At 59.3% G+C, this 56,396-nt stretch carries 58 protein-coding genes (1 of these 58 only partly in view); 26 read left to right on the top strand and 32 right to left on the bottom strand.

Annotated elements, in window-relative coordinates:
- Both K328_RS0119475 and K328_RS25010 read right to left on the bottom strand, forming a co-directional pair.
- Window positions 1-212, bottom strand: the start of a protein-coding gene (locus K328_RS0119475; RefSeq protein WP_028467404.1) for a PilZ domain-containing protein. It extends 271 nt beyond the left edge of the window; only the first 212 of its 483 coding nucleotides appear in the window; the start codon lies at window positions 210-212; the stop codon falls past the left edge of the window.
- A 155-nt stretch (window positions 213-367) separates the two neighbouring features.
- Complete coding sequence (locus tag K328_RS25010; RefSeq protein ID WP_051285185.1) at window positions 368-1,174, bottom strand: ImuA family protein; 807 nt, start codon at window positions 1,172-1,174, stop codon at window positions 368-370.
- A 45-nt stretch (window positions 1,175-1,219) separates the two neighbouring features.
- Here K328_RS25010 and K328_RS25005 point away from each other — a divergent pair, with 45 nt between their 5' ends.
- Window positions 1,220-1,666: a PaaI family thioesterase gene (locus K328_RS25005; RefSeq protein ID WP_036554945.1), complete on the top strand. Its 447-nt coding sequence runs from the start codon at window positions 1,220-1,222 to the stop codon at window positions 1,664-1,666.
- Between the two features lie 107 nt (window positions 1,667-1,773).
- On the opposite strand, the gene K328_RS0119460 is transcribed toward K328_RS25005, so the two are convergent.
- The 5 genes from K328_RS0119460 to K328_RS0119440 form a co-directional block, all read right to left on the bottom strand.
- Window positions 1,774-3,426, bottom strand: a complete 1,653-nt coding sequence (locus K328_RS0119460; RefSeq protein ID WP_245577598.1) for an ABC transporter ATP-binding protein — start codon at window positions 3,424-3,426, stop codon at window positions 1,774-1,776.
- On the bottom strand, window positions 3,423-4,316 hold the full coding sequence (locus tag K328_RS0119455) for an ABC transporter permease (protein WP_226886837.1): 894 nt from the start codon (window positions 4,314-4,316) through the stop codon (window positions 3,423-3,425). The genes K328_RS0119460 and K328_RS0119455 overlap by 4 nt, the downstream gene beginning before the upstream one ends.
- The gene (locus K328_RS0119450) at window positions 4,316-5,260 is read right to left on the bottom strand and encodes an ABC transporter permease (RefSeq protein ID WP_028467401.1); all 945 of its coding nucleotides are present in this window, start codon (window positions 5,258-5,260) and stop codon (window positions 4,316-4,318) included. The genes K328_RS0119455 and K328_RS0119450 overlap by 1 nt, the downstream gene beginning before the upstream one ends.
- A gap of 119 nt (window positions 5,261-5,379) precedes the next feature.
- The gene (locus K328_RS0119445) at window positions 5,380-6,960 is read right to left on the bottom strand and encodes an ABC transporter substrate-binding protein (protein WP_028467400.1); all 1,581 of its coding nucleotides are present in this window, start codon (window positions 6,958-6,960) and stop codon (window positions 5,380-5,382) included.
- A gap of 176 nt (window positions 6,961-7,136) precedes the next feature.
- Entirely contained in the window at window positions 7,137-7,718 is a 582-nt protein-coding gene (locus tag K328_RS0119440; RefSeq protein ID WP_245577597.1) for a cation efflux transmembrane domain-containing protein, read from the bottom strand.
- 143 nt (window positions 7,719-7,861) lie between these two features.
- Between K328_RS0119440 and K328_RS0119435 the strand changes: the two genes are divergently transcribed.
- A complete protein-coding gene (locus K328_RS0119435; protein WP_051285183.1) occupies window positions 7,862-8,347 on the top strand; it encodes a MerR family transcriptional regulator in 486 nt (161 codons plus the stop codon).
- On the opposite strand, the gene K328_RS0119430 is transcribed toward K328_RS0119435, so the two are convergent.
- A complete protein-coding gene (locus tag K328_RS0119430; protein WP_028467397.1) occupies window positions 8,344-8,583 on the bottom strand; it encodes a hypothetical protein in 240 nt (79 codons plus the stop codon). The genes K328_RS0119435 and K328_RS0119430 overlap by 4 nt on opposite strands.
- A 79-nt stretch (window positions 8,584-8,662) precedes the next feature.
- Here K328_RS0119430 and K328_RS0119425 point away from each other — a divergent pair, with 79 nt between their 5' ends.
- Window positions 8,663-9,367 (top strand): DUF1028 domain-containing protein, encoded by a 705-nt coding sequence (locus tag K328_RS0119425; protein ID WP_028467396.1) that lies wholly within the window; start codon window positions 8,663-8,665, stop codon window positions 9,365-9,367.
- Window positions 9,368-9,377: 10 nt separating this feature from the next.
- Here K328_RS0119425 and K328_RS26750 read toward each other — a convergent pair whose 3' ends face one another.
- The 3 genes from K328_RS26750 to K328_RS26740 form a co-directional block, all read right to left on the bottom strand.
- Entirely contained in the window at window positions 9,378-9,983 is a 606-nt protein-coding gene (locus K328_RS26750; protein ID WP_156901498.1) for a hypothetical protein, read from the bottom strand.
- 95 nt (window positions 9,984-10,078) lie between these two features.
- On the bottom strand, window positions 10,079-10,942 hold the full coding sequence (locus K328_RS26745) for a hypothetical protein (RefSeq protein ID WP_205620710.1): 864 nt from the start codon (window positions 10,940-10,942) through the stop codon (window positions 10,079-10,081).
- 71 nt (window positions 10,943-11,013) lie between these two features.
- Window positions 11,014-11,271, bottom strand: a complete 258-nt coding sequence (locus K328_RS26740) for a hypothetical protein (RefSeq protein ID WP_051285181.1) — start codon at window positions 11,269-11,271, stop codon at window positions 11,014-11,016.
- Here K328_RS26740 and K328_RS25000 point away from each other — a divergent pair.
- Window positions 11,259-11,669 (top strand): DUF1028 domain-containing protein, encoded by a 411-nt coding sequence (locus K328_RS25000; protein WP_084608424.1) that lies wholly within the window; start codon window positions 11,259-11,261, stop codon window positions 11,667-11,669. The two genes, K328_RS26740 and K328_RS25000, sit on opposite strands and share 13 nt — an antisense overlap.
- On the opposite strand, the gene K328_RS0119400 is transcribed toward K328_RS25000, so the two are convergent.
- The 6 genes from K328_RS0119400 to K328_RS0119375 all read right to left on the bottom strand — a co-directional run bounded on the left by K328_RS0119400 (window position 11,670) and on the right by K328_RS0119375 (window position 18,989).
- Window positions 11,670-12,293: a glutathione S-transferase family protein gene (locus K328_RS0119400; protein ID WP_028467393.1), complete on the bottom strand. Its 624-nt coding sequence runs from the start codon at window positions 12,291-12,293 to the stop codon at window positions 11,670-11,672.
- Window positions 12,294-12,368: 75 nt separating this feature from the next.
- The gene (locus tag K328_RS0119395) at window positions 12,369-13,091 is read right to left on the bottom strand and encodes a hypothetical protein (protein WP_156901494.1); all 723 of its coding nucleotides are present in this window, start codon (window positions 13,089-13,091) and stop codon (window positions 12,369-12,371) included.
- A 117-nt stretch (window positions 13,092-13,208) separates the two neighbouring features.
- The gene (locus K328_RS24995) at window positions 13,209-14,510 is read right to left on the bottom strand and encodes a DUF1835 domain-containing protein (protein ID WP_084608422.1); all 1,302 of its coding nucleotides are present in this window, start codon (window positions 14,508-14,510) and stop codon (window positions 13,209-13,211) included.
- Between the two features lie 199 nt (window positions 14,511-14,709).
- On the bottom strand, window positions 14,710-16,065 hold the full coding sequence (locus K328_RS0119385; protein ID WP_028467391.1) for a hypothetical protein: 1,356 nt from the start codon (window positions 16,063-16,065) through the stop codon (window positions 14,710-14,712).
- 81 nt (window positions 16,066-16,146) lie between these two features.
- Window positions 16,147-17,208 (bottom strand): D-cysteine desulfhydrase family protein, encoded by a 1,062-nt coding sequence (locus tag K328_RS0119380; RefSeq protein ID WP_205620709.1) that lies wholly within the window; start codon window positions 17,206-17,208, stop codon window positions 16,147-16,149.
- Window positions 17,205-18,989: a M3 family oligoendopeptidase gene (locus K328_RS0119375; protein WP_084608421.1), complete on the bottom strand. Its 1,785-nt coding sequence runs from the start codon at window positions 18,987-18,989 to the stop codon at window positions 17,205-17,207. The genes K328_RS0119380 and K328_RS0119375 overlap by 4 nt, the downstream gene beginning before the upstream one ends.
- Window positions 18,990-19,102: 113 nt before the next feature.
- On the opposite strand from K328_RS0119375, the gene K328_RS0119370 reads away from it, so the two are divergent.
- From K328_RS0119370 to K328_RS0119350, 5 genes are all read left to right on the top strand, one after another.
- On the top strand, window positions 19,103-20,896 hold the full coding sequence (locus tag K328_RS0119370; RefSeq protein ID WP_028467388.1) for an AMP-dependent synthetase/ligase: 1,794 nt from the start codon (window positions 19,103-19,105) through the stop codon (window positions 20,894-20,896).
- A 202-nt stretch (window positions 20,897-21,098) separates the two neighbouring features.
- Complete coding sequence (locus K328_RS0119365; protein WP_028467387.1) at window positions 21,099-21,932, top strand: class I SAM-dependent methyltransferase; 834 nt, start codon at window positions 21,099-21,101, stop codon at window positions 21,930-21,932.
- Window positions 21,933-21,941: 9 nt separating this feature from the next.
- On the top strand, window positions 21,942-22,721 hold the full coding sequence (locus tag K328_RS0119360; RefSeq protein ID WP_028467386.1) for a WbqC family protein: 780 nt from the start codon (window positions 21,942-21,944) through the stop codon (window positions 22,719-22,721).
- Complete coding sequence (locus K328_RS0119355; RefSeq protein WP_028467385.1) at window positions 22,690-23,328, top strand: pseudaminic acid biosynthesis-associated methylase; 639 nt, start codon at window positions 22,690-22,692, stop codon at window positions 23,326-23,328. The genes K328_RS0119360 and K328_RS0119355 overlap by 32 nt, the downstream gene beginning before the upstream one ends.
- Before the next feature lie 15 nt (window positions 23,329-23,343).
- Window positions 23,344-25,317: a tetratricopeptide repeat protein gene (locus K328_RS0119350; protein WP_028467384.1), complete on the top strand. Its 1,974-nt coding sequence runs from the start codon at window positions 23,344-23,346 to the stop codon at window positions 25,315-25,317.
- Here the strand turns inward: K328_RS0119350 and K328_RS0119345 are convergent.
- Together K328_RS0119345 and purE are read right to left on the bottom strand one after the other, a co-directional pair.
- Window positions 25,304-26,377: a 5-(carboxyamino)imidazole ribonucleotide synthase gene (locus K328_RS0119345; RefSeq protein ID WP_028467383.1), complete on the bottom strand. Its 1,074-nt coding sequence runs from the start codon at window positions 26,375-26,377 to the stop codon at window positions 25,304-25,306. The two genes, K328_RS0119350 and K328_RS0119345, sit on opposite strands and share 14 nt — an antisense overlap.
- A complete protein-coding gene (gene purE, locus K328_RS0119340; RefSeq protein WP_028467382.1) occupies window positions 26,377-26,874 on the bottom strand; it encodes a 5-(carboxyamino)imidazole ribonucleotide mutase in 498 nt (165 codons plus the stop codon). The genes K328_RS0119345 and purE overlap by 1 nt, the downstream gene beginning before the upstream one ends.
- Window positions 26,875-27,043: 169 nt before the next feature.
- On the opposite strand from purE, the gene K328_RS24990 reads away from it, so the two are divergent.
- Window positions 27,044-28,273 carry an aminotransferase class III-fold pyridoxal phosphate-dependent enzyme gene (locus K328_RS24990; protein ID WP_051285176.1) on the top strand — a complete coding sequence of 410 codons (1,230 nt, stop codon included), beginning with the start codon at window positions 27,044-27,046 and terminating at the stop codon, window positions 28,271-28,273.
- On the opposite strand, the gene K328_RS0119330 is transcribed toward K328_RS24990, so the two are convergent.
- The gene (locus K328_RS0119330) at window positions 28,266-29,159 is read right to left on the bottom strand and encodes a hypothetical protein (RefSeq protein ID WP_028467381.1); all 894 of its coding nucleotides are present in this window, start codon (window positions 29,157-29,159) and stop codon (window positions 28,266-28,268) included. The two genes, K328_RS24990 and K328_RS0119330, sit on opposite strands and share 8 nt — an antisense overlap.
- A gap of 17 nt (window positions 29,160-29,176) precedes the next feature.
- Complete coding sequence (locus K328_RS0119325; protein WP_028467380.1) at window positions 29,177-29,383, bottom strand: YdcH family protein; 207 nt, start codon at window positions 29,381-29,383, stop codon at window positions 29,177-29,179.
- Window positions 29,384-29,474: 91 nt separating this feature from the next.
- Between K328_RS0119325 and K328_RS26090 the strand changes: the two genes are divergently transcribed.
- The 3 genes from K328_RS26090 to K328_RS0119310 are packed head-to-tail and all read left to right on the top strand — an operon-like array spanning window position 29,475 to window position 32,096.
- Window positions 29,475-30,044 carry a TIGR02444 family protein gene (locus K328_RS26090; RefSeq protein ID WP_051285174.1) on the top strand — a complete coding sequence of 190 codons (570 nt, stop codon included), beginning with the start codon at window positions 29,475-29,477 and terminating at the stop codon, window positions 30,042-30,044.
- A gap of 11 nt (window positions 30,045-30,055) precedes the next feature.
- A complete protein-coding gene (locus tag K328_RS0119315; protein ID WP_036554939.1) occupies window positions 30,056-30,745 on the top strand; it encodes a DUF2848 domain-containing protein in 690 nt (229 codons plus the stop codon).
- A 4-nt stretch (window positions 30,746-30,749) separates the two neighbouring features.
- Entirely contained in the window at window positions 30,750-32,096 is a 1,347-nt protein-coding gene (locus tag K328_RS0119310; protein ID WP_028467378.1) for an amidase, read from the top strand.
- A gap of 3 nt (window positions 32,097-32,099) precedes the next feature.
- On the opposite strand, the gene K328_RS24980 is transcribed toward K328_RS0119310, so the two are convergent.
- Entirely contained in the window at window positions 32,100-32,789 is a 690-nt protein-coding gene (locus K328_RS24980; RefSeq protein ID WP_084608418.1) for a COQ9 family protein, read from the bottom strand.
- Window positions 32,786-33,349: a peptide deformylase gene (def, locus tag K328_RS0119300; RefSeq protein ID WP_028467377.1), complete on the bottom strand. Its 564-nt coding sequence runs from the start codon at window positions 33,347-33,349 to the stop codon at window positions 32,786-32,788. Before def ends, K328_RS24980 begins: the two co-directional genes overlap by 4 nt.
- A gap of 240 nt (window positions 33,350-33,589) precedes the next feature.
- On the opposite strand from def, the gene rpsU reads away from it, so the two are divergent.
- Window positions 33,590-33,793 carry a 30S ribosomal protein S21 gene (gene rpsU / locus K328_RS0119295; protein ID WP_028467376.1) on the top strand — a complete coding sequence of 68 codons (204 nt, stop codon included), beginning with the start codon at window positions 33,590-33,592 and terminating at the stop codon, window positions 33,791-33,793.
- 103 nt (window positions 33,794-33,896) lie between these two features.
- On the opposite strand, the gene K328_RS24975 is transcribed toward rpsU, so the two are convergent.
- Window positions 33,897-34,601, bottom strand: a complete 705-nt coding sequence (locus K328_RS24975) for a TIGR00266 family protein (RefSeq protein WP_036554937.1) — start codon at window positions 34,599-34,601, stop codon at window positions 33,897-33,899.
- Window positions 34,602-34,745: 144 nt separating this feature from the next.
- Here K328_RS24975 and bmt point away from each other — a divergent pair, with 144 nt between their 5' ends.
- The 8 genes from bmt (at window position 34,746) to K328_RS0119250 (ending at window position 42,795) form a co-directional block, all read left to right on the top strand.
- The gene (bmt, locus tag K328_RS0119285; protein WP_028467375.1) at window positions 34,746-35,771 is read left to right on the top strand and encodes a betaine--homocysteine S-methyltransferase; all 1,026 of its coding nucleotides are present in this window, start codon (window positions 34,746-34,748) and stop codon (window positions 35,769-35,771) included.
- Between the two features lie 330 nt (window positions 35,772-36,101).
- Window positions 36,102-36,923, top strand: coding sequence for a phosphoadenylyl-sulfate reductase (locus K328_RS24970; RefSeq protein ID WP_084608417.1), 822 nt, complete (start codon window positions 36,102-36,104; stop codon window positions 36,921-36,923).
- Window positions 36,924-37,120: 197 nt separating this feature from the next.
- On the top strand, window positions 37,121-37,963 hold the full coding sequence (locus K328_RS0119275) for a ferredoxin--NADP reductase (RefSeq protein WP_425411525.1): 843 nt from the start codon (window positions 37,121-37,123) through the stop codon (window positions 37,961-37,963).
- Window positions 37,964-38,190: 227 nt separating this feature from the next.
- Window positions 38,191-38,718 (top strand): response regulator, encoded by a 528-nt coding sequence (locus K328_RS0119270; RefSeq protein WP_169721241.1) that lies wholly within the window; start codon window positions 38,191-38,193, stop codon window positions 38,716-38,718.
- Between the two features lie 147 nt (window positions 38,719-38,865).
- A complete protein-coding gene (locus K328_RS0119265) occupies window positions 38,866-40,293 on the top strand; it encodes a circularly permuted type 2 ATP-grasp protein (RefSeq protein WP_028467372.1) in 1,428 nt (475 codons plus the stop codon).
- On the top strand, window positions 40,293-41,234 hold the full coding sequence (locus tag K328_RS0119260) for an alpha-E domain-containing protein (RefSeq protein ID WP_028467371.1): 942 nt from the start codon (window positions 40,293-40,295) through the stop codon (window positions 41,232-41,234). Before K328_RS0119265 ends, K328_RS0119260 begins: the two co-directional genes overlap by 1 nt.
- A 2-nt stretch (window positions 41,235-41,236) precedes the next feature.
- The gene (locus tag K328_RS0119255) at window positions 41,237-42,037 is read left to right on the top strand and encodes a transglutaminase family protein (protein WP_028467370.1); all 801 of its coding nucleotides are present in this window, start codon (window positions 41,237-41,239) and stop codon (window positions 42,035-42,037) included.
- Window positions 42,038-42,063: 26 nt separating this feature from the next.
- A complete protein-coding gene (locus K328_RS0119250; RefSeq protein ID WP_028467369.1) occupies window positions 42,064-42,795 on the top strand; it encodes a proteasome-type protease in 732 nt (243 codons plus the stop codon).
- Between the two features lie 7 nt (window positions 42,796-42,802).
- Here the strand turns inward: K328_RS0119250 and K328_RS0119245 are convergent, their stop codons facing one another.
- From K328_RS0119245 to K328_RS0119230, 4 genes are all read right to left on the bottom strand, one after another.
- On the bottom strand, window positions 42,803-43,147 hold the full coding sequence (locus K328_RS0119245; protein WP_245577601.1) for a VOC family protein: 345 nt from the start codon (window positions 43,145-43,147) through the stop codon (window positions 42,803-42,805).
- 16 nt (window positions 43,148-43,163) lie between these two features.
- Window positions 43,164-43,634, bottom strand: coding sequence for an MOSC domain-containing protein (locus K328_RS0119240; protein WP_028467367.1), 471 nt, complete (start codon window positions 43,632-43,634; stop codon window positions 43,164-43,166).
- Between the two features lie 222 nt (window positions 43,635-43,856).
- Window positions 43,857-46,064, bottom strand: coding sequence for a xanthine dehydrogenase family protein molybdopterin-binding subunit (locus tag K328_RS0119235; RefSeq protein ID WP_028467366.1), 2,208 nt, complete (start codon window positions 46,062-46,064; stop codon window positions 43,857-43,859).
- A gap of 3 nt (window positions 46,065-46,067) precedes the next feature.
- Window positions 46,068-46,526, bottom strand: a complete 459-nt coding sequence (locus tag K328_RS0119230) for a (2Fe-2S)-binding protein (RefSeq protein WP_028467365.1) — start codon at window positions 46,524-46,526, stop codon at window positions 46,068-46,070.
- Between the two features lie 138 nt (window positions 46,527-46,664).
- Here K328_RS0119230 and K328_RS0119225 point away from each other — a divergent pair, with 138 nt between their 5' ends.
- On the top strand, window positions 46,665-47,582 hold the full coding sequence (locus tag K328_RS0119225) for a LysR family transcriptional regulator (protein ID WP_028467364.1): 918 nt from the start codon (window positions 46,665-46,667) through the stop codon (window positions 47,580-47,582).
- On the opposite strand, the gene K328_RS0119220 is transcribed toward K328_RS0119225, so the two are convergent.
- Window positions 47,579-48,796, bottom strand: a complete 1,218-nt coding sequence (locus K328_RS0119220) for a winged helix-turn-helix domain-containing protein (RefSeq protein WP_028467363.1) — start codon at window positions 48,794-48,796, stop codon at window positions 47,579-47,581. The two genes, K328_RS0119225 and K328_RS0119220, sit on opposite strands and share 4 nt — an antisense overlap.
- 64 nt (window positions 48,797-48,860) lie before the next feature.
- Here K328_RS0119220 and K328_RS0119215 point away from each other — a divergent pair, with 64 nt between their 5' ends.
- Window positions 48,861-49,268 carry a VOC family protein gene (locus K328_RS0119215; protein ID WP_028467362.1) on the top strand — a complete coding sequence of 136 codons (408 nt, stop codon included), beginning with the start codon at window positions 48,861-48,863 and terminating at the stop codon, window positions 49,266-49,268.
- Window positions 49,255-50,526: a TIGR04372 family glycosyltransferase gene (locus tag K328_RS0119210; protein WP_084608416.1), complete on the top strand. Its 1,272-nt coding sequence runs from the start codon at window positions 49,255-49,257 to the stop codon at window positions 50,524-50,526. Before K328_RS0119215 ends, K328_RS0119210 begins: the two co-directional genes overlap by 14 nt.
- An 11-nt stretch (window positions 50,527-50,537) precedes the next feature.
- On the opposite strand, the gene K328_RS0119205 is transcribed toward K328_RS0119210, so the two are convergent.
- The 3 genes from K328_RS0119205 to K328_RS0119195 form a co-directional block, all read right to left on the bottom strand.
- The gene (locus tag K328_RS0119205) at window positions 50,538-53,057 is read right to left on the bottom strand and encodes an O-linked N-acetylglucosamine transferase family protein (protein ID WP_028467360.1); all 2,520 of its coding nucleotides are present in this window, start codon (window positions 53,055-53,057) and stop codon (window positions 50,538-50,540) included.
- A gap of 61 nt (window positions 53,058-53,118) precedes the next feature.
- Complete coding sequence (locus K328_RS24965) at window positions 53,119-53,355, bottom strand: ribbon-helix-helix domain-containing protein (protein WP_169721240.1); 237 nt, start codon at window positions 53,353-53,355, stop codon at window positions 53,119-53,121.
- Between the two features lie 191 nt (window positions 53,356-53,546).
- Entirely contained in the window at window positions 53,547-55,184 is a 1,638-nt protein-coding gene (locus K328_RS0119195) for a GMC family oxidoreductase (protein WP_028467359.1), read from the bottom strand.
- A 181-nt stretch (window positions 55,185-55,365) separates the two neighbouring features.
- Here K328_RS0119195 and K328_RS0119190 point away from each other — a divergent pair, with 181 nt between their 5' ends.
- Window positions 55,366-56,388 carry an ABC transporter substrate-binding protein gene (locus K328_RS0119190; protein WP_028467358.1) on the top strand — a complete coding sequence of 341 codons (1,023 nt, stop codon included), beginning with the start codon at window positions 55,366-55,368 and terminating at the stop codon, window positions 56,386-56,388.
- The last annotated feature ends 8 nt before the right edge of the window (window positions 56,389-56,396 follow it).

Raw genomic sequence — 56,396 nt, 5'->3', positions numbered from 1 at the left:
ATCAGCTCGTCACGGCCCTTCCAGTAGATCGTGCCTTCAAGAGGGGTATCGATCTCCCGCCCGTCTTCAGGCAGTCGGGCAAGAAAGCCGCCGATTGAAATATCAATGAGCGGAAGCCGACGTCCGTCCACCGAAGCATAGGCGCCCGTCACGGACCACCGTCCGTGCCTGCGTCTTTCCTCAGCGATCACTGTCTCCGCGACAGCATTCATTCCCCGCCCCTTCATCTTTGGCAACAGTGTACACGACTGCTGCCATTTCGGCTGCGGACGATGATCTTTGCGTCAATCAGGCAAAAGAGTGATCCGGCACAGCACCAAGTAGTGTGCGTAATGTTAACGAGGAATATCAAAAAGTACATATAGGGTTACGCGGCAGCACCCGATGCCGCAAAGCTCCTCGTTTCCGGCCACACAGGACTCACTTCCGGGCGCTCCTCCGGCATTCGGAATCGTCCTTCACGCGAATCCCAGAACAACCGCCAAGCGGCTGGTTGCCCCCCGCGCAAACGGTCGAGAGAAAGCGACCAGAGCGGCCGCGGATCACCGCCTGAAGGCGCGGCCCTGACGGACCAGCGGCTGTCTGCCGTTCCCGCTGCCATCTCTCCTGCAACGCTCCGGAGCAGAAAGCCGGTGACGCCACTTGTTTCCGCCGCGAGCTGCAGGCGCCGCTCGGCGACCCGCGCCGCCTCTCCGGCATGTGCCGGGCCGAACTCGCTCACGACCCCGGCAAGACCGGTGCACCGCAATCCTTCCTCCATGGCCCAGAGCCGTTGCGCCTCGTCCCGCGCCTCAACGAAAAGGACCCGGTCCATATCGAGTCCGAGAGCCGCCAGCCCGCAGCCATAGGCCATACCGCCAAACATGTTGGCATCCCGAAGGCACCAGAGGATATCCCCGCCACGCGCAGCGCCCAGCAGGCGTACCGACATGGCGGCAGCGAAACCGAAGACGCTCGCGTCCCTTACTTCGGTACGCGCTTCGCCGGTGATTTCATGAATACGGCCAAGGGCGAGGCCACCGCCAAGATGATGATCCAGACCCTCCAGGCCGAGCGGACAGCGCGCCGCCCGATCCCCAGCGTCAGTGCCGCGTTCAATAGCCCGCACCTGCGCACGCAGAGATGCCAAATCGGCCCGTTGCCCGACGCCGTTACTGCGCTTAGGATCGCCCATTCGACCACCTAAATGTTCTTGATTTGTTCTAAGGTATGTCTTTCCATGAGTCAATCGGCCGACGCTTCCGCATCCGATCAGCCCCAATCCCTTGAAACCATGCTCGGCTTCAATGCCGATCTCGGCTTCCGCCTCACAGAGTGGGCGGACGGCTATGCGAAGCTGGAGCTGGACCTGACGGAAAAACACCTGAACCGCAGCGGCATCCTGCATGGCGGCGTGGTCGCCACGATAATCGACGCGGTCGGCGGCTATTGCGGTGTCTGGGTGCCTGAAGGGGCCGAGAAAAAGCGCGCCCTCACCCTGTCGCTGACCACCAGCTTCATGGGGACGACCAAGGAAGGCCGAATCTACGCCACCGCCAAACGGCGCGGCGGCGGACGCTCGGTCTTCTTTGCCAGCTGCGAGGTCTACAGCCCCGAAGGTGTTCTGATCGCCATGGGCGAAGGTACCTACAAGGCACTGGTCAGCAAGGTGACCTCCGCCGGCTGATACCCCGCCTTAGCAGCCCAAAGGGATGCTCGTGCAAGAAGGCTTCGGAAATGCCACGGCAGCAGCACCAGGCGACGGTGCTGCTGGCTCTGACGAAGCCTGACGGATCACTTCGCGAAGGCGACATCCCGGCCCGGCGCGGCTGCGAGCAGCGAGCGGGTATATTCGTGCTTCGGATCGGCATAGACCTTCGCCGTCTCGCCTTCCTCGACCACGACACCATTCTGCATGACCATGATCCGGTCGCAGATCTGCGCCGCGACGCGCAGATCGTGGGTGATGAACAGCATGGCGAGATCGTAGCGCTCGCGCACATCGTCCAGCAGGTCCAGCACCTGGGCCTGCACGGAAACGTCCAGTGCCGAGACCGCCTCATCCGCGATCAGCACCTTGGGCTGCATGGCGAGCGCCCTGGCGATACAGATACGCTGACGCTGGCCGCCGGAGAACTGGTGCGGGAAGCGATCCAGCGCATCCGGGCTGAGGCCGACGATCTCCATCAGCTCGCGCGCCCGGCTATCCGCTTCGGCCTCGCTCACGCCAAAATTCATCGGCCCCTCGACAATCGACTGCCCGACCGTCCGGCGCGGATTGAGCGACCGGTACGGATCCTGGAAGACGATCTGGATATCCCGCCGGTGCGGCCGCATCGCATTTTCGGAAATGGTCGCGATATCCGCACCTTCCACTTCGATATGGCCAGACGTCGGGTCCTGCAGACGCACGATACAGCGGGCCAGCGTCGACTTGCCGGAGCCGGATTCACCGACCACGCCGAGGGTTTCCCGCCGGTGCACCACGAGGTTCACATCCTTGTTGGCATGCACCTCACGGCTCTTCCGGAACAGCCCGGTCCCGCCATAGACCTTGTTGACCTTCTGCGCGATCAGGGCTGGCGAGCGTTTGTCGATCTCGACCCGGTGGCTTGGTGTCATAGAAGGCACGGAACCGATCAGCATCTTTGTGTAAGGATGCTGGGGCTTCAGCAGAATCTCATCCCGCGTGCCCTGCTCGACGATCTTGCCCTTCTGCATGACGACGATGCGGTCCGCGATTTCCGCCACCACGCCGAAATCATGGGTGATGAACAGCACGCCCGAACCATGCCGGCGCTGGATGTCCTTGATCAGGTCGAGGATCTGCGCCTGGGTGGTCACATCGAGCGCGGTTGTCGGCTCATCGGCGATCAGCAGCCCCGGCTCAAGCGCCAGTGCCATGGCGATCATGATGCGCTGACGCTGCCCGCCCGAAAGCTGGTGAGGGTAGCTGTCATACATCTTCACATGGTCCGGCAGGGAAACGTCCGCCATGACCTCAAGCACACGCTCTTTCTGCTCGGCCGCCGAGAGGTCGGTGTGGATCTCCAGCATCTCACGGATCTGATCGCCCACCTTGATGACCGGGTTCAGCGCCGTCATCGGCTCCTGGAAGATCATCGCCATTTTCTCGCCGCGCAGGCGACGCATCTCGGCATCCGACTTCTTCAGCAAGTCCTCGCCCTGAAGGATGATCTCACCGCTAACCGGTTTCACCTCCTTCGGGTTCAGCCCCATGGTGGTGAAAGCGGTCACGGACTTACCGGAACCAGACTCCCCCACCACGCAGACGATCTCCCGCGCCCCGACGGTGAAGCTGATATCCTCGACGGCGAACGGGCGGTCCGCCCCCTTGGGCAGCGCCACCGAGAGATTGCGGACTTCAAGAACGGGCGTGGCCGCTGCGGCCCCCATCGTCTTCGCTGCGACTTGTGTATCGGTCATGCGCGCATCTTCCGGGCAATACGGGGATCAAGCGTGTCACGCAGTCCGTCGCCGACAATATTGACGGCCAGAACGGTCAGCGCGAGAGCGACACCGGGATAGAAAATGATCCAGGGGGTGAGCTGGAAATAGGTCCGCCCCTCGGACATGATATTGCCCCAGCTCGGGATTTCCGGCGGGATGCCGGCTCCGAGGAAGCCGAGGATCGACTCGGTCAGCATCGCGGCGCCGCAGATATAAGTGGCCTGCACGATCATCGGAGCGATGGTGTTTGGCAGGATATGCCGGATCAGGATCGCCGGAAGCCGGGTCCCGGAGGCAATCGCCGCTTCCACATAGGGCTCATCCCGCACCGTCAGCACAACGGCGCGCACCAGCCGCACGACCCGCGGTATTTCGGGAATGGTGATGGCGATGACGACCGTGGTCAGCGTCGCGCCTGAAATCGAGATCATGGCAATCGCCAGCAGGATCGCCGGGATTGCCATCAAGCCGTCCATCACCCGCATCACCGGCGCATCGAGCCAGCGCACATAACCAGCGAGAAGCCCGGTGAACAGGCCGATCACGGTTGCGATGGCCGCCACGGAAATACCGACGACGAGCGAAATCCGACCGCCATGGACGACCCGGACGAAAATATCGCGGCCGAGAAAATCCGTGCCAAACCAGAAATCCGCCGACGGCGGTTTCAGCCGGCTGATCACATTCTGCTCGGTCGGCGATCCGGTGAAGAACGGCCAGATAAGTGCGATCGCCGCCATGATCAGCAGCAGGATACCGCCCCAGAACACCGACCTGTTCCGCATCATCAGCGCGAATGTCGACGGCTGCTGCTTTTCCGGAAGGACGTCGTCCACGGACATCTGTTGAGGATCTGTCGCTGTCATCAGTACCTGATCCTCGGGTCAAACAGGGTGTAGGAAAGATCGATCAGCAGGTTGATCAGGATGTAGATGAAGCTGAAGAACAGGATCAGCCCCTGGATCACCGGGTAATCGCGGGCCAGCACCGCATCGAGCACAAGACGCCCAAGGCCAGGAATATTGAAGACCGACTCTGTCACCACCACACCGCCGATCAGCAGTGCGATGCCAACACCGATCACAGTCACAATCGGCACCGCCGCATTGCGAACAGCATGCTTCATCAGGATTTTCCACTCGGACTGGCCCTTTGCACGGGCGGTCCGGACATAATCCTCTTCAAGGACTTCCATGACCGAGGCCCGCGTCATCCGCGCGATCAGCGAGATGAAGATCACCGAGAGCGCAAGGACCGGCAGGACCATATGTCTGAGGAAGGTAAAAAGTCCGTGGTCGAACGGGGACTTGTAGCCCTGGACCGGCAGGATCTTCAGCTGCATCGCCAGCACATAAATCAGGCAATAGGCCAAGACGAAGACCGGCACCGAGAAGCCGCCGACCGAAAAGAACATGACGAACCGGTCAATCAGAGACCCCGATTTCCAGGCGGCGATGGTTCCGAGCGGCACTGCGACGGCGACCGCGAACACAATCGTGCAGAGGGAAAGCAGCAGGGTCGGCTCAATCCGCTGACCGATCAGTTCCATAACCGGCTTTTTGGAAAAGATGGCGGTGCCGAGATCGCCCGAGGCGAGCTGCAGGATCCAGCGCCAGAGCTGCACCAACATTGGATCGTTCAGTCCGAGCTGGGTTCGGATACGCTCGACATCCTCAGCCGTCGCATAATCCCCTGCGATCACAGCTGCCGGATCACCCGGCGCAAGTCGCAGAAGCAGGAAAACCAGCACGGCGACAATCACCATCACGGGGATCGTCGAGAGCACGCGCTTCAAAACATAGGTCAGCATGGAGAGGTAAGCTCCTCAAGGCGTCTGTCGCCAGTACGAGCCTTTACCGGCCCGAGGGCAGAGCATTGCAGAGGAGCCGTCCGGACCAGGCGATCCGGACGGCTTTCTGACGGGCGAGATTACTCGACCGACATGTTCCAGAAGAACTGGACCGGAGACTTGATCAGGCCCTTCACATTGTTCCGGTAAGCAACCGGAACGAAGAACTGACCAAGCTCGGCAGAGGCTGCGATGCTCCAGACCCGCTCCTGCACCTTCTTGCCAGCAGTGAGCTTTTCTTCCGCCGTTGTCGCTGCGGCGAAGTCGGCACGCGCTTTCTCGAGCGCCTCATCAGTCGGCCAGCCGAACCAGCCCTTGTCCGGATCGCCGGAGAAGGCGATGGACATCGGGTCGATCACGTCCGCACCGATCCACCAGGTGTGGAAGATGTTCCAGCCGCCTTCGGAAACCGGGTCACGCTTGGCCCGGCGGGAAGTCAGGGTGGACCAGTCCATCGCCTGCAGATCGACCTCGAAGCCAGCCTTGCGGAGCTTCTCGGCGGAGATCAGGGTGAAAGCGGAGAGCACCGGAATGTCCGTCGGGTGCATGATCACGACGGGCGTCCCGTCATAACCGGCAGCTTTCAGGGCAGCGGCGGCTTTTTCGATGGAACCGGTTTTCATGGTCTCGGCCGCCACTTCGGTCGCCAGGGGCGTACCGCAGGGGTAGATCGAGAAACAGGTTTTCCAGAACTCCGGAGCACCGATGGCACCGGCCAGGTAATCTTCCTGCTTCATAGCCATGGTCGCCGCCTTGCGGATCTCGACATTGTCGAACGGCGGCAGCAGATGGTTGAAGCGGGCAAAGCCGATGGAGCCGAGCGGATCGTTAACTTCCGCAGTCACGTCTTCCGCCGCGGAAAGCAGCGGCATCAGATCGGTGGACGGCTGTTCGAAGAAGTCGATTTCGCCGGCGATCAGAGCGTTCATTGCGGTTGTCTGATCGGGGAAGTAGGTCCAGATCACCTTGTCGACCTTGGCGATCTTGCCGCCAGCGGCAGCAGACGGTGCCTCGGAGCGCGGGACATAGTCCTCGAACTTCGTATAGACCACGGTCGAACCCGGAACCCACTGGTCCGCCTCGAACTTGAACGGGCCGGAGCCGATATGCTCGGGGATCTGCTCGAATGGATCGGTCGCGGCAATGCGGGCCGGCATGATGAACGGCACGTTGGAGGAGATCTTGCCGATCGACTCCAGCACCAATCCATACGGCGCCTTCAGCTTGAACTGGAAGGTCTTGTCGCTGACGGCGACCATCTCTTCCATCTGTTCCATGAGCTTCTGGCCCATGCCATCACGGGCGCCCCAACGCTTCAGCGAAGCGATGACGTCCTTGGAAGTGACCGCCGCGCCGTCATGAAATTTCAGCCCGTCGCGCAGGTTGAACGTCCAGACCTTACCGTCGGAAGATGTCTCCCAGGTGTCGACCATCTGCGGCTGCGGCTTGAAGCTCTCATCCATCGCGAAAAGCGTGTCATAGATGAGATAGGCATGGTTGCGGGTGATGTAGGCCGTCGTCCAGATCGGATCGAGGTTCTTCAGGTCCGCGTGCGGAATTACCCGCAGAACCGTTTCGGCGCTCGCCAAAGTCGGGGTCCCTACCAAAGGCAGGGCCACGACCGCGAGAGCCATCAGGCTGCGTCGTGTCCAACGAATCATATCAATATCCCTGTTCCGAATTATTAGGTGAGATGCGAGGTTGACCTCGTCTATTACCTAGTTTGGAGCGGGTATTTTTTGCACCGCACCATGTGCGAGTCAATGAATCCACATCGTGGAACAAGAAAGATTATCGTAATGAAGGCGCACTAATCGCGTGGGCAGGCTGCTCGCAATCAGGTTGCAGAGACTGCCCGCATCTCCCCGAGACCCTGACGGATAATCTGGAAAGAGGACCAGCAGAACAGGCCCGCCATTACCCCGGCAACGGCAAGATCGGGCCAGCCGGTTCCGGTATACCAGACACCGCCCGCAGCGATGACCACGGCAACATTTCCAATCGCATCGTTGCGCGAGCAGAGCCAGACGGAGCGGACATTCGCGTCACCGTCACGGAAGCGATAGAGCAGTCCGACGCTGGCCATATTGGCAATGAAGGCGAGGACACCGACAGAACTCATCACGACGGCTTCCGGCACACCTACCACAAGCACCTGGTAGGCGGTGGAGGCAAACACCCAGAGCCCCATGAGTGCGAGTGAAAACCCTTTGAAAAGAGCCGCGCTGGCCCGGACCCGGGCGGCTTTTCCGATGACATAGAAGCTGAGCGCATAGGTCGCGGTATCGGCCAGAAAATCGAGCGCGTCCGCCTTCAGGGCCATCGACCCGGCGCCGAACCCGGCGGCCATTTCGACAACGAACATCACGCCGTTGATCAGGATTACGGCCCAGAGCGCCCGGCGATAAGCCGCTGACATTCCTTCGAAAACCACATTTTCATGATCGTGACCGCAACAGCCGGCCATGGCACGCCCCTCGACAAATCAACTCATCGAGCCCAAATATGGGAGCTACAGCGACTGTAGGTTCAAGGACAAACGACAGAGAGTTCGAGAAAGCCATGACGGAATTCGCCACAAACGCCACAGCCCCGCGTTATCCGATCGGCGATCTCGCCCGCCAGACGGGCACAAAGGTGCAGACGATCCGTTATTACGAGTCCATCGGGCTGCTGCCGGAACCGGCCCGCACCGCCGGCAACCAACGGATCTACGGACAGGATCAACTCGACCGGCTGGGCTTCATCAAACATGCCCGCGATTTCGGCTTCCCCCTGGATGCCATTCGCGAGCTACTGGAGATGACAGACAAGCCCGCCGCCTCTTGCGTGGAAGCTGACGAAATCGTCAGCCGTCATCTTGGAGAAGTCAGAAGGCGGATCGGCCGCCTGCAAGCTCTGGAAGGAGAGTTGGCGCGGATGCTGGAGAGCTGCTCGCACGGAACCGTGGCCGACTGCCGGATAATAGGTGTGCTTTCGGATCACGAAAAGTGTTGCTCCACCAGCCATGAGCCGGTGGAAACCATGCCCTACCGGTCGCCGGATTAACCCTCGTCCTCCGGGTGAATCGTACGCTCGTCATAGCCGTGCTTGGAGCTGTAATAGGCGAGCCACATCAGACCGCCGCCAAGCAGCAATGTGAAGAAGGCTCCCAAGGCCAGCGCAATGAATCCGTGGATGCTCATCTCGACATCCTCGACGGCGAACCAGACCTCCCAAACACCCCAAAGGGCGCCCGCGAGAAGGCTGAGGAGTACTACGGCGAGCAGGATCACGTTACGCATTGCCTATCACCCGGCGAATTTGACCAATCACAGAATATAGGCGCAATCTCGCGCGGATCGACAAAAACGGGAACAGCTCATGACGTGGTCAATCGTCGCACGTGATCCGAAGAGCGGCCGCTTCGGCATCGCCGTCTCCACTTGCGCCTTCGCCGTCGGCGCCATCTGCCCTTGGTCGCGTGCCGGGATTGGCGGCATATCCACCCAGGCTCACACCAACCCTATGCACGGTCCGCTCGCGATGGACCTGATGACACGTGGCCTGCCGATAACCGAAGCCCTCGCAATGACACTCGCACACGATGAAGGCCGGGAAATTCGCCAGGTGCACGGCGTCGACGCCAAGGGCAACACATTCGCCCATACAGGCGCTAACTGCGTCGACTGGTGCGGGCACCTGACGGGAGAAAACGTCACCGTCGCCGGTAACATGCTGGCCGGCCCCGCCGTGGTTGCGGACACGCTGGCGCGCTACGAAGCAGGCGCGGACCTCGAATTCGGCGACCGCCTGCTGACGGCTCTGGAGGCAGGGGAAGCCGCAGGCGGCGATAAACGCGGCAAACAATCGGCGGCCCTGCTCATTCAGGGAAGCGAGCCCTACGCCGAAGCCGACATCCGCATCGACGACCACCCCGAGCCCGTCACCGAATTGAGGCGACTATTCGGCATCTACGCGGGAAGCCGGCGCGCCTACATGCGCACCATGGGTGGGATCGGCGATTTCGCGGGCATCGTCGATGACGCAGAGCGGGAGGATTTTATGGCGCAGAAGCAGGACAACTGAACGGCAAAAGTCAGCTTCCGCTCTGCGCATCCGACACCAGCTTCTCCATACCGCGGATCAGATTCCGCTCAAGCACCTGAATCCGGGAATGATCGATCCCAGCCGCAACTGCTGCTGCCTGCGCAGATTCTATATCCTTCACAACGGTAATCTCGACAGGCAAGGCTGAGGCTTCGATATCGAATGACCCAATATATGCGACTGAACCTTTCGGAATATCAAAGAGATAAGCGGCACGAACACTGGTCCTGCCATCTTTCTTTTTCAGCGTCTCGGCGAGACGCGTGACTTCCATACCTTGAGCTCCTCCGCCTCGCACATAAACATCGTCTAAAATGTACAATCCCGCGACGACAGGAAACACTTCGTACGACCATCCCTGGCCACCCCGAACGGATATTGCATGATTACGGATGTCACGCCTCTTCGGGATGTGAGACAGACCAATCCCGGCACTGGTCGACGGTGTGAAGAGACCAATCACGCCCTCTCGCATCTTCGGCTCCACACGCGCTCCCATTATTATGTGCGCGTTCGGCGTCTGATAATCCCGCGTGCTTGCACAGCCGCTGAGAGCACCAAACACTAGAAAGAAGAAAAAAACTTGCCGTTTCATCGACCACACCATTCTCAACATTAAAATCTCTAATAAATTCAAATAAATGTGCAATTATTCAACGTAGATATCATATGAGAGAATAGATCGTTCGATCATTTAATTCTCCTCAACTTTCGTACGACAACCCGTGAAACGTCGAGACGGCTGGACATCGCCTCCTTCATTCTACTGACATCTAACCCGAAAGAAAATTTAATATTCTTGGCGTAATGATAAGTCCTCACCTCATCCACAGGCATATTCGAATTCTTGAATGAATAATCTTTATTCATGACATTTTTTGAAACAATATCGAACTCTATTTTTGCATCTGCAACATAAACCAACTCTCCGGCAGAGACAGAAAAACCCAGCGAATTTTGCGACACCTGCCCACGCTTCAATTGCATTACATTATAAAGTGTGTTTCCACATCCACGAGGATTGATACAGCCAAATTTGTCATATCTATAACGCTCGAAGACCCAATTCCCTGGAGTAACTTCAAAAACATCATAAACCAGATATCCCTCGCCAAAAACCTGCGCGCTTTTCCCGTGAAATTTGTCTGTTATTTCAGAGATATCAACGCCTCGACCGCCCCCCCCAAAAACAATAGACTGAAGTGAATTCCGAAAAGGAAAAGGCGAAAGGTTCAAATCAACAATAAACGTCTCATTATCATTCACTGGGTATTTAACGTCGGATAATTTTCCATCGCTGTTATACTTTCTAAAAATCATCTCCCGTCCGCTAGGCATTCCTCGAATTACTTCGGAAGACACCTGCGACTCCAGAGTATCGTTATAGTCAAAATAGTCTTTCCAGCCATGCGCCACAGCTTCCCGACCAACGATCACGTAGGCTTTCTGCTGATTGAGACCTTTGGACAAATCTGGCTGCGTCGTAACACAGCTGCAAAGAGCAAAAAGCAGCACGAAAACCGGCAGCCTGCGAAGACGAAACTCTCTAAACATTACAAGCCCTGGATCTTTTGAAATTTACCTAATCAACGATTATCGCGACTGAGCATGAAAATCGACCCCTGCTACCATTTTTTAATGTCCACAAAGCCCCGCACCCGGTGCATCACTGCATAAACCCGGTCTATCTCCCCGAGCGGGCAGATATCCCAGTCCCATGATCTGCCGCCGGGTGGCAACGGGACGTCATGCAGGGCGGATGCTGTTGCGGTTTCCGCTCCCGACCGGTCACAGATGATGTGCTCCTCGTCAGCAATCAGTGCCACGGGGCAATCGAACGCGCCGAGATAGGCGAGATGTGCGCGAACAAATGCCTGCCCCAACGCTTCGCTTTCCGCATCGCTCTGACCGAAGCACTTTTCGGGTAAGCGTTCGGGACAACGAAAAGCTGGCGCGGCACCAAGCAAGTGCGGGCCTCGAATACAGCAACCGCCTGCTGACGGCCTTGGAGGCATGGGAAGCCGCTGGCGGCGACAAACGCGGCAAGCAATCGGCTGCCCTGCTCATCCAGGGCAGCGAGCCCTATGCCGAAGCCGACATCCGCGTCGACGACCACCCGGAACCGGTCACTGAACTGCGCCGCCTCTTCGGGATCTATTCAACCAGCCGCCGCGCCTACATGCGCACCATGGGCGGGATCGGCGATTTTGCCGGTATCGTCGATGACGCAGAACGGGACGCTTTTGTCGCTGCAAACCTGAAGACGGACGAAGCCTCCTGATCAGCCCGGCACCGGCGCCTTTCTGAAGGACTCCCGCGCCTCGCAACGTTCTGCAAAGGCCGCAAGCGCCGGGAACCGTTTCTCAACGTCCATATTCGGACGGATTTTCCGCGCAAAACTGAAAGCGACGACGGCCGAAATATCGGCCTGGCTGATACGGTCCGTCCCACCCAGCCAGTCATCTCCCGCCTTTTCGACCAGCTCGTTCAGATAGGCCAGGCCACCACAGGCCTGATTTTCATTCTTGTCGATCCAGGGTTGGTGCACTTTCTCCGCCGGATGGAACGTAACCTCGTAAGCGGCCCACTGAGTCTTATCCATCGTCCCGAGCGCGATCGCGGTGATCTTGAGGATACGGCGCCGGTCCGCTCCCGATGCCGGGACAAGAGCCTTCTCGGCCCCCGCCATCTCGTCGATAGCATCAAGAATAGCGAAGCTCTCGACCAGCACCTCGCCGTCATCGAGAATGAGCGTTGGGATCCGGATGAGCGGGTTGTGCCCCGAAACCGCTTCGGGGTTCTTGCTCACCATCACATTTTCCATCTCGTAAGCAATACCGAGCTCATTGAGGCTGATCGCCACCCGCCGGGCGAAGGGTGAAAGATAATTTCCGATCAGTTTCATTGGTCGATGCTCCCCGCTTTTTTCATTGGGGATCATACTAGAGCGCGAGAGCCGTTTTCGAGAAGTGAAGTCGGTTCAGGTTTTTGGAAAATCCTGATACCCCCGCACCCGATGCATCACCGCATGATCCCGATCGATCTCCCCAAGCGGACAGATGTCCCAGTCCCAGGACCTGCCGCCAAGTGGCAGCGGCACGTCATGCAGGGCGGACGCTGTTGCGGTTTCCGCCCCTGACCGGTCGCGAATGATGTGCGTCTCGTCGGCAATCAGTGCCACTGGACACTCGAACGCGCCGAGATAGGCAAGATGCGCGCGGACCAGTGCCTGCCCCAACACTTCGCTTTCCGCATCACCTTGCCCGAAGTGCTTTTCGAGGTAAGCGTTCGGGACGACGAAAAGCTGGGACAGGATGCTGGCGGAGATCACCAGTGAGATTGACGGGTCGTCCAGATAGGCGGTCGGTTGCGTCAGTTCGGTCTTTCCTTCGGCGAGGGATGTGAGCGAAGCGGTGACATCAAGCGTGACCAGCTCTAACCGTTGCTCTCTCTCCGCCGCCCGGCGAGCAGGCGCCATAAAGAGGATATCCGCCAGAATGACGCGTCGGAACATGCCAAGCAGATCCGCCAGGGGAATGTCATGGAGTAATCCGGCACCGAAGATCAGAACCGTATCCCGCGTGTCGCACTGTCCGGCCGCCTCCAGCATCAGCTGGCGGCTTTCTTCCAGATGCGATGCCCATGCCGTGCGGTTCCGCCGGTATCGGCTCTCGATACCGACGCATTCCTGAAGATAGCCCATGCGTCGGAAGGGCGCGGGGCACGGCGTTGTGAGATAGGTGAGACATTCGCGGATCATCCGGCGATGGTAACGGCACGAGAGGCCCGTTCCAAGGACGAGCCTCCCTGCACCGTACGATCAGGTCATGACGACAGTGGAGCGCCCCTCATCCCAGCGCCATGTCGGTTCACGCGGGCGGATTTCGACGCCGCCGACCCAGCGCGGCGCACCCGCGACGGACAGATAGTCCAGTTCACCTGACAACACCTGCCGGCCCGCATCCGTCAGCATATAAATCCGCTTCGGCCAGGGAAGTTCCGCCGCCTCCAGGTCCGTCGAGATGATTGGCTCCAAGCTGCGGCCAAGATCCTTCAGGACATGCCAGAACATGAGGTCGCCGAGGAACGGCAGCGGTTCATGCCGGGTCATCAGCGCATGATAGATCCGGCCCGCTGGCAGGCTCTGCCCATCGGATCCGGCCAAAATCGACAGCGCCAGCTCCTGGGTCATGCCTAGCCCCGTGCGCACAGAAGGTAGCTCCCTCAAGTGCCGTTGCAGAGCTGGCGCCATCAAAGGCAACGCAGGCGTGCCATCGTGGGCAATCCGGGCAAGATGCGTCGGGTCCGGATCGGTAACAGCGTCCCAGACCTCAGCACCGAGCGCGAGTTGCTCTTCTGTCGCGGGTTTCAGCTCGTTTTCCCAGAGCCAGAGCAGCACTTCGGGATGCAACTGGCCGAGACCGACAAAGCCCTGCACGCCCGGCACCTCGCCGACACAGATCATCTGCAGGTCCGGACGTTCATCAAGGCGGGAGAAATGCGCCAGCAAACGGGCGAGGATCAGCTGGTCGTAACTGTCATGTTCGAACCAGAGCGTTACCCGACCTCCCGCTCCGAGCGCGTCCACCGTGTCGTACTCGGCCTCCAGCTTGTCCCTCGTTTCTTTCAACGGGCGCTCATATGCGGACACAATGAAGTCCGAGCGCTTGTCCAGAAAGGCCGCCCGGTCGAGGCGTGGCACAGGCCCCTGACAATAGGGGTCGGAGAATTCGGCAAAAGCACCGACGAACCCCGCGACCTTGAGGCTATGACGGATATCCTCTCCGCAGCGGATATGCACCATGTCGGCACTGTCAGGCACCAGCGGGCGTCCCGCTTCCATGCGCCGCCGGGCAATGCGCAGTGTGTCGATATGCGCCTTCATGCGCGGCCAGCTCGGAAAGCCGTTTTCCCGCGCGACCACAAGCTGTGCATCGGCGAGCAACCGCTCGGCCGCAGCGCCTTTCGGATGAAATGCTTCCAGCCTCGCAAGAGCATCCGCATCGCCGTCGCGGACAGCTTTCAGAAGCTCTTTTGCACGCTTTTTCTGTTGTTCGAGATTGAGCCGTCCGCCGAAATAATCGCGCGGACCGGCCATTGCCGGCTCGTTAGCTTGAGACATACGATTCCCTCGTCGCTTATCGCCTGTGTCCGCCAACAGGCAAGGAAATCGATCTGTTATCGATCAGTCAGGATGGGCGCAGCCCTTTCCGCGGACAGGACGCCAAGAAGGCGCTGCGGAAAACATCGCAGCCTGGGCCCGCGTGATCAAGCCCCACCTGAAAGAGCTTGATTATCAATAATGTTAAACAGACAGGCTATTAATCTGCTTCCTCTACAAACCTCTCCGCATCAGCACTGAGAGAATCCGTGTTCACAGATTTAGGTTCGGCTTTGTCATCTGAAATTTTCGGCGCGGGGGCCTGCCAGTTTCTTAGATTTTGTCCAACCTGTTCATAAAACGCGGGCACGGCACGCTCCAACTCAACGATGAACGTTTTCCGCTGCCCAAATCTAGCCGCCAAGTCTTTTGCATAAATAACCTCAAAGGAAGTTGCCACTTTTCCTTGCAATTCCGCCATTCCTGGATCTTCTCGGAGATCTACAAGAGAAAAAAGTGTATTTTGGCCACGCCCAGGCCAAATCAATTTAATATGAATGTTGTCGGGCACTGATTCTTTCAACTGCCGAAGCAGCCAATTGAGCCGGGCTTTGGTTGATTTTCTATCGCCTGGAGCTGCAACTCGCATCGAGGCATAAATGGACTTTTTGCCAAAATCAGCGGCCACGCTGACCTGACTGACTGCATTTGGAACCACAAAATCAGCATAGAGCTTGTGCGTTTTCGCAAGATTCTCGGCATCCGATTTCAGTCTTGCGATTGGGTCGTTTACGTGTGCGCGAGGGACACGAATATCTACATTCTCATTGAGTTGCCGACACAATACCAGACAAAGGTCCCGGATTTCCTGATGCCAAGCTCCAATCACATCCTGCACATCACTTGATTTCGGAGAAACTTCACCACCGGCATGTACAGACTCAAGTACTGCAGTCCATTGGCTTGGCATTTGGTCAAAGCTCTTAACCCCTGCACTTGGGTGCGTAAGAAAGCGGACCATTTCGTTGAGAATTACCCTCTGATCATCGTCAGATACCTCGTCCCTCTTCAATAATAGCGTCGCAATCGTCAACACATACTTCCACGACCAATGAAATAACTGTGCCTTCCGCAAGGATTGGAAGCTTAAATCCAGAGGATGATGACTCGGCAACGGCGCAAACTGATTTGAAATAGTCAGAACGGCATCAACTCCGTTCATTTTTGCAATTTCCAGATAACTTTCAACCTGTTCGTTCGAAAGTTCATTCTTGCCTACTTTTGCCTCGACCAACGCATGCCAAGTTTTTGAACCCGACCGGACAACGATTAGGCCGTCTGGCCGGAATTTTTTAGATCCGGAATTTTTCAACACAACTTCTGTGTAGGTTTCGATTTTAGCCCTAGTGCCAATTCTGAGGCCAAAGTCAGCCAACATCGACCGCCCAAACTCTTGTACATTTTCCATACAAGACAGCAGGATTGAGAGCGTCCGACCTTCCTTCGAGTTCTCCGCCAGAACAGGAAACAGGCGCGCTCGTTCACCTTGAATCAAAAACGCCGGACGATCTGACATGTTTCCCGCCTTCATATTTTTCTACTTTAAGGGGCAAATATGAGCACGTCTGTCAGTACGGTGTAAATAACTCCGCCCGATTTACCCGCCTGGATAGAGCGCGGAGCGATATGCGAAGAGCGCGGGGAGCCCGCCGGTATGGATGTAGAGCACGCTACCCATGCCCTCAAACGCGCCTGCGCGAGTGAGGCCGATCAGACCTGCCAAACTTTTCGCCGTATAGACCGGATCGACGATCAGCGCCTCGAGACGACCTGCAAGATCAATAGCCTCGTGCGTGCTCTCCACCATCTTGCCGTAGCTCGGGCCAAGCCAGTCATCACGGCATATCACATCGCTCTCGGGAACGATCTCGCCACAGCCGAGCATGTCTTCGGCCAGCCGGGTGATGGAGAGAACACGCTCTGTCTGGCTCTTCGCGTCCCGGCGCACACAGATGCCGTGCACCGGCCCGGTATATCCGGCGAGGCGCAGGCCTAGCAGAGTGCCGACATGGGTGGCTGCACTGCCGCTCGGCACCACGACGGCATCGAATTGCATGTCATTGGCGGCCGATTGTTGAAGCAGTTCGACTGCGCACTGCATGTAACCGAGAGAGCCGGTCGGTTTGCTGTCAGCCGAGAGGGTGAAAAGATATGGCTTCTTGCCCTCCCGTTTCAGACGGCCGGCAATACGGGAGAGGTTGGTGTCCGCCGCCTTCTCGTCCTCGCCAAGCGGGAAGTGATGCATGCGAGCACCGAACATCCGGTCCAGCAAGACATTGCCGGACTTGTGATATTCCTCGCCCATGCCCTCGACCCGGTTTTCGAGCTGAACATGGCATTCCATGCCGAGCTTCGCCGCGAAGGCGGCCGCCGTGCGCATGTAGTTCGACTGCACCGCACCGGTGATCACGGCCGTATCGGCCCCGGCTGCCTGGGCGGCGCCGAAGGAGTATTCGAGCTGGCGCACCTTGTTGCCGCCGGTGGCAAGGCCGGAGCAATCGTCCCGCTTCACCCAGAGCGACGGCACCTGCTTGCCAAGTTCCTCCGAGAGATGCCCGGCGAGCCGGTCCATCTTCTCCAGAGGCGTCGGGAAATGTCCGAGCCGGACGCGCGGGAACCCATTCAATCGGTGTTGCAGCGCGTCCGGCCCCGTCATCATTCCATGCCTTCAAGTTCGGTGATGAAGCCGTCGATCACATCCAGCCCCTTGGACCAAAAAGCCGGATCGCTGGCATCCAGCCCGAAGGGTGCGAGAAGTTCCTTGTGGCGCAGTGTCCCGCCAGCGGACAGCATCTCCAGATACTTCTCCGCAAAGCCCTCTTCCGCGTTTTGATAGACGGCGTAGAGCGAGTTGACCAGGCAGTCGCCGAATGCATAGGCGTAGACATAGAACGGCGAATGGACGAAGTGCGGGATGTAGGACCAGAAAGTCCGGTAGTCGTCGTCGAATTTGATGGATGGACCGAGGCTGGCGGTCTGGGTTTCGATCCAGATATTACCGAGATCCTCCGGCATCAGCTCTCCGTTGCTCCGGGCCGCATGCACCTTGGTCTCGAACTGGTGGAACGCAATCTGGCGGACCACTGTGTTCAGCATGTCCTCGACCTTGCTGGCCAGCATGGTACGGCGTTGCTTCGGATCAGTTTTTGAGGCGAGCACTGCGCGGAAGGTCAGCATTTCGCCGAAGACAGATGCCGTCTCCGCGAGAGTGAGCGGCGTGTCGGACAGGAGCTGGCCCTGCTTGCCGGCGAGGACCTGATGCACTCCATGGCCGAGCTCATGAGCCAGGGTCATCACGTCCCGGGTCTTGCCCTGATAATTCAGCAGCAGATAAGGGTGTGCGCTCGGCACGGTCGGATGGGCGAAGGCGCCGGATGCCTTGCCGGGACGCACAGGCGCGTCGATCCAGGCATTGTCGAAGAAGCGTTTGCCAACCTCGGCGAGACCAGGCGAAAAAGAGCCATAGGCGTCGAGCACCGTCTTTTGCGCTTCGGCCCAGGGGATCGTCGTGTCGTCATCGTCCGGCAGCGGCGCGTTGCGGTCCCAATAATTCAATGCATCGACACCGAACCATTTCGCCTTCAGTGCATAATACCGGTGCGACAATCGGTGATAGCTGCCGGTCACGGCATCGGACAATGCCTGCACCACCTCGTCCTCGACCTGATTGGCGAGGTTGCGTGCCGAAATTGGCTGGGCATAACCACGCCACTTGTCATCAATGGCCTTGTCCTTGGCGAGCGTGTTTGTGACCAGCGCGAAGAGGCCGATATTCTCTTTCAGCACACCGGCGAAGCTCTTCGCCGCTTTCTCGCGGATCGCGCCGTCCTTGTGGCTGAGCTTGTCCAGCACCTCGGCAGAGGTGAGCTGCTTGCCGTCAAACGGGAAGCGCAGGCGGGCGAAGGTCTCGTCGAAAAGCCGGACCCAGGCGGATTTGCCGGTCACGGATTTCTCGTGCAGCTTCTCCTCGATCTCGTCGGAGAGCTGGTGGTCCCGAAACGCCCTGACATCGCGCAGCCACGGCTTGTAGAAGGCGAGTTCCGGCGCCTTCAGGCTGACCTGGAGATCCGCCTCCTTAATCCGGTTGATCTCCAGAGTGAAGAACAGCAGGTCCGTTCCCGCGGCGTTGACCTTTTCCTGCATGGATTGGAAGAAACGGCCATTCTCGGCGCTGCTCATGTCCCCGGCATAGACGAGATAGGCATAGGACATGATGCGTCCCGTGATCTCGTCCATCTTCTCATAGGCCTGGATGGCGCGGCCAAGTTCGGTGCCGCCCAGACCAGCGATTTTTCCGGCATACTGATTCTTGAAAGCCTTCGCGTCCGCGGCAAGTTTATCCAGATCCTTGCTCAGGGCCTCCGACTCCGGCCCGGGATAAAGATCGGAAAGATCCCATTCGGGGAGAATGCCAAGTTCGGATTGTGCGGCTTCGGCCATCTGTTTATCCATTCGTTTCATTAATGTGAGCGCGAACACTCAACAGATCGTTCGTCTGCTAAACTTATCCAGAGCCGCCAAGAAACGAGCGACCACGGGAGGAAACACTAATAATGGACTACAAGGCAGTACGAAATCTCGCAACGCTGTTCTTCGATCAGTCCGAGACGTATTCCGACCGGCCGTTTCTCTGGGCGAAACACTCTGGCACATACGAGAGTCAGAGCTATGCAGAAGTCGGCGCAGAGGTGCAGCGGATCGCGAAAGGCCTCCGGGCGCTCGGGATTGCAAAAGGGGACCGGGTCCTTCTCCTCTCGGAGAACCGGCCCGAATGGGTGATCGCCGAACTGGCCATTATTACCATTGGCGCCGTCGCGGTCCCCGCCTACACAACAAGTACGACCGACGATATTCTCTACATTCTCGACCATAGCGGCGCCAATGCCGCCGTCGTCTCAACCGAGAAGCTGGCGCGCAAGCTCCTGCCGGCGGCGCGGAGCGCAGACGCCTGCGACACGGTCATCTCCATCGATGCTCCCGGCGCAGAGACCCAGGCTGGCGTTCGGGTATTGGGCTGGGACGCGATCGCAGCCATGGGTGCTGACGAGTCAGGCGATCCCGTCGAATGGGCAGCGACCCTGCAACGAGACGAGGTTTGCTGTTTCATCTACACGTCGGGGACCGGTGGACGGCCTAAGGGTGTCATGCTGACCCACGGGTCTCTGCTCGCTAACTGCGACGGGGCGCACGATCTCCTGCGCGGCTGTGGTTTGGAGAATGAGGTTTTTCTCTCCCTTCTGCCGCTGTCCCACTCTTACGAGCATCTCTGCGGGTTGCATTTTCCGATCTCCATCGGTGCACAGATTTACTACGCGGAGGGGCCGGAGAAGGTCGCGCAGAACCTGACCGAAGCGCGGCCGACGATCATGACCGCTGTCCCCCGGCTTTACGAGGTGCTGCACGATCGCATCAGCCGCGGTGTCGAGGCAAAGGGAGGGCTCAGCGCGAAACTGTTTCGCCGTGCTGTTGCCCTCGGCCGGAAGGCCTATAAAGATCCGCATAGCCTGACATTGCTGGAGCGGGCGGAAAACAGGCTGCTGGATATAGCGGTCCGCCGCAAGGTGGCCGGACGGTTCGGAGGACGGCTGAAAGCCTTTGTCTCCGGGGGGGCGGCGCTCAATCCCGATATCGGCACCTTCTTCCTTTCGCTCGGCGTGACCGTCTTGCAAGGCTATGGGCAGACAGAGGCTTCTCCTGTCGTCAGCTGCAACAGAAGCGCCCTGATCAAGATCCACTCGGTCGGGCCGCCCCTGAAAGGTGTCGAAGTGAAAATCGCGGAGGACGGAGAGATCCTCATACGCGGCGAGCTCCTGATGAAAGGCTACTGGCTGGACCCCGAGACTACCGCGCAAACCATAGTCGACGGCTGGCTGCATACCGGAGATATCGGGAAGATCGACGAGGACGGCTATATCGTCATCACCGACCGGAAGAAGGACATCATCGTCAATTCCGGCGGGGACAATATTGCGCCTGCCAAAGTCGAGGGTGAGCTGACGATCGAACCGGAAATCAGTCAGGCGATGACCTATGGCGACAAGCGCCCCTATCTCGTCGCAGTTCTGGTTCCGGAACAGAGCTTCATTGAAGAATGGGCCAAGTCTTCAGGTGTAGAAGCAAACCTTGCCGATCTGTCGAAAAACGAGGCTTTCGGCAAGGCTTTGGGCGGCGCTCTGGAGCGTGCCAACGCCCGTATGTCTCAGATAGAAAAAGTCCGCCGTTTCGTCATAGCGTCCGAACCGTTCACAACGGAAAATGCAATGATGACCCCAACCCTGAAGATCAGGCGGCACAAGATCCGCGAGACATACTGGGAACGGCTGGACGGGCTTTACGCACGAAACTGAGAGCAAGACTGCCAATCGCTGGTTTTGGCCCCGCGAAACAAAACTGGCGAACCAAGCGTAGGTTCGTGTAAAATAAGGAAGATTAAAGCCTAGAATAGGGCAATCAACTCCTGCCGAAACGGTCTGGAATGAAAGGCTCAGAACGTTGAGCAACTACAGTACAAAACCGGCCCCCAATTACGGGCATCGCGTTCTTGACCCAATGCCAACTCGGGAAGAACTCGACCGTTTTTATGCCGAACAATATTACGATCTCATAAACGAGGGTAAGCTTGCCTCCGACATTGCGCGGGCCAACCGCGGCGGCGATGAGGCGGCAGATCAGGGAAACTGGCTCCGGGAAACCGTTCACAAAGATATCATCGATATTCTGTTGGAATACGCGCCCGGGAAGCGAGCCGCCGAAGTCGGATGCGGGCTCGGCGAGCTTATCAGCGACATGAAGCAGGCAGGGCTTGACCCGCTCGGCATCGATCTGGCCAGCGATGCTGTTGAAGCCGTGAAGTCCAAAGGCCTGGATGCACTCGAAGGGTCATTGGATGGTCTCTTTGAAGATGGAGCGATCAAGCCCGAGAGCCTCGATGCGGTGATCTTCAACAATGTGCTCGAGTTTACGCATGACCCGGTACACAACCTGAAGACTGCGTCCAGAATACTGAAGCCCGGCGGGGTCCTGATGGTCCGCGGCGGAAACGACTTCAACGCACTGCAGGTGGCGGCCGTCGATTCGCTTGGCCTCAAGGAATGGTGGGTCTCACCGCCAGGACACATCAACTACCTCACCTTCGATGCCGTTGAGGCCATGATGCACGATGTCGGGATTATGCCCTTCCATCGGCACGGCGAATTTCCGATGGAGCTATGGCTTCTGCTCGGCTTTGATTATATTTCAGATCGTACACTCGGAGCCGACTGCCACAACAGGCGTGTCGCGTTCGAACGATCTATCCCGACCGAGGTCCGCAGGCGCCTCTATAAAGCCTTCGGTCAAGCCGGGCTCGGTCGAACAATGGTGATCGCCGGGAGGCGCGCCTAGGAGATGACGATGCGCGTTGCGATCATGCAACCGACATGGCTCCCCTGGATGGGATATTTTGATCTGATCGATCAAGTCGATCAGTTCGTCTTCCTTGATACCGTGCAATTTTCCAAACAATCCTGGCATTGCCGCAACAGGATCAAGACCAGTCAGGGCAGCAAATGGATCTCGCTGCCTGTTTCCGCCCGCTTCAGCGAAGGTACCAGCCTCGACACGGCGATTGTCCATCCGGAACACCGGATTCGAAAGCTGGCAAAGACCTTACAGCAGGAATACTCGACCGCCCGCGCCTTCAAGACAGAATTCCCCATACTGACGGAACATTTGTCGTCCATACCTGACGGTGCATGCCTCGCGGACATCAATATCGATTTTATCCATTTTGCAATGGGCCGGCTCGGCATCAACACGAATACGGTCCGCGCAGGTACACTTCCGAATTTCGACGGCCGTATCACGCGCCTTGTCGAAATTTGTCGTCTCTACGGGGCCGACACCTATGTCAGCGCCCCCGGTTCGGCCGACTATATAGGGCCGGATGGGATGAAGCGATTTGAAGAGGCCGGGATCAATCTGGTATTCCAGCGATATGATCATCCAATTTACCCGCAGTGCGGATTCGGGTTTACCGGCTTCATGTCGATCGTAGATCTATTACTGAACGCCGGGGCGCAGGCTGGAGCAATTCTCCGCTCTGGCCACCGCGATCCGATACCAGCTCTCGAGTTTTTCAGTGTTTCCAGGAGTGAGTCCGGTGGACGAGAAAACAATTACGGCGCAGCTTGATACATGGCGGGGTCGGTTCGGCGATGCCTATGCCGAACGTAACTCTGCAACAACCGAACGCGTGCGCGACTACACCCGCGCATACGCGAAAATGTGGGAATGCATGGCCGCCGACCCGCCAGCGACCATTCTGGAATGCGGCTGCAATGTCGGTATCGCCCTGCGTGCCTTGTCGAACATCACCTCCGCTGAACTGCATGCAATCGAGCCGAATGCAAAGGCCCGCGCCAAAGCAATTGCTGCTGGCGTAACGGCGAAAGGCAACATCGTCGAAGGGTGGCTGCAATCGATTCCGTTTCCGGATCGGCATTTCGACATGGCTTTCACATCAGGCGTCCTGATCCATGTGGAACCGGATTCTTTGGATACAGCGCTTTCCGAACTTGGACGTGTCGCAAACAAGTACGTGTTGATGACCGAGTATTATTCCAAGCACCTTCAGGAGGTCGAATATCGCGGCCAGAACGAGATGCTCTGGAAAGCGGATTACGGCGAGCTTTTCATGAAAAAAAACCCGGGCTGGCGCCCCGTCGAAGCCGGGTTCTTCTGGGACAAGCTGACCGGATTTGGCGATTCAAACTGGTGGGTTTTCAAGCGCGAAGAATAACAAGGCCACGTATCAATGGCACCGGCAGCAAGCACGGTGAATCAGGAAACCGAGAATCTCGAGCAACTGTTCGCCGAAGCAATCGTCCAGCATGAAGCTGGGCGCTTGGACAAAGCGCGGCCAATTTACGAGAAACTCCGTGCGTCCGTTGGGCCAAACCCGGACATTCTGCACCTGCTTGGCACTCTTGAATTTCAGCAAGGAGCCGCAACAAAAGGTGCCCGGCTGATCCGGCTTGCCATTCTTCAACGGCCCGAGCCAGCTTCCTACTATGACCATTTCGGCAGCGCCATGCGCAGCACAGGCAATCTGACCCTTGCCGGGTCTGCCTACGGGCGCGCCTGTATTATCAATCCTGCATCTGGTTCCGCTTTTCTCAATTCCGCGATTGTCGCGCTGGAAACAGCGGATCCCGACAAGGCAGTGGAAAGAGCCGGGCAAGCGGTTCGCCTCATGCCCGGTAACGCGGAAGCATGGTTGCGCTTCGGCTCCGCCCTTTACACGATCAACAAATATGAGATGGCCTTGGAGGCTTTCGGTCAGGCTCGCGACAGGGCACAAGAATCAGTCGAGCCCTATTTCCATTTGCAGAGAACCCACACTGCCCTGAAAGACACCGCTGCTGCGGACAAAGTGGCTAAACAGGGAATGCTGCTTGATCCTGGTCGACACGAGTTTTATGCCCATTTTCGTGGTGGAGATATCCAGGAAGCCACCAGCTGGAAAGGCCTGTTCCCAAAACGACTTGCAACCATCGTAAAGCCTTCTTCTTCGAAAGTCTGGGAACAGCTCGCAGCCGAATTTTATAGCGAATTGAAATATGTGTCCGTCGCCAGGGCGGCTCAACGTGGTGCGGTTTTAACCCCGGAACTCATCGGCCCCTATAACTCCCTTGCCACGGCCACCTATCACCTAGGCCAGTTCGAGAGCTCCATTCGCATCTCCGGCTATGGCCTCGCTGTTTCGCCAAAATTTGGAGATATCGGGTTTAACCTGAGCCTTTCGGCGTTCAGTATCGGCGATATCGAGACAGGATGGAAATACTGGCCAAGTCGGCTGAGCATGGCCAAGGCCGCGAAACGCTTCCACCTGCCCAAGCACTGGACTCCAAACGAAGACGAGCCTGGCCATCTCCTGGTGGCGTCGGAACAGGGAATCGGCGACGACATCATACATCTCAGTTGCCTGCCTGATCTGCTGGACGAGGTCGAGCAAGTGACCGTCGAGACCGACGCCCGCCTGTTTCCCCTCTTGAAACGCAGCTTTCCAAAATTGAATCTCATAGAGAAACAATTACAGCCCGGCCCAAATGGCGAGACGACTCACAATTATCAAAACGCTCAGAGCGAACACCGGTTCACCCATAGCCTGATATCCGGAGACCTGCCGGCTCTCTATCGCCACGAATCACATAAATCCGACCCGCGAAACGGATATCTCAAGGCCGATGGGATGATGCAGTCGGAATGGCGAAAGCGCCTGAGGGAATGCGGTCCCGCACCATATCTCGGCCTCTGCTGGCGCAGCGGAACCTTGATCACAGACCATCGAAAAATCGCTTATCTAACCCTTGAGGAATTGATCGCGGAAATACCGACCGAACGCTTCACCCTGATAAATCTGCAATACGGCGACCCATCAGATGAAATCAGGGAGCTTCAGGAAAAAACCGGTATTACAGTTCATGACTTTCCCGATCTGAACCAGACAAAGGAACTGGACCGCGTCGTCGCGCTGATGTCTTGCCTAGATCTGGCTGTATCTCCCGGCACGGCAGCGCTCGCTCTGGCGTGTTCGGTCGGCATTCCGGTCATCGGGCTGCAGAAATCATATTTATTTGTCGGTGACGGACGGGACATTTTGTTCCCGAACCTTTACCCGGTGAAGCCGCGGTCCGCCCCAACCATTGTTCCGGACCGGGCACAGCGGATGGGTGAAGCAATCCGCTATTTCCTCCAACACGGAAAACTTCCGATCAGGAAACCCTGATCCGGTTCACGTGGCCCATCTTGCGGCCCGGACGGGCTTCCGCCTTGCCATAGAGGTGTAACTTCGCGTGCGGCTCGGCGGCGATATCCAGCCACTGATCTGCCTCATTGCCAATCAGGTTCTGCATGACAGTCGGGAACAACACGTCCACCGGGCCCAGCGGCAGCCCCGTTACCGCGCGCACGAGTTGCTCGAACTGGCATGTGGCACAGCCGTCCTGCGTCCAATGTCCGGAATTGTGCGGACGTGGTGCAACTTCGTTCACAAGAACCTCGCCCTCTGTGGTCACGAACATTTCGACAGCCAGAAGGCCGACCAACTCCAGCCGCTCCGCCAGAGCAACGGCCGTGGCCCGGGCAGCTTTCTCCGTCGCCTCGGGAATGCTCGCCGGCACGGTGCTGGTGCTGAGGATGTGATCCACATGATGGTTTTCGGCCACAGGGAAAGCCAAAGCTGTACCGTCGGCGCCGCGCGCCACAATGACAGAGACTTCCTTGTCGAAGGAGACGAAGCCTTCAAGCACCGCATCGTCTGTCTTCAACGACGCCCACGCCGCCGCAAGATCCGTCTCCGCCGTGATCTTGACCTGACCTTTTCCATCATAGCCGAAGCGGCATGTCTTGAGGACGGCGGGACGGCCGATTTCCGACACGGCGTCGCACAATTGGTCAAGACCGGTGACATGCCGGTAAGGCGCTGTACCCGCTCCCGAATCGCGCGCGAAATCCTTTTCGGCAACGCGATGCTGAGAGACCGCCAGCACACTCGGCCGTGGCCGCACGGGCGCCAGCTTCGAAAGGCGCTGCACAGTATCGACAGGGATATTCTCGAATTCATAGGTAATGACATCGACCGCTGCGGCGAATTCCGCCAGCGCCGTCTCGTCTTCATAGGAAGCGACCGTGGTCTTCTCGGCCACCTGCGAGGCTGGGCTGTTTTCTTCCGGCGTATAAATATGACAACGATAGCCAAGCGGTGCCGCCGCCAACGCCGTCATGCGGCCAAGCTGTCCGCCGCCGATAATCCCTATGACGGAACCGGGAGCCAATACGTCAGACATCAGGCATCCACCGGAACGTCGCCAATCGCATCGGTCTGCGCCGTACGCCAGGCATCAAGCCGGCTGTGCAAAGCCTCATCTTCATTCGACAGGATCGCAGCGGCGAGCAAACCCGCATTCTTCGCACCGGCCTTGCCAATGGCAAGCGTTCCGACCGGAATACCGCCGGGCATCTGGGCGATAGAGAGAAGACTGTCCATCCCCTTGAGCGCCTTGCTCTCGACCGGAACGCCCAGCACCGGGAGCGTGGTTTGCGCCGCCACCATTCCCGGCAGATGCGCGGCACCGCCGGCGCCGGCAATAATCACCTTGAGTCCCCGTTCCCGCGCCGTCGCGGCATAGTCCGCCATGCGAGCCGGCGTCCGGTGCGCGGAGACAATCCGGGTTTCGTGCGGGACGTCGAGGGCTTCTAGAATGAGTGCGGCTTCCTTCATGGTCTCCCAGTCAGACTGGCTGCCCATGATGATACCGACAAGAGGGGTCGCGGCCTTGGCCATATACGCATTCCTGCTTCCGTCACGACCCCAGCCCGAAAGACGGGAAAGGTCAAAGAAGCGCGGCATTATAGGAGCGGGGCTTGCAGTTACAAGCTTGGACTGACGACTTCCGCCCGCTCCGGCTTCATGCTTCAGTCTTGGCACCTGATATTCTGGGGAGGCAAGCCCAATGACAGCACTTCGAACACGGGATGCAACAGCCTTCCTGCATCAAGCTGACTCCACACCGGTCGACCATGCCTTCATCTCTTGCGAGGGTGCCGGGGCGACAGACGAAACCGGGCACCGGTTCTTGGATTTCCACGGCAACTCTTGCCACAATATCGGCTACCGGCACCCACGGCTGATCGCCGCCCTGAAAGAACAACTCGATACACTCTGCTTCACCCCACGGCTTTTCACCTCCGAGCCTGCTGTTGAGTTGGCGGAGATGCTGGCCGCCCGCTGGATTTATGGCCCGGCGAAAGTACTGCTCGGCACCTCCGGTGCCGATGCCATCGAAATGGCCCTCAAGCTCGCCTATATCGCTACAGGCCGGACCAGCACTGCCGCTTTTGACGGCAGCTGGCACGGCGCCGCGCTAGGCGCTCTCTCGGTTGGTGGCACGACCAGTGAGAGAGTTGGTTTCCCGGCGCTTGAAGGCTGCCATCATGCCCCATCCTATTGGCCACGGCGGCAGGAAGAAGATCCAGAGACCAGCGCCCGAGATGCGCTCACCGGCCTGAAACAGATCCTTGAAGGCAACCAGATCGCCGCGCTGATCGCAGAGCCGGTACGGTCCACCGGACAGACGGCACCCGACTGGTTCTGGCCAAAGATCAGAACGCTTTGCGACCACGCGGGAACCTTATTGATCTTCGATGAAATCCCAACGGGCCTCGGCAAGACCGGTCGGCTTTTCGCAAGCGATCATACCGGCGTCGCACCGGACATGACGGTGCTCGGAAAATCTCTTGGAGGCGGCGTTCTACCGCTCTCGGCGGTGATCGCTAGAGCAGAGCTTGATGTCGCCGGGCATCTCGGGATCGGACATTATACGCACCAGAAAAACCCGGTCCTGGCCCGCTCCGGGATCGAGACTTTACGGATACTCGACTCGGAAAACCTGATTACAGCGTCTGAGAACAAAGGCTGTGACGCTTTGAAAGCGCTGGAGCAAATGACAACGGAGGTTCCGGCATACGAGACCGCAATCGGCCTCGGGCTCTCCATGGCTGTCGCCTGCACAAATCCCGATCAACTAAAAGACCTGAAAGATGCCTGCTACAGGCTCGGCCTCAATACCGGTGCAGCCGACGGACGTCTTCTCACCCTGTCGCCGCCTCTCACCATTTCAGAGGATGAGCTTGCCAAGGCCACCGAAATCCTTCGGCGTGCCAGTCTTGAAGTCGTTAGCTGACGCCAGTTCCATTGCGTTGCGGATCGTAAAGCAGCCAAGTCTTCACCTTCTCAGACCGGCCGAGAACATCAATGCTCTGCGGTTTTGATTTGGTCTTGCCCGACAAGTGGAGGATGCCAAGCGGGCGGTGCGGAATGCCCGGCTCGACAAATTGGGATATCCTGGGATCGAAGGCGGGAAGCGCCATGCTGGCCAGCCAGTTGAACTGGCTAGGCAGGAAACAGCGCGGATGATCTCCAGCATAGACAACGTGATTGAGCGACATCTGGTCTGCAAAAAAGCCGACATGTCGCTGCAAAGCTTCCCTCAGCTTCTCTGCCCACAAGTCCCAAAGCGGATGCGCCGACGGCATCGAAAAGACCCCGCAATTCAGGACCGGGTTATAACCAACCCTCTTTGCGACATCGTGTCCGAAGAATTGCGCCTGCTGGTCAACGGTCCAGCGGACATAAGCCTTGAAGTCAAAACAATGCTCATAGGCCCGGTCCATCTCCGGGGCTATATTGAGGTCGCCACGGCGCGCGCCTTCAATGAGCCAGTCAATTGCCCACCAGTTCTGAACCCAGGCATCCGCGTCAATCCAGATATAGACGTCATAACCCGGAAAATGATCGCGTAAGAATGGCCGGGAGGTCATTGCCTTGAAGCCGTCTCCAACCTTGGTTGGGTCGCCATCCGGCGGTACGAAATCGATATCCCAGCCGGGCGTCACGACACTTGCACCGTATTCGGAGAGCTTTTCCAGATTGCCGGCGGAGAGTCCGAGGTTCAGATAACCGATATCAATATCGCCCTGCTGCTGGCCGCGCACCGAGCGCAGCAAACATTGCGAGATCGGAAAGAACCGATCCTCTCCGGCCGTACAGATGATGGTTTTGACACTCACTGCGCGGACCGCCCGGGTCAGGCAATGATGTCGGGCAGCAGCTCGCTCTCAAGCCTGATCATCTGATCCTTCAGGAGCAGCTTGCGCTTCTTCAGACGCTGGATCTGGAGCTGATTGAACGGACCGTCTTCCGCCAGACGTGCAATCACGTCATCAAGGTCCCGGTGTTCGATCTTCAGCTCTTCGAGCCGGCGGGACAGTTCTTCGCGGTCCTGTTCCAACAAGGCATTCCGTTACAATTTGTATGTGAGACGGTCTGTCATATCGCAAAGCACAATAGTTTGGTAGGGCGCTTTTGCATGCTAGACAAGACGGATGAGCGTGCCTGACACCCCATTCTGGACCTATTCACTCGCGACCTATGGCCGGAAAGACGTGACCGCCGGATGCCTGGCTTTGCAGGACCGCTTCGGACTCGACGTGAACCTTATCCTGCTTTGCTGCTGGCTAGGCTCCCGCGGCACGGCTCTGGACAGGGCTAAAGCCGATCAGGCCGTTGCTCTTGCCGGAGAATGGGCGAACCCGGTGATAGCCCCCCTGCGTGCGGTCCGCCGGCACCTCAAGCCCATGACCGCAGACGCGCACGTCGCGAGCTTCCACAAACAACTTGCCGCCCTTGAGCTCGAAGCGGAACAAATCCAGCAGCATCGGCTTTTCGAATGTTTCGCTGCTCTTCCTGCCGATCCAGCAGCAGCACCTCTCCCGACTACCGCCAATAATCTCGCGCTTTACCTGACCGTTCTCCGCCCCACCACGCCCGGACAACCACTTGAGCAGCCGCTGCGTGAAACTCTTGTAAAACTGCTCGTCGCCGTCTTTCCCGAGGCGGCGGAAGCGGATATCGTTTCGTCTCTTGCCGTATCGGCTACCGATCCGACGATATAGGGAGTTCGTTTATGCGCGACGGCGCCACGGTTACGCTTCGTTTTGAGAAACCCGATGGCGGAATTCTTGCCGTCACAGTGTCCAACCTGATTGTCGGCGGCTGGACCGGCCGCGATACGGACGCGCTCCAGCATCATATCGACGAGCTGAAAGCCATCGGCGTTACCCCGCCGAGCGAAACGCCGCTTTTCTACCGCAATGCAGTCAACGTGCTGATGCAGGACGACGCCATCCAGGTTGTCGGCCCGGATACGTCGGGTGAAGTCGAGGCCGTGCTGGTCTCCACCGATGAAGGCATCTGGGTGACCGTCGGCTCCGATCACACGGACCGCGCCGCCGAGACTTATTCGGTCGCCGGCTCAAAACAGATGTGCCCTAAAATTCTCGCCCGGGAAGCCTGGCCGCTCGATGATCTGCTGGATCACTGGGACGATCTCCGGCTCAGGGCGCGCGCCACTATTGACGGCACCGAAGTCCCCTATCAGGACGGAGCGCTTGCCGCCATGCGCCGCCCGGAGGAAATGATGGAGCTTTATGCCAATGGCGCCCTGCCATCCGGTTCTGTCATGATGCTCGGCACCTTCGCCGCCATCGGCGGTATTCGTCCCGCCAGCCGTTTTGCCATGGAGATCGAGGATCCCGTTCGCGGCGCCACGATCTCTCACGCCTACGATATCCATTCCCTGCCACTTGTGAGTTAAGCCCATGTTCGCCCCCCTGAAAGACCTTGCCGCCGATCTTGCCTCCGGAAAAACAAGCTCGGAGAAACTGACGGAGGAAGCCCTCGCCCGGATCGGGGATGCAAAGGGAGAAGGCGGCAGGGCCTACACGGATGTTTTCGCCGAAGCCGCCCGTGCCACAGCGAAGGCAAGCGACGCTCTCCGTGCTTCGGGCGTGGTGCCCTCCGCGCTCGCGGGCATTCCGATCTCGGTGAAGGATCTGTTCGACATCAGGGGCCGCGTCACGATGGCCGGATCCGTCGCCCGCAAGGACGAGCCTGCCGCCGACGAGGACGCACCGGTTGTTGCCCATCTCCGAGCTGCAGGTGCGGTGATCCTCGGCCGTACCAACATGACCGAGTTCGCCTTCTCCGGCCTTGGCCTCAACCCGCATTACGGCACGCCCAAGAACCCGTTCGACCGGGAGACCGGCCGCATTCCCGGTGGCTCCTCCTCCGGCGCTGCGATTTCCGTCACCGACGGCATGGCCGCCGCCGGCATCGGCACGGACACCGGCGGATCGGTCCGCATTCCCTCCGCCCTGAACGGGCTGACCGGCTTCAAGCCGACCGCGCGCCGCGTGCCTACGGATGGCGCCTTCCCGCTCTCATGGGCACTCGATTCCATCGGCCCGCTGGCCCGCTCCGTCGATTGCTGCGCATTGCTGGATGCGATCATGGCCGGAGAGGCGCCATCGGAGGTCGCACCGCTTTCGGTCAAGGGCATGCGTCTCGTGGTGCCGGGCACCATGGTGATGGACGATATGGACGAGCATGTCGCCAAGGCATTCGAGGCCGCGCTCGACAAGCTGTCGGCCGCCGGGGCGCTGCTGGAAGAGAAGAGCTTCGAATGGCTGCTGGAGATCCCGGCTTCCAACAAGGCGGGTGGTTTCGCCCCGACCGAGGCCTATGCAATCCACCGCGAGCTGCTGTCCCGCAAGGAAAGCGCCTATGACCCGCGTGTGGCCAGCCGTATCCAGGGCGGCGCTAAAATGACGGCAGCGGATTATGTGATCCTGAGCCGGCGCCGGGTCGAGATCCAGGCCGTCGCCAATGCCGCCACGCGGGACTACGACGCCGTGCTGATGCCGACCGTTCCGCAAATCGCTCCGAGCATCGCCAGCCTTGAGACCGACGAGCACCTCTACCACACGACGAACCTGCTGATGCTGCGCAATCCGTCCCTCGGCAACTTCCTCGACCGCTCCGCCGTCTCCCTACCCTGCCACGAAGCAGGCACGGCACCGGTCGGCCTGATGGTCATGGGCGAGACGATGGGTGATGCGAAGACCCTGTCGGTCGCCGCGGGTATCGAAGCGGCTCTGGCGGGTTAAAGCCTAGCGAGCTCCAGCAAAAGGGGAACGCCGTTTCGGGGCGCAGGCTTTCAGCGCCTCGAACGGATTCTTCAGCTTTGCGCCTGCTTCTTTTAGACGCCCGGTCAGTTTCGGGATCTGCATGACGTTCTGGATTCGGCGATCCAGGAACAACCAGGTCTCTGCATAATCTTCTGACGTGTCGTTCAGCCAGAACAGAACGGTCGAGCTGTAGACTGCCGCGAGCAGCCCACGCTTGGTGTAGAAATTATAGTCGGTCGCGGTGTCGCCCGCAGCTTTCCAAATCGCGTCCACCGTCTTGTAAAGACTGCGGGTGCCGAGACCGCTATGGCCGGGTATGGCGAGATAGGCGAGCGTCCGGCGTACTGCTTCTTTATGCGGCGCTGCCTGTTCAAGCCGGATGCGTACGGCAGTTCCAATGCGCTCGCGGACTTTCATCGCAGACGGATTCCTTCTCTGAAAAGCCTGCACCATGTCCCGGTCCGCACGATCCAGAAAATGCCCAATACAATCCGTCACGCCGGCGGGGAACAGGCGATCAAGCTCGGCGATCGAAATGCCCGCGTCCTCGGCGCCGTGACGCAGGGTCTTGCGGCTCCAACCGTCAAACATGACATGCGGCAGGATGCAGTCGAGCACCCGGTCACGTTCCGCCTCGCGTTTTTCCAGCACGGAATCGGTGTCTTCGGTCATTTTCCGTCTCCCCGAATCTCGTCCGGCGACGCATCGACCGCCGCCTGCAACAGTTCCTCGCCATAGCCGAAGCGGCGCATATCCGTCATCCGCTCGGGATAGAGAATGCCGTCCAGATGATCGACTTCATGCTGAACCACTCGCGCATGAAAGCCTTCCGCCCGACGCAGTACTTTCTCACCCTGCAGGTCGAAGCCCCGATAGGCAATCTTCCGGTAACGCGGCACTTCGCCCTTCAGGCCGGGAATCGACAGGCAACCTTCCCAGCCCAGCTCCATCTCGCCGGAAAGCGGCTCGATTACCGGATTGATCAGGACCTGCAACTCCAGCGGCCCGTCATTCGCCGCGGCAGTTGCCCGCTCGCCCGGCACTTTGAAGACAATAATCCGTTTCGGGACACCGATCTGCGGCGCCGCGAGGCCGACGCCACCGGCTGCCGTCATCGAGTCGGCCATGTCCGCGGCAAGGGCCGCGATCTCTTCTGAGGCCGGATCCGGAATTTCATCGGCCCGGCGTCTGAGCACCGGCGCGCCCATGCGTACGATCTGTTGTGCTGTCATACCTTGGATATAGAACCCTCTCCCCATTTGGTAAACTCTCGGCTATAATCTGCATGCGTCAGATTGGCGCCGAGAACAGATTGCAAAGCCGCCATGCAAAAGCCGCGTGATTTATCCACGCGGGGCCTTTGCAAGCGGCAATCTCTTGTGATACACACCGCGTTCTTGTCCCAGGGGGGCGAATTTTCCCGGGGCATTCTGCGTTCTGAATTCGCACAATTGTTTTGGAGGTCGGGTTTCGTGCATGTAACGGTCCGCGATAACAATATTGATCAGGCACTGCGCGCGCTTAAGAAGAAGATGCAGCGCGAAGGTGTCTTTCGGGAAATGAAGCTGCGCCGCAACTTTGAAAAGCCGTCCGAAAAGCGGGCGCGCGAGAAGGCTGAAGCCGTCCGCCGCTACCGCAAGCTGATGCGCAAGCGCATGGAGCGTGAAGGCTTCTAGAGCTTCAGGGCTTCGCCGCTCCGGCGGCAGACTACCCGATCCAAACACGGAACCGCCCTCGCATGCCGAGCGGCGGTTTTTGTGTTTGTAGAATTTCTCCCGGTCAGTCGTCCTGTTTTGGCATCAGCCGCGCCAGCGACATGGCAAGCTCTGCAATCGGCTGGGTCTGCACGATGACACGGCCGGGGCCTGTGACGTGCGTCACGAAAATTCCCTCACCACCGAACACCAGGTTCCTGATGCCTTTCTGGAAAGCAATGTCGTAGTCGCACGTTCCGGAGAAACCGACGAGGCAGCCAGTATCGACGGTGATTCGTTGCCCCGCGGCGAGTTCACGCTCCACCAATGTGCCGCCGGCATTGAGGAAGGCGAGGCCGTCCCCCTCCAGCTTCTGCAGGATCAGTCCCTCGCCGCCGAAGAAGCCCGCGCCAAGCTTGCGGGTCAGCGCGATGGAGACATCGACGCCGCGCGCGCTGCAGAGATAGGCATCCCTCTGACAATAGAAGAGACCGTCATTCTGGCTGAGGTCCATGGCCCGGATCTGCCCCGGCATGGAGCCGGCAAAGGACACGTCCTGCCGCCCATCTCCTTCATTCACGAAATAGGTCAGAAACAGGCTCTCGCCGGAGAACTTGCGGAACAACCCGCCCAGCAAGCCGCCGGACAACTCCGTGGTCATTTTGATGTGCTGGTCCATCAACACCATGGCGCCGGCCTCGGCCTGCACCGCCTCGCCAGGGTCCAGGGTGACTGTCAGGAGCGGGGCGTGATCCCCTTCGATCCGGTAGTCGATAACATCGGCGGCCATAAGAACTCCTGTCGGTGCGGATAAACCGGCGGTCAACGACACATAGTGTCGGCATGTGCGCAATCAACGTGATTACAATCCGGTATTCAGACCAGTAATGCTGCCCTACCAATCAGAGACAAGTCCAGCTTCGGGACCGCCGCCATGACAAATCTTCTCTCCGAAATGCTTGCAACCCGCCCCTGGCTGCTGGCCGACGGCGCCACCGGCACGAACCTGTTCGCACGCGGCCTGCAACATGGCGATGCGCCGGAGCTGTGGAATTTGGAAGAGCCTGAAAAAGTCCGGGCACACTACCGGGATTTCATCGATGCGGGCAGCGACATCGTCCTGACCAACACATTCGGCGGCACGGCGAACCGGCTGAAGCTGCACAAGCTGGAAAACAAGGTCTACGAGATCAACAAGGCAGCCGCCGAATTGCTCGCGGCGGAGATTGCCGAGAGCGGCCGGACGATCGTCAATGCCGGCAGCGTCGGACCGACCGGCGACCTTTATGAGCCGCTGGGCCCGCTTACCATAGAAGACGGAAAGAATGCCTTCGCCGCCCAGATGCGCGGCCTGAAGGATGGCGGTGCCGATGTTGCCTGGATCGAGACTATCTCCTCCGAAGAGGAGCTGACGGCCGCACTGGACGCAGCGGACGAGGTCGGCATTCCGGCGGTCTGCACTCTCTCTTTCGATACCAATGGCCGCACCATGATGGGCATGACGCCCCAGCGCCTGGTGGAGATGATGCATGCGCGCCCCGTGAAACCGGTCGGCTTTGGCGGCAATTGCGGCACCGGTGCGTCGGACCTGCTGGTCGGCCTGCTCAGCGCCCGCGAAAGCCTCGCAGCTGACGACATTCTGATCTCCAAGGCCAATTGTGGCATTCCGGTCTTCGAGGACGGCGAGGTCCGCTACAACGGCACCCCGGAGCTGATGCAGGCCTATGCCGGTCTCGCGGTCGATCTCGGGGCACGGATTATCGGCGGCTGCTGCGGCACCACGCCGGAGCATGTCCGTGCCATGCGGCAGGCACTGGAAAGCCACACCAAGGGCGATACGCCCGACATGACGGCCATCGTCGCGGCTTGCGGCACCCTAACAGGCGCCACCGCGGAACTTCTCGGTGATGGAGTAGGCAAAGAATCTTCTCGCCAGCGCCGTGGTCGCAGACGGAATTAATCCGGCGAAAGCCGATCCGGGAACGGTTCGGTTTATTTAACTTTCCGGCCTTTTCAACACGTTGACCCTCCCCTGCACCGTCCTTACCTTCAGGATCGGAACGGACAACCATTCCCGCGGGATTTGACAGGGCAGCTTGCATCCGCGTCACCAACTGCTAAAGCGCCACGGGTGCGTTCCCGTGGGCCCGAACCGAGTGGCGGGCATGCCGCGTTCTGCGCGGTCTTGCATGACCTGAGCGATGAAACAGGCGGATGATTTCCGTCAACGGGCCGTCTTGTCCGATTGCTGAGGCACGCCTGCGAGCGACGCTGGAAGGATAGAACGAGCATGGCGCAAGCAATCGAACGGATACACGAGGACAGTACAGGCAGGTATCACCGGGCCTGGGATCAGAGCGAAGCCGAAACGGCGGCCCTGCATCGGCGGCTGACCGAGAGTTACGGAAATCTGAGCGAGCAGGACATGCTGTCCGCCCTGACCGAAGAGGAATTTCCCGGTCGCAGCGCCGTGATCGCTTCCTTTGGCACGGAATCCGCCGTACTGCTGGATATCGTCGCCTCGGTGAACAAGAACCTGCCGGTGATCTTCATTGATACCGGTAAGCATTTCGAAGAGACCCTGCGCTACCGGGACCAACTGGCTGCCCGGCTTGGCCTGACCGATATCCGCAACGCCACCCCGTCGACCGCACTGGTCCGGCGTCAGGACAGGGATGGCACGCTCTGGCAGACCGACCCCGATGCCTGCTGCAACCTGCGTAAGGTGCTGCCGATGCGTCAGGCCATCCAGCCGTTTGGCCTGATCATCACCGGCCGCAAGCGCGCCCATGGAGGCCTGCGCTCGCAGATCGAGATGATTGAGCAATTCGGCGAGCGCATCCGCCTCAACCCGCTCGCGGACTGGGACTCATCCCGGATCGATGCGGAATTCACCGTCCGCGATCTGCCGCGCCACCCGTTGCAGGCGCAAGGGTACAGCTCCATTGGCTGCGCGCCCTGCACCGCCCCCGCCGCCGCGGATGGTGACGTCCGCTCGGGCCGTTGGGCACAGTCCGACAAGACGGAATGCGGTATTCACTTCAACGCCGACGGCTCCGTGAGCCGCGACGGGTCGCAAGACCGGAACAACCGGGATCAGGCAGCCGCCTGATCCTCTTTCAACCATCTCAGAGCCATGCAACGGCACGGACCGAAGGTCCCATCCCGCATGGAAAGATTGATCCCGTCGACCGCCAACGCTAGAAAACGGCGGTCGTCGTCCTTTCAACGGGCCGACAAAACCCAGATCGCCGGATCATGACCAGCGGTACCGGTACCAGCCGGCCCTCGCAACAAGTGAGCAGGTAAATGAACATAATGGACAGTCACGCGGCGACTCCCGCCAGCGCCGAAGAGCGCGGCACCGGCGGCTTTCCGATCCCGGACGGCGTCTTCGCCGAAACCGTGACCGAAGTGCAGCACTATACGGACCGCCTGTTCCGCTTCCGCATGACCCGGCCGCAAAGCTTCCGGTTCCGCTCCGGCGAGTTCGTCATGATTGGGCTGCCGAACGCGGAGAAGCCGGTCTATCGCGCGTATTCCATCGCCAGCCCGTCCTGGGACGAGGCACTCGAATTCTACTCCATCAAGGTTCCGAACGGCCCGCTTACCGAGCACTTGCAGAAGATCCAGCCGGGCGACACCGTGCTGATGCGCAAGAAACCGACCGGCACACTGGTCAATGACGCCCTTACGCCGGGCAAGCGGCTCTACATGTTCTCCACCGGCACCGGAATCGCGCCCTTCGCGTCCGTAATCCGCGATCCGGAGACCTACGAGAAATTCGACGAGCTGATCCTGACCCATACCTGCCGCGACGTTGCCGAACTGGATTATGGCAAGGAGCTGGTCGCCTCCCTGAAGGCAGACGAGGTCTTTGGCGAACTCGCCCAGGCCCAGCTCACGCTCTACTCCACCACAACCCGTGAAGAGAGCCCGAAGATGGGCCGCATCACGGTTCTGATGGAAAGCGGAGAGCTTTACGAGGATCTCGGTGTGCCGCCGCTCAATCCGGAAACGGATCGCGGCATGATCTGCGGCTCCATGGCCATGTTGAAAGACGTCAAGGAGCTTCTGGAGAAATCTGGCCTGAACGAAGGTGCGAACAACAAGCCTGCCGAATTCGTGGTCGAGCGCGCCTTCGTCGGCTGACGGCACGACGCATTCCGGCGTCATTTGGCGCCGGAATGCCTACCGACGACCAATCCCAAAAATCCGAAAATTCCCGCGTTTGAACCCGCCCTATTAAGTTCGGCTTAATACTCGGCTTGTAAAATGGCCTTGCCCGCTCAAAAAGCGGAGCCACGTTATAAACCAGGTATGAGCAGAAGCACTCAGGTGGTGGCATGATCAAGGGATGGGAAGTATTCGGGGCTGGCATGGGATCGTATAGGCCATACGCAAACAACATCGAAGAAGACGATGATGCGCTGGTTTTCATGGATGAAGACTCAGACCTCGAAGAGGATGCCGAGTGCGGTCCAGAGAGCCAGATGCCGTGGCGCATTCTCATTGTCGATGACGATGCGGACGTACATCAATCGACACTGTTCGCTCTCGGCGGAGAGATGATGCTCGGCCGTCCGCTCCATTTTCACCACGCATATTCCGGCACCGAAGCGATCGACGTTTTGAGCAAATGCGACGGTATCTCGGTCATCCTGCTTGACGTGGTGATGGAGACACCGGACGCAGGCCTCAAGCTGGCGCATTACATCCGGGAAACACTTTGTCAGGACGATATCCGGATTATTCTGCGCACCGGACAGCCGGGTTTAATGTCCGAACGGGAAGCCAGAGAGAACGACGAAATCAACCGCTATGTCCTGAAATCACAGATCACCCGATCGATGCTGATGGATGTGGTTACCTCAGAACTTCTCGAATATCTAGGCTCGGAATCCTAACGAGCCAGCCCAGCGAATGCCTTTGGAAACTGCGACTTTTCCGGGCAGAAAAAAGCCACCCAAAACCAACTCTGACAGCGCAATTATCGCCCACCGGGAATCTTCGCACTTGCGAAATACCCAGATAAATTGCTCTAATTTCGAACAATGTCAGAAAGCAAAAACGATTACGACGAGATGTTCGGTGGCGCAGGCGATGTCCGCGAGCCGTACCGCGAGTATCATGACTGGGTCAACTCAGAGGATCCGGGTCAGCTGCTCAGAAAATCGGCAGAAGCGGAGACTTTTTTCCGCCGGACCGGCATCACTTTCAATGTCTATGGCGATACGGAGAACACGGAACGGCTGATCCCGTTCGACGTCGTTCCACGCATCCTCTCGGCGTGGCAATGGTCCAAGCTGGCGCGTGGCATCGAGCAGCGTGTGAGGGCCATCAACGCGTTCCTCTACGATCTCTATCACCAGCAGGAGATCATCAAGGCCGGGCGCATACCGGAACGGCTGATCGCCGAAAACAGTGCTTTCGAGCCGAAAATGATCGGCGTCAATCCACCGGGTGGCGTCTACACACATATCGTCGGCATCGATCTGGTGCGTACCGACGACAATGAATTCTTCGTGCTTGAAGACAATGCCCGCACGCCTTCCGGCGTCTCCTACATGCTGGAGAACCGGGAAACCATGATGCAGATGTTCCCGGAGCTGTTCTCGCGCATACCGGTGCAGAATGTCGGTGACTATCCAAAGAACCTGCGGCGTACCCTAGCCCGCTCCGCGCCGAGCGCCTGTAATGGCCGGCCAACCATCGCGGTGCTCACGCCCGGCATCCACAATTCCGCCTATTTCGAGCATTCCTTCCTGGCGGACCAGATGGGCGCCGAGCTGGTCGAGGGGCACGATCTGCGCGTGATCGACGGCCGCGTTGCCATGCGGACCACACGCGGTTACGAGCCGATCGACGTGATCTACCGCCGGGTCGATGACGAGTATCTCGACCCGATGAATTTCAATCCGGATTCCATGCTGGGCGTGCCGGGCATTCTGGATGTCTACCGATCCGGCGGCATCACCATCGCGAACGCGCCGGGCACCGGTGTCGCGGATGACAAGGCCGTCTATTCCTACATGCCGGATATCGTCGAGTTCTATACGGGCGAGACGCCGATCCTGAAGAATGTCGATACCTGGCGCTGCAGCGAGCCGGACTCGCTTGCCTATGTGCTGGATAATCTGGAAGAGCTGGTCGTCAAGGAAGTACACGGCTCAGGCGGTTACGGCATGCTTATCGGCCCGACGGCCAGCAAACGTGAGATTGCCCGCTTCCGGAAACTGCTGAAAAACAGGCCGGAAAATTACATCGCCCAACCGACTCTGGCGCTGTCCACGGTTCCGATCCTGACCAAGGCCGGCCTTGCGCCGCGCCACGTCGATCTTCGCCCGTTCGTCCTGGTCTCTCCCGACCGGATCGACATCACGCCCGGCGGCCTTACCCGTGTGGCCCTGAAGAAGGGGTCTCTCGTGGTGAATTCAAGTCAGGGCGGCGGGACCAAGGACACCTGGGTGCTGGAGGACTGATGCTCGGCAAATCCGCAGGCGGCCTGTTCTGGATGTTCCGCTATCTTGAGCGCAGCGAGAATCTCGCGCGTCTTCTGGAAGCCGGCTTCCGCATCGCCCTCACCCGCTCAAGCGCGGCGACCAGTGAATGGCAATCCGTGATCGCCACCGCCGGCGTGACGGAAGGCTTCGTTGCCCGCCACAGCGAGTACAATGCTCCGAACGTTGTCGATTTCCTGCTCCGCGACCGGGACAACACCTCAAGTGTCCGCTATGTCATTGAGCAGGCACGGACGAACGCCAGACTGGTACGCACCGCGCTGACCCGGGAGGTCTGGGAAGCAACAAACGAATGCTGGATGGTGCTGGATCAGGCTCTGCAGCGGCCGATCCGGGAACGGGACCTGCCGTCCGTTCTCGCAACCATCAAACAGCAGAGCACACTGGTGCGCGGCACGCTCGTCGGTACCATGCTGCGGAACGATATCTATAATTTCGCCCGCCTCGGCACCTTCATCGAGCGGACCGACAACACAGCGCGCATTCTGGATGTGAAATACTACGTCCTGCTACCGTCTCTCTCCCATATCGGCTCGTCACTGGACAATGTGCAGTGGGAGACGATATTGCGCTCCGTCTCTGCAAACAGGTCCTACCGATGGCTGAACGGCGAGGATATCAACCCGACCAGCATTGCTGATTTCCTGATCCTCGACCGCTCGATGCCCCGGTCCATTGCCCATTGCATGGAAGAGATCGTGGATAACCTGGACCAGCTCTCGAACCGCTACGGCGAACGCAGCGAATGCGCGGAGCAGGCAACGGAAATGTTCAGCAAGCTGGACAGGCAACCCATTGACTCTATCCTAGCCTCCGGGCTGCACGAGTTTCTGAAAGGTTTCATTCAGGATACCGGGCAACTCAGCGGCCAGATCGAACAAGATTATAGATTTTATAGCTGATCATGCGTCTCAGGATCTCCCACAGGACAAGCTATCATTATGATACGCCTGTCCATTTCGCACTCCAGCAGCTTCGCAAGACGCCGCGTCCGTCACCTATGCAGTCGATTGTGAACTGGAATGTGAGTCTCGAAGGCGCCAAACAGGAACTCAGCTTTACAGACCAGCACGCCAATCACGTTATCCTGAGCAGTATCGAACCCGGCCAGAGCGAAATGACGATCCTCTGCGAAGGCGAGATCGATACGCACGAGACCCACGGTGTGCTCGGATTTGAAGTGCAGCATGCTCCACTCTGGTATTACCGCCGCGAAACCCCTGCCACGCTGGCCGGACCCGAACTGAGAAAGCTGCTGAAGTCGCTCCGGGAGGAGAAATCCGATCTTACCCGGATGCATATGCTTTCGGCCCTGATTCGCGAACGGGTCGCCTACGAGACCGGCCGGACCGAGGTGACCACAACCGCGGAAGAAGCTTTGAAGGCGGGGCATGGTGTTTGTCAGGATCACACCCATATACTGATCGCCGCAGCCCGTGAAATCGGATTTCCGGCCCGCTATATCAGCGGTTATCTCATGATGGACGACCGGATTGATCAGGAAGCGGCGCATGCTTGGGCGGAGGTCTTCCTTGCCGATATCGGCTGGGTTGGGTTCGACGTCTCGAATGTCATTTCGCCCGATCAACGATATGTTCGTGTCGCCTGTGGTTTGGATTATAAAGAAGCGGCACCTGTGTCCGGGATGCGTTTCGGCGATAGCGTCGAATCCTTCTCCGTTAGCCTCCAGGTGGAACAACAGTAACCGCGCGTTCGGAGCATACTAAAAGAATGACCTACTGCGTCGGCCTTCGGCTGGAGAAGGGTCTCGTGTTCATGTCGGACACTCGTACCAATTCGGGTGTCGATAACATTTCCCAGTTCAAAAAACTGTTCACCTGGTCGAAGCCCGGTGAGCGGGTGATCACCATGATGACCGCCGGCAATCTGGCGACGACACAGACGGTCGTCAGCATGCTCGACGAGCGCACAAAGGCGCCTGAAGACCGCAGCCCGTCGATTCTGGACGCCCCGTCCATGTTCGATGTCGCCCGGCAGGTCGGCGAGTTGCTGCGCGATGTCATCCGGACCGCGTCCCCCACGGGCGAGCGTGCGGATTCCACCTTCGATGCGACCATCATGCTCGGCGGCCAGATCCTTGGCGGCGGCGCCCGCCTGTTCCTGATCTATCCGGAAGGCAACTTCCTGGAAGCCTCGGAGGACACGCCTTTCTTCCAGATCGGCGAGACCAAGTACGGCCGCCCCATCATCCTGCGCGCGTTCGAGCCGACGATGACCTACGAGGAAGCCGTCAAACTCCTGCTGGTTTCTTTCGACTCGACCGTGAAGGCCAACCTCTCCGTCGGCCTGCCGATCGATGTCATGACTTACGAGGAAGACAGCTTCGAGGTCGGCCATGAGCGCCGGATCACTGCTGACGACCCGTACTACCTGACCATTTCACAAGGTTGGGGCGATGCGCTGAAAAGCGCCTTTAACGCACTGCCGGACTTTCATTTCTGAGTTCGCCTCAGAGATGCGTCAGCACGTTCACGAGCCGCCCTTCGGGATCACGCAGATAGAAACGGCGCACGCCCCAAGGCTCGTCAGCCGGACCGTACTCGATCTCGTAACCGGCAGCCTTCACCTTTTCCAGCATCCCGTCGAGATCGTCCACCTCGACGGAGATGTCCGGCACCGGTGCACCTGAACCGCCTTCGCGCATCAGGCTGAACTGCACCCGCATATACTCTTCCGAGCCCAGGGTTGCGATCCAGCCGAGATCCATCTCCAGTTCAAGATCGAACAGATCGCGATAAAACTTCATAGTCGCGGCCACGTCCGGGACCGCGAGATTTGCGACGATCCGCTTCACACTCAAGACACCCTCCTCATTCCGCCGGTTCGACCGTGTCCCCGGGCCGTATCGTACCGCCCTCGACGATCTCGCAATTGAGGCCGCAGCGATTTAACAACAGCTTGAACAACTTCTTGCCCAGCAGATCGTCGAGATACTTGCAGGGCGTGTTCAACCGGCCGCCATAAAGCACCACATCACCGACCCGGAAACGTTTGCCGACAAGATGATTGAGCGGCACGCCGGTCACCGTCAGATTGCGGCGGCTTTCGACCGGGGTGAGCTCCATGTTGTGATCCCGCGCCAGCGCCGCGAGCGTCTCGCTCTCGATCAGGGTTACCTGCCGGTCGGGCGCCGGGTTGTCCGAATAGGTGCCGGTGCCGAGGAAATACCGGTCCCCCTCGATCCCCTGCCCCGCGACGAGTTTTGCTTCCCGCAGCTCGGTCATGGCCTCCGCGCCTTTGGCACAGATATGAATGTGATCCAGACGACCCTTCCAGGACATGCGCAAGCTCCCTCTTTGCATCAGGGAACAGTATCATGGCCTATCAGAACCCACACAGCCGTCATTCCGGCCGGAGAGCCGGGACCCAGGCGATCATAAATAAAGCACAACTCCTCGTTCTCTGGGTCCCGCATCAAGTGCGGGATGACGATGAAAGATGAACATAAAAAAACCGCCGCCCGTTGCCAGGCGGCGGTTCACTTTGTTCGGATCGGATGAGCGTTAAGCCGACTTGAAGCCCTTCTCGAACGGCAAGGTACGCACCCGCTGGCCGGTTGCCCGGAACACCGCGTTGCCAATGGCCGGGCCAATCGGCGGGACGCCGGGCTCGCCAATACCGGTCGGGCGTTCCGTGCTGGGCACGATATGCACCTCGACCTTCGGCATCAGGTCGATGCGGAGCGGCAGATAGGTGTCGTAGTTGCCCTGATCCACCGCGCCATCCGTCAGCGTCAGTTCTTCCTGCAGGACCGAGCCAAGTCCGAAACCGATACCGCCTTCGACCTGCGCCGTGATCACGTCAGGATTGATCGGCGTGCCGACATCGACGGCCGCCACGACCCGGTGCACGATCACCTGTCCGTCCTCAACCGAAACCTCGGCCAGTTCGGCGACATAAGAGTGAAAGCTCTCATGCACGGCGACGCCCCAATGGTGGCCTTCAGGCAGCTTCTTGCCCCAGTCGGCTTTTTCCGCCGCCAGCTTGAGGACGCCCGCGTGGCGCGGATGGTCCTTCAGCAGGTCGAGACGAAACTGCACCTGATCCGCACCGATCTCGGCGATCACCTCGTCGAGGAACATTTCGGTCGCATAGGCCGTGTGAGTCGAGCCCACCGACCGCCACCAGAGAACCGGAACCCCCACATCCGTGGTGGTCAGCCCAACGCCAAGATTGGGAATGGCGTAAGGCAGGGTGGAGGAGCCTTCAACGGATGTGGCATCCACGCCATCCTTGATCAGTCCGGCGAAGGGACCGCCAGCAACGATGGACTGGCCGACAATATGATTGTCCCAGGCCACCAACTTGCCATCAGCGTCAATTCCGGCGCGCATCCGGTGGACATAGGCCGGACGATAGCGGCCGCCGCGCGTGTCGTTTTCGCGGGTCCATTGCACCTTGACCGGCGCCTTCCAGCCAATAGCCTTGGCTATGGCCACCGCCTCGACGATGACATCCGCGTCCGGGGTCGCCCGCCGACCAAAGCCGCCGCCGGTCTTCATGATGTGCATGCGGGTTTTTACCAACTCCACGCCTGCGACCTTTGAGGCCATCTGCTGGTAGAAATCCGGCATCTGGTGGCCGCCCCAGATCTCCAGAACCCCGTCGCTGTTCATATGCGCAACGGCATTCATCGGCTCCATCGCCGCATGGGCGAGATACGGAAACTCATAGGTCGCTTCCAGCACCTTGGCAGCAGAAGCCAGAGCAGCTTCCGGCTCGCCGTCGGTTCGGGCAACCGCCGTCGGGGCCTTCGTGGCCAGAGCATGATATTCGGCCATGATCTGCGCCGAACCGCGGGTCTCCGCCTTGCTCTCGTCCCAGGTGACTGTAACGAGGTCCCGGCCCTTCAGTGCGGACCACATATCCGTCGCCACCACCGCAACGCCCCGGTCGATCGCCACCACGTCGGTGACGCCTTTCAGCGCTTTGGCTTCATCCGCGTCGAAACTGGCAACCGTCGCACCGAATTTCGGCGGGTGGATCATTACGGCGGTCAGCATGCCGGGCAATTTCACATCAATGGTGAAATCCTGCTCGCCTTTGGTCTTGCCGACACGGTCGAACCGCTTCAGATCCGGATTGCCGATCTCTGTCCATTCGGACCTGTCCTTCAGCGCGATGGTGTCCGGGATTGTCAGGCCCGACGCCGGTTTCGCGAAAGCGCCGAAACCGGAAGACTTGCCGGAACCCGCATGGGCAATGACGCCCTTGCTGACCGTGATCTCGGACGCCGGAACGCCCCAGGCCTGCGCGGCCGCCTCGACCAGCATCATCCGGGCGGCGGCGCCGGCCTTGCGATACCGGTCCCAGGAAGACGCCATCGAGGTGGAACCGCCGGAGCCCTGGAAGCCGCCGCCCCACATGACGTTGCCGTAATGGCGCACGTCCGCCGACGCGCCTTCGACCTTCACCTGTGCCCAGTCCGCGCCCAGCTCTTCCAGAACCAGCGTAGCGATGCCGTGATAGGAGCCCTGCCCCATATCGAATTGCGAGGAATAGATGGTCACCGTGTCGTCTTCGGAAATTGCGATATAGGCCGCGAGTTCATCGCCCTGTTTGGACTGCTCTGTTGCAGCCAGACCGGCAAGCGGCCGGTAGCCAATGGCAAGGCCCGCCGAGGTGGCTGCGGCGGACAGCAGAAAGCCGCGGCGGGAGACCGGTTTGGTCTTCGCGCGTTCGGCAAGTGCATTGAGTTTATGAGACAGCATCGATCAGGCCTCCAGACGGTCGGCGGCGACATGGATCGCGGCGCGAATGCGTTGGTAGGTGGCGCAGCGGCAAAGGTTTCCGCTCATCGCCGCGTCGATATCGTCATCCGTCGGCTTCGGCGTTTCCGCCAGCAGCGCGGCCGCCGACATGATCTGCCCGGACTGGCAATAGCCGCATTGCGGCACATCCAGCTCGGCCCAGACCGTCTGCACCGTCTCGGCCACCTTGCCGGAGACGCCTTCGATCGTGGTGACTTTCGCCCCTTCGATATCGCCAAGGAACGTCTGACAGGAGCGCACCGGCGCCCCATCGACATGCACGGTACAGGCCCCGCATTGTGCCAGGCCGCAACCGAATTTCGTTCCGGTCAGACCGGCATGGTCGCGGATCGCCCACAGCAGTGGAGTATCCGCGTCGGCATCGAGCTGATGCTCGGTGCCGTTCAGATTAAGTGTGATCATTTTTCAGCTCTCCCACACGCGCGAAAGCTCGCCGGCGCATCCCCACGCCGCTTTCGTCGCCGTTGGGAGAGAGATGGGTCCTCTTGCGAAAAAGATATCCACCCTTGAACTGCATGTATTGTGCAATATTTTTCAGCAATGCAGAGAGACATCCTCCCCCACCTTCCCGTCGTCCTCGCCGTTGCGCGCCGGGGCGGCTTCGCGGCTGCCGCCAAAGAGCTCGGCATGAGCGCTTCCGCAGTCAGCCATTCCGTCAGGCTGGTTGAGGATCGGCTCGGCCTTCCGCTCTTCGCTCGTACCACCCGCAGCGTCTCACTGACCGACTGGGGACAGCTACTCGTCGATACCACCGGCCCCTCCATTACCGGCATCGACGACGCGCTGGAGCGGTTGAAGTCGGCTCAGGGGCAGGTTTCCGGGTTGCTGCGCCTGACCATTGCCCAGCCCTTTATCGACATGGTGGTGACGCCGGTTATCAGGGAAATGACAAAACGATACCCGGACCTGACAATTGAGGTTTCGGCGGACAAGCGTCTGATCGACATCGTTGCGGAGAATTTCGATGCCGGCATTCGACTCGGCGGCACCATCGATCAGGACATGAAGATCCTCCGCCTGTCCCCTCCCTTCCGGACCATCATGGCCGCAGCACCCTCCTATATCGAGCAGCACGGGCAGCCCGCTTCCATTAAGGACCTGGCGGATCATAACTGCCTCTCATACAGGCATTCGGGCGGGGCACTCTACGATTGGGAACTGGAGAGCGGCAGCGGAGAGATTGCTGTCCCCTCCGCAGGCAACCTGATCGTGAACGACATGAACGTCGCGATCGACTTCGCGCTGGAAGGGCTGGGTATCATCTACATGTTCGAGCCGAAAATCGCGGCGGAACTGGCAGACGGACGGCTTGTCGAGATCTTGCCGGAAGCCTCTGTCGAGGAAACCGGCCTGTTTCTTTATTTCCCGGACCGGGCAGGAAACAACCCCAAGCTCCGGGCGTTCATCGATACGGCAAAAACAGTTCTGAAACGCCGGGACAATCCCACCATAGGCTAAAGGGCGGCATCGAAGCCGTCTCCTTCGGCCCGATCCAGCCCGAGATATTTCAGCCACCGCAGCAGCTCTGCCTCCATCCGGGCCTTGCGCTGCGCGGTAAGGCTGAGACGTGGTTCTAGCCAGTGCTTGCGCACCCGGAGCACGCCAGCAGGCCGATCGGCCTTCATGTCGATCCGGCCAACCAGCCTGTCGCCTTCCAGCATCGGGAAGACGTAATACCCGTATTCCCGTTTCGCCTCGGGCACGAAAACCTCGATCCGATAGTCGTACCCGAACAGGCGTTGCAGGCGCTTGCGGTCGCGCAGTGCCGGGTCGAACGGACTGAGGAACCGGATACGGCCGGGCGGTGTCGGTGCGGCGGCCGTCCGGTGAAAGACTTCGGGCCGGGCCAGATGCTGCCGCAGGGTACCGTCCGCATTCTCGACCTCGACCGAAATGGCTGTTTCTGCGGTTTGCTGCTCGGCCCAGGCTTTCGCTTCCGCAGGAGAGATCGCATCCCAATAGGCGGCCAACTCCCCCGGCGTCGCAAAGCCAAGCCGCACAAGGGCGGACCGGCAGGCCCAGTCGATGAATTCCTCGTCATGCACCACCGGCTCGAAATGTTCGGCAGGCACCACGTTGGAGGCGATGTCATAGACCTTCTGAAAGCCTTCACGGGCAGAGACAGCCAGCTCTCCCGTGCGCCAGAGATGTTCGAGCGCGGATTTCGACGGCTTCCAGCCCCACCAGGCCTTGTTCTCGTCGCTGCCATCGTGATGGCTCTCGCCTTCCGTCAGGTCACGGGACCGGACAGGGCCGTTCTCGATGATGTGGGCGCGAATCCGGGCGCAGGTTTCCTCGTAATCCTCGCCAAGCCGTTCCCGCCACCAGTCCCGGCTCATCAGCCGGTCGCGCGTGCGGGCGAATTTCGGCTTCCAGTACCGATAGAATTCGACCGGGATCACCGAGGCATCGTGCGTCCAGTTCTCGAACAGGGTGCGCTCCCGCTCGATATGGTGGTGCAGCCATTCCGGCTTGTAGGAGGTCGCGCGGGAAAACAGGATGTGGTGATGCGCCCGCTCCACGGTGCGGATGCTATCTACCTGCACGAAACCGATGCGATGGATCAGCTCCGGCAGATCCTTTCGCCTGAACGGCCGGCCGGGAGACTCCGACAGCGCGTGCAAATGGAGAAACAGACGCCGCGCGTCGCGATTGGGTATGATGTCGGCCATGAGGTAAGCTTCTTCCGAATTGCCCTACCGGATCGAAACATAACGTGAACAAAAAGGAAAGCCCATGGCGCTCAAGACGCTCGATCACGTGAACCTCCGGACACAGAATCTCGATGCGATGGTCGCATGGTACGGCCGGGTGCTGGACATGCATCCCGGCGAGCGCCCGCCCTTCCCGTTTCCCGGCGCCTGGCTTTACGCCAACGGCGCCGCGATGGTGCATCTGGTCGGCGTAAAGGACGACCCTGCCCCCTACCGCCCCGACGCGCAGCTTGAACATTTTGCGATTTCGGCGGAAGGGCTGGGGACTTTCCTCGCGCATCTGCGGGAGCAGAAAGTTGCCTACCGCTGCGGCGTGCTGCCGGAAATGGGAATTCAGCAGGTGAACATCCACGATCATGACGGCAATCATATCCACATCGACTTTGCGCCCGGGGAAGAAGCTGACCTGATTGACTATGATGGCCGTTAACGAGCCTAACCCCGACATTTCAGACCTGCTGACCCTTCTGTCCTCTCCACAATTCGATGACAGGTTGCGCGGCCTCGTGCAGCCATATTTGCGAAAGGGCGCGCGCAGTTTGGTCGCCACTCTTCCGCTCGCGCGGCATATCGGGCATCTGGGCCCGGAACCTCATTATCTGAAGACAATGTTCGGAAGCATGTACGAGCAGATCGTGCTGATCACACCGCCAAGAAGTGACGCCGGGATCAATCAGGGTCTGTTCGATCTGCTTGCGAAGCAATTCACGATCATCGAGACCAACGACAAGCTGGTGCTCTATTCGTCACTGCTCAATCAGGGGCTCGTACAGAAAGGACCATACGATCTATATGCCGCACATATTTTGCGGTTTTATAGAGATTATGGAATGGAGCGCTGGACCCACGGGCCGTCGTTTCTTTCCATGGATGAGCAGTTACTGGAACGCGGCTGGCATTGGCTAAACCGGCTCGGCATTGAAGCCGGGCGCCGTTTCATCCTTCTCCATGTCCGGGACGTGGAGCACGTATCCAACCCGGTCAACAGACGTGAAGGTGTGATGCGCACAGCGTCGCTGGAGAATTTCCTCCCCGCCATTGAATGGCTGACACAACAGGGGTTCCCGGTTTTCCGCATTGGCAGCAAGGATGACCCGTTGTTGAATACCGGGAGTGGTCTTGTCTTCGACGTGCCCCATCTGGATGACCACGAAGACTGGATGGATGTCTTCCTCTGCGGGCAGTGTTTCCTGTCAATCAATTGCCAATCCGGACCGGAAGGTCTGGTCCGCGCCTTCGGACGGCCGAGCCTGACGACAAACCTGATCCCGACCATTTTCGGTCATCATCTGCCGGGCGATCTGTTCCTCTATAAACCGCTCATCGAAACCGGGGCTTCAGCACCTCTCACCTATCAGCAAATTCTGGAGCGTGACCTACCGATCACCCTCAATTCAACACCTCTGCCCGACGCACAATTCTATCAGGACGCAGGAATCGCTCCGATGGAGAATTCAGGTCGCGCCATAGAACTGGCGACGATGGAAATGATCGGACGACTCGAAAACGGGACGGAAAGCCGGACATCGGAAATGAAGGAGCGTTTTCTCGCCCGGAGCATGTCCTATCAGGCACGACTGAACGGCAATCAGTACGCTAGATCGCGCGGGCTCGATCTTTTCACCCATGCTCTCGGCTGGGGCTCACTGGCCGACGCGCAATTGGATCAGGTTCCAGATTTCGTCTAAATGCCCCCGTCTCAGGGCATATGGCGCCCGGAAATCCAACGTAGCCGTTCTCCCCGCAAGGCAGCGTCATAGGCTTCAGGGAAAAACTCTTCCAGCTCCCGGACGCAGGCCTGGTTTTCGAACAGTTCGTGTTTTCTTGCCTCGATTTTCGCGACGACTTTGGCCCGCCATGCCGGGTCGGTGCCGCAAGCGAGCGTGATACGGACGTAATCATCCGGCGTGTCCGCAACCAGCTCCATCACATCGATGGCCTTCAGCCAGCCAATCGTCATCCTGCCCCGCACATAATCCGCCGGCAGGGTGATCGGTGGGATACCGAGGCCAAGCGCCTGGATAGTTGTATTCCCCCCGCAGAAATGAGTGGTGTCGAGCATCGCCGCGCTGTGTTTCAGCAAGGCGTAATAATCGAGTTTCGGCAGGCGGCCGACCCAGTGAATGCGTTGCGTCAGATCGCCAAGCGTCTCCGACAGGCGTGCTTCGAGCTGACGGTTCCGGGTCTCTTGCCGGTCTTTCAGCAGCACCAGCATGCCGTCCGGATCGCCCTCCAGAATGCCTTTCAGGATCGAATCGAAATCCGGGTGAAACTTGAACAGGGTTTGTGGGCAGAAATAGAGCGTCCGGTCCTCCGGCAGGCCGAAGTAGGAAAGCCGTTTGTCCGGGACCTCCGGCAAATCCGGATAGCAGAGCGGGATATCCTTCACCCGGATCGGCATTTCCGTGTAATGCGCCTCCGCGCCCTCAATTTCCTGCAAGGCGCTGCAAACGAAGTAATCCATATGCGGCAGGCCGGTCGTGACCGGATGTCCCTGCATGACGCATTGCACAGGGGCAAATCGCGCGAACCCGAGATAATAGCTGAGCGGCTCCATCCCGATATCGCCGAACACCAGGATATCCAGCTCCAGCGCCGCAATATCCTGCTGCGCCTGGAAAAGGTCTTCCTCGATCCGTGTATACCCGGCAGGCCCTTGGCCCGGCGGGAAGATATCTACATCCTGCGGCTCCATGGTGCTGATCAGATGCACCTCGAAAAGCGCGGGATCGAGATTGCGGATGATGCCTTCGCTGATGAACTTGACCGAATGATCGTAGAAAAATTTCGACAGGAAGCCGATCTTCAACTTGCCGCCGGAGCGCGCTTTCGGCGACCGGCAATGCGGCGCAACAAAACCGAGAGCGGGACAAAGCGCGAGATAGGTCTCGGCAATCAACGTCTGCAGACCGCGGTCGTTCCGGCCGTGATAGGCAAGATAGAAATTCGGCCGACCGACTTCTTTAAGAGGATCCGTCATCACCATACCGGAGTGCTTGATCGCCAGCATCCGCCGCTCGATATCCGCCCGTATGGCATCGATTTCAGCTTCGGACCGCAGGATGGTCGGGAAGGTCATTGCCCGCTTCATCGCAAGGCCAGCATCGTCCGGTGCAATCCGGAGCGCATGATCGTAGGCGTCGGCGGCGGCCTCCATGTCTGTCATGTCGAACAGAAGCGCCGCGTGGTTTTTGATCGCAGGAAGCAGATCCGGTGAAACTGTGCGGGCCCGCCCATAGGCAAGATCAGCATCGTCGACAGTGCCGACCTGCTTGAGCATCACCCCCCGGTCATTCCATTCCATCGCATCCGCCGGATCGAGCAGCAATGCGCGCCTGTGGCCCGCAATGGCCGCCTCTTTCTCTCCCCCGGCGAAACGGGCAAGGGCAAAGGCAGCATGTGCTTTCGCACTTGTGGGAAGCGCGGCCAGTGCCTGCGCCGCGAGGGCGCGTGCCCGGGCCGGACTTCCATGCAGAGCCTCGATACGGGCACAGAGAAGCAAGGCATCCGGCCAACCGGGAGCAATTGCCAGTGCCCGGTTGCACTCGCGGCTGGCAGCACTGTTCTGCCCGGACAGATCGAGAATACGAGCCGCATTGAAAACAGCGTCCAGGTCTGCCGGATTGAGACACTGGCTCCGTCGGAACGCCGTCACCGCCGCGTCATGCGTGCCGTGGCGACCGAGATGATGAGCCATCAGGAGATGCAAGCGAGCCGAGTCCGGGAAACGCCTGACGGCATTCTCCAGGATCGCCGGCGCATCTTCTGCTTCGGTCCGGAATGCGATCTCGCCAAGCCGTTCCGCCTGCTGCGCCTGCAGGCTTCCGTCAGCCAGGAGCCGGCGGCCTGTGTTCAGAACATCCGCATGCAGACCGGCAGCACAGGCAACTTCGAAAAGGAGCGCCAGAGCTTCCTGACTGCCCGTTGTCCCGGCCCTCCGAAGAGGCGGAACGGCTTCTTCAACCGCTCCGCGCCTCAGTCTGAGGCGGGCAAGATTGAGTGCCGGATCAGCCAGGTCCGGTTCCATCTCATGGGCACGGGCCAGCACCGACTCCGCTTCGTCGGCACGGCCGCTTCCGTCCAGCGCAATGGCGAGCAGGTTGCTTGTTGCCGCATCCGGTCCGCCTTCAAGAACGGAACGGTAACCGGTGATCGCACGCTCCAGATCGCCCGCGTGATGCGCGGATTTGGCGTCAGCCAGGAGAGGAGAAATCGTCATGCCGGAATGATAACGGGTCTGGCGCAGAGCGCCACACTCCGATCATTCGGATATGGTCAGCTTAGTGGATGGGGTCGGTGTCTTCCGCTTTGGTGCGGAAATGCTCCAGCAGGAACATCCGGACAGCAGCGGTCCGGCTCATCTCGGGGAACGCCTTCTCGGCGTCTGTCACGATAGAATCGATGCACAATTCACGGTCATGCGCACACTCTTCCAACGCCTCCCAGAAGTCTTCTTCAAGGATGATGGAGGTCCGGTGACCCGCATAAACATTCTTGCGTGATTTTGAAGAGCTCATGCTGCCCCCGTGAAAATCCAACGCCATGGTTAATTCCCGTGAATACTAAGACAAGTTGTATGCGTTCAACAATCCGAATGATCCGGAAAACCAGAAAAACACGGAACTTATTAATTCTTGTTTAACATCGAATCCCCAAAACGCCCGTAAATCCGCAAAACACAACCAATAGAGCGGAATATTTAGGCACTTCAATCTTTAAGGGATACGGGCTCTGCTGATGGATTACCAAGGATCAGATCCGCAGCCTTTTCCCCGATCATCATGGTCGAGGCATTCAGGTTCGCAGACGGCATGGTCGGCATGATTGACGCGTCGACAACCCTGAGATTTGCCATTCCCCTAACCCGAAGCTGATCGTCGACCACGGCTGTCTTGTCGCTATCCGGGCCCATCCGGCAGGAGCCCATCAGATGGAAAGTCGTGGTGCCCCGCTCGCGGGCGGCGGCCAGCAGCTCGTCGTCAGTCTGCACGCCCGGACCTGGATAGAGTTCACCATCAAAGAAAGGCTGCAAAGGTTCGGTTTGCAACAGGCGCCGGGCGAGCTTCATTCCCGACAACAGCACCTGCCGGTCGGTCTCGTCCGCCAGATAGTTCGGCTGGATCGCCGGCGCCTCGAACGGATCGGCATTTCGGGCGCGGATATAACCGATGCTCTCTGGCCGTTGCTGCCAGGAAGCGATGGTCATGCCCGGCAGATCGTCCAGCTTCGACTGTACGCCGTGCTTGTAGCTGGCCGGTGTAAAGGTGAACTGCAGATCGCTGTTCCGCGCCGCCTCGTTCGAGTGCCAGAAGCAGTATACGAGTGTTGGGCTGAGGCCGAGGATGCTCTTCTGTCCGGTAAAATACTTGAAGACCTCACCCCAGAGCCTCGGCCCCCGCGCCAGCTCGTTGATGCTGTTCGAGTTCTTGACCCGTGCGGTGAAGCGCGGCGCGTAATGGTCGCGCAGGTTCTCGCCAACACCGGGAAGCGCGTGCTGCACATCGATGCCGAGCCCGCGCAGCAGTTCCGGATCGCCTACGCCGGAGAGTTGCAGCAGTTGCGGCGAATTCACCGCACCGCCGGACAGGATCACCTCACGCCGTGCGAAAACCTCCGTCTCGATCCCGTGCCGGCCACCGTCAGAATAGCGGATGCCTTTGGCGCTCTTGCCTTCGAACAGGATTTTCGTCGCATGCGCATTGGTCCGCACGGTCAGGTTCTTGCGCTTCATCGCCGGACGCAGATAACCCCGCGCTGTGCTCATCCGACGGCGGCCGTAGATCGTCCGCTGGGCGTAGGATACGCCTTCCTGGATCTTGCCGTTGTAATCCTTGTTGTGCGGGATACCGATGCTTTCGGCGCCCTTGATGAAAGCATCGCAGAGCGGGTGCTGCCAGTCGATATCGGTCACCGCCATATTGCCCTCGCGGCCGCGGAACGTATCTTCGCCCTCGCCGATACGATGCTCGGTCCGCTTGAAATAGGGCAGTACGTCGGCATAACCCCAGCCCCGATTGCCGCGCTGGGCCCAGCCGTCAAAATCGAGCCGCTGGCCGCGATTGTAGATATGCCCGTTGATGGAACTGGAGCCACCGAGAGTCTTACCGCGCGGCGCGGCGATGGAGCGGCCGCCGGTCCAGTAGCTCGGCTCGCTCTCGTAAAGCCAGTTCACCGAGGGATCGACCAGAGTCTTCATGAAACCGGCAGGGATATGGATCATCGGATGATAGTCCGGCGGCCCTGCTTCGAGCAGGCACACGGTGACGGACGGATCCGCACTGAGCCGGTTCGCGAGCACACAACCGGCAGAGCCGGCGCCGACGATCACATAATCAAAGCTGGTCATTGAAGGGTATTTCCAAGGGTGGGAAGGGCGTTTCCGAGGGTTGGTTAATTGGCCCTATCATTGCGCAAGCTTAACCGGTTGCGCAATTTGGTTTCCTCATGGAGCCGAACCGACTAAGAGAAAGCCCGTGTCACCTGGCGGTTTTGCGCTGCTATTCAAAAGAAACTCGGGAGGATCAGAGATGAAGCATCTCTTCTCGCGCCGCGCCATGATGGCGGGCGTCACCGCACTCGGCATTATGGCCGGGACGTTCGGAACGGCCGTTGCCGCCGACAAGATCACCGTCGGGGCGCTCCGCTTCACCTCGCACTCGGGTGGCTTTGTAGCCTTCGAGAAAGGCTACTTCACCGAGCAGGGTCTCGAAGTCGAGTTCAAATACTTCCAGGCAGCCCAGCCGATGGCCGTCGCGATTGCCTCGGGCGACGTCGATTTCGGCGTGACCTCGATCACCGGCGGTCTGGTCAACCTCGCCGACAAGGGTGCGGTGAAAGTGATCGGCGGCGTGCTGCAGGAAGAAAAAGGCATCGACGGCTCCGCCATCCTCGCCGGCACCGCCGCTTTTGAGGCCGGCCTGACCAGCCCGGACAAGCTCGCGGGCCACAGCCTCGGCATCACCCAGACCGGCTCCTCCTTCCACTACATGGCCTCCCAGGTCGCGGCGAAGGAAGGTTTCGACGTCTCGAAGATTTCCCTGAAGCCGCTGCAGAAGGTCGGCGCCATCATCGGCGCGCTGAAGTCCGGTCAGGTCGATGCCATGATCATCGTGCCGCACATCGCCAAGCCACTGCAAAAAGGCGGCGCCGCGAAGATCATCGGCTGGATCAACGATTATGACGACTATCAGGTGACCACCGCCTTCACCTCTGCCAAGAACGCCGCCGAGCGTCCGGAGCTGGTGAAGAAGTTCGTCGCTGCCTACGCCAAGGGATCGGCCGACTTCAACGCCGTCATGGTCGACAAGACAAAAGGCGATGCGGCCATCGAAGAGATGACCAAGCTGATCCACAAATATGTCTATACCAGCCGGCCCTACGAAAAAGCCGCGCCGTCGATCAAGAACGGCGCCATGCGGTTGCAGCCGGGTCTGAAGCTGAACCTGACCAATGTGAAGAAGCAGCTCGCCTGGTTCCAGAGCGAAGGTCTGGTCGGCAAGGACATCTCGATCGACACGCTGGTCGATACGCAATTCGTCGAAACCTACTGATCCGATAT

Origin of the sequence: Nisaea denitrificans DSM 18348 (assembly GCF_000426505.1) — a bacterium.
Lineage (GTDB): Bacteria > Pseudomonadota > Alphaproteobacteria > Thalassobaculales > Thalassobaculaceae > Nisaea > Nisaea denitrificans.
The sequence above is the reverse complement of the archived record's forward strand: the minus strand, read 5'-3'. Positions and strand labels throughout refer to the sequence as shown.

Coding starts and splice junctions, on each gene's coding strand:
- K328_RS0119195 (WP_028467359.1), bottom strand. CDS start 55,184: ATGACCAGCTTTGATTATGTGATCGTCGGCGCCGGCTCTGCCGGTTGT.
- K328_RS0119460 (WP_245577598.1), bottom strand. CDS start 3,426: ATGACCGATACACAAGTCGCAGCGAAGACGATGGGGGCCGCAGCGGCC.
- K328_RS0119440 (WP_245577597.1), bottom strand. CDS start 7,718: ATGTCAGCGGCTTATCGCCGGGCGCTCTGGGCCGTAATCCTGATCAAC.
- bmt (WP_028467375.1), top strand. CDS start 34,746: ATGACAAATCTTCTCTCCGAAATGCTTGCAACCCGCCCCTGGCTGCTG.
- K328_RS0119375 (WP_084608421.1), bottom strand. CDS start 18,989: ATGGCCGAAGCCGCACAATCCGAACTTGGCATTCTCCCCGAATGGGAT.
- K328_RS0119455 (WP_226886837.1), bottom strand. CDS start 4,316: ATGACAGCGACAGATCCTCAACAGATGTCCGTGGACGACGTCCTTCCG.
- K328_RS24975 (WP_036554937.1), bottom strand. CDS start 34,601: ATGGCCGCCGATGTTATCGACTACCGGATCGAAGGGGATCACGCCCCG.
- K328_RS0119250 (WP_028467369.1), top strand. CDS start 42,064: ATGACCTACTGCGTCGGCCTTCGGCTGGAGAAGGGTCTCGTGTTCATG.
- K328_RS0119435 (WP_051285183.1), top strand. CDS start 7,862: ATGACGGAATTCGCCACAAACGCCACAGCCCCGCGTTATCCGATCGGC.
- K328_RS0119400 (WP_028467393.1), bottom strand. CDS start 12,293: ATGAAACTGATCGGAAATTATCTTTCACCCTTCGCCCGGCGGGTGGCG.
- K328_RS0119205 (WP_028467360.1), bottom strand. CDS start 53,057: ATGACGATTTCTCCTCTCCTGGCTGACGCCAAATCCGCGCATCACGCG.
- K328_RS0119445 (WP_028467400.1), bottom strand. CDS start 6,960: ATGATTCGTTGGACACGACGCAGCCTGATGGCTCTCGCGGTCGTGGCC.
- K328_RS25010 (WP_051285185.1), bottom strand. CDS start 1,174: ATGGGCGATCCTAAGCGCAGTAACGGCGTCGGGCAACGGGCCGATTTG.
- K328_RS0119235 (WP_028467366.1), bottom strand. CDS start 46,064: ATGCTGTCTCATAAACTCAATGCACTTGCCGAACGCGCGAAGACCAAA.
- K328_RS26745 (WP_205620710.1), bottom strand. CDS start 10,942: ATGTTTAGAGAGTTTCGTCTTCGCAGGCTGCCGGTTTTCGTGCTGCTT.
- K328_RS0119360 (WP_028467386.1), top strand. CDS start 21,942: ATGCGCGTTGCGATCATGCAACCGACATGGCTCCCCTGGATGGGATAT.
- K328_RS0119190 (WP_028467358.1), top strand. CDS start 55,366: ATGAAGCATCTCTTCTCGCGCCGCGCCATGATGGCGGGCGTCACCGCA.
- def (WP_028467377.1), bottom strand. CDS start 33,349: ATGACAGCACAACAGATCGTACGCATGGGCGCGCCGGTGCTCAGACGC.
- K328_RS24965 (WP_169721240.1), bottom strand. CDS start 53,355: ATGAGCTCTTCAAAATCACGCAAGAATGTTTATGCGGGTCACCGGACC.
- K328_RS0119270 (WP_169721241.1), top strand. CDS start 38,191: ATGGGATCGTATAGGCCATACGCAAACAACATCGAAGAAGACGATGAT.
- K328_RS24995 (WP_084608422.1), bottom strand. CDS start 14,510: ATGTCTCAAGCTAACGAGCCGGCAATGGCCGGTCCGCGCGATTATTTC.
- purE (WP_028467382.1), bottom strand. CDS start 26,874: ATGGCCAAGGCCGCGACCCCTCTTGTCGGTATCATCATGGGCAGCCAG.
- K328_RS0119315 (WP_036554939.1), top strand. CDS start 30,056: ATGCGCGACGGCGCCACGGTTACGCTTCGTTTTGAGAAACCCGATGGC.
- K328_RS0119275 (WP_425411525.1), top strand. CDS start 37,121: ATGAACATAATGGACAGTCACGCGGCGACTCCCGCCAGCGCCGAAGAG.
- K328_RS0119450 (WP_028467401.1), bottom strand. CDS start 5,260: ATGCTGACCTATGTTTTGAAGCGCGTGCTCTCGACGATCCCCGTGATG.
- K328_RS25000 (WP_084608424.1), top strand. CDS start 11,259: ATGCCTGCCCCAACGCTTCGCTTTCCGCATCGCTCTGACCGAAGCACT.
- K328_RS0119225 (WP_028467364.1), top strand. CDS start 46,665: ATGCAGAGAGACATCCTCCCCCACCTTCCCGTCGTCCTCGCCGTTGCG.
- K328_RS0119395 (WP_156901494.1), bottom strand. CDS start 13,091: ATGGGCTATCTTCAGGAATGCGTCGGTATCGAGAGCCGATACCGGCGG.
- K328_RS24990 (WP_051285176.1), top strand. CDS start 27,044: ATGACAGCACTTCGAACACGGGATGCAACAGCCTTCCTGCATCAAGCT.
- K328_RS0119350 (WP_028467384.1), top strand. CDS start 23,344: ATGGCACCGGCAGCAAGCACGGTGAATCAGGAAACCGAGAATCTCGAG.
- K328_RS26090 (WP_051285174.1), top strand. CDS start 29,475: ATGAGCGTGCCTGACACCCCATTCTGGACCTATTCACTCGCGACCTAT.
- K328_RS0119260 (WP_028467371.1), top strand. CDS start 40,293: ATGCTCGGCAAATCCGCAGGCGGCCTGTTCTGGATGTTCCGCTATCTT.
- K328_RS0119255 (WP_028467370.1), top strand. CDS start 41,237: ATGCGTCTCAGGATCTCCCACAGGACAAGCTATCATTATGATACGCCT.
- K328_RS25005 (WP_036554945.1), top strand. CDS start 1,220: ATGAGTCAATCGGCCGACGCTTCCGCATCCGATCAGCCCCAATCCCTT.
- K328_RS0119380 (WP_205620709.1), bottom strand. CDS start 17,208: ATGATGACGGGGCCGGACGCGCTGCAACACCGATTGAATGGGTTCCCG.
- K328_RS26750 (WP_156901498.1), bottom strand. CDS start 9,983: ATGAAACGGCAAGTTTTTTTCTTCTTTCTAGTGTTTGGTGCTCTCAGC.
- K328_RS0119365 (WP_028467387.1), top strand. CDS start 21,099: ATGCCAACTCGGGAAGAACTCGACCGTTTTTATGCCGAACAATATTAC.
- K328_RS0119345 (WP_028467383.1), bottom strand. CDS start 26,377: ATGTCTGACGTATTGGCTCCCGGTTCCGTCATAGGGATTATCGGCGGC.
- K328_RS0119215 (WP_028467362.1), top strand. CDS start 48,861: ATGGCGCTCAAGACGCTCGATCACGTGAACCTCCGGACACAGAATCTC.
- K328_RS0119385 (WP_028467391.1), bottom strand. CDS start 16,065: ATGTCAGATCGTCCGGCGTTTTTGATTCAAGGTGAACGAGCGCGCCTG.
- K328_RS0119265 (WP_028467372.1), top strand. CDS start 38,866: ATGTCAGAAAGCAAAAACGATTACGACGAGATGTTCGGTGGCGCAGGC.
- K328_RS0119370 (WP_028467388.1), top strand. CDS start 19,103: ATGGACTACAAGGCAGTACGAAATCTCGCAACGCTGTTCTTCGATCAG.
- K328_RS24970 (WP_084608417.1), top strand. CDS start 36,102: ATGGCGCAAGCAATCGAACGGATACACGAGGACAGTACAGGCAGGTAT.
- K328_RS0119310 (WP_028467378.1), top strand. CDS start 30,750: ATGTTCGCCCCCCTGAAAGACCTTGCCGCCGATCTTGCCTCCGGAAAA.
- K328_RS0119430 (WP_028467397.1), bottom strand. CDS start 8,583: ATGCGTAACGTGATCCTGCTCGCCGTAGTACTCCTCAGCCTTCTCGCG.
- K328_RS0119220 (WP_028467363.1), bottom strand. CDS start 48,796: ATGGCCGACATCATACCCAATCGCGACGCGCGGCGTCTGTTTCTCCAT.
- K328_RS0119210 (WP_084608416.1), top strand. CDS start 49,255: ATGATGGCCGTTAACGAGCCTAACCCCGACATTTCAGACCTGCTGACC.
- K328_RS0119425 (WP_028467396.1), top strand. CDS start 8,663: ATGACGTGGTCAATCGTCGCACGTGATCCGAAGAGCGGCCGCTTCGGC.
- K328_RS0119230 (WP_028467365.1), bottom strand. CDS start 46,526: ATGATCACACTTAATCTGAACGGCACCGAGCATCAGCTCGATGCCGAC.
- K328_RS24980 (WP_084608418.1), bottom strand. CDS start 32,789: ATGACCGAAGACACCGATTCCGTGCTGGAAAAACGCGAGGCGGAACGT.
- K328_RS0119240 (WP_028467367.1), bottom strand. CDS start 43,634: ATGTCCTGGAAGGGTCGTCTGGATCACATTCATATCTGTGCCAAAGGC.